At 65.8% G+C, this 57467-nt stretch carries 52 protein-coding genes and 2 tRNA genes (2 of these 54 only partly in view); 37 read left to right on the top strand and 17 right to left on the bottom strand.

Annotated features, from left to right (window positions below):
- A protein-coding gene (gene glgX, locus QM588_RS13465) for a glycogen debranching protein GlgX (protein ID WP_442972925.1) crosses the window boundary here: on the bottom strand, nt 1–1355 show its 5' portion. The gene continues 802 nt to the left of window position 1, outside the view; the window shows 1355 of its 2157 coding nt (coding positions 1–1355); it begins with the start codon at nt 1353–1355; the stop codon falls past the left edge of the window.
- 52 nt (nt 1356–1407) lie between these two features.
- Here glgX and QM588_RS13460 point away from each other — a divergent pair, with 52 nt between their 5' ends.
- From QM588_RS13460 to QM588_RS13440, 5 genes are read left to right on the top strand one after another with little or no spacing between them, the layout of a single operon-like run.
- Complete coding sequence (locus QM588_RS13460) at nt 1408–2238, top strand: ABC transporter ATP-binding protein (RefSeq protein WP_094663210.1); 831 nt, start codon at nt 1408–1410, stop codon at nt 2236–2238.
- A 47-nt stretch (nt 2239–2285) separates the two neighbouring features.
- Complete coding sequence (locus QM588_RS13455; RefSeq protein ID WP_283313958.1) at nt 2286–3101, top strand: NUDIX hydrolase; 816 nt, start codon at nt 2286–2288, stop codon at nt 3099–3101.
- Nucleotides 3102–3125: 24 nt separating this feature from the next.
- Nucleotides 3126–3905 (top strand): enoyl-CoA hydratase/isomerase family protein, encoded by a 780-nt coding sequence (locus QM588_RS13450; protein ID WP_283313957.1) that lies wholly within the window; start codon nt 3126–3128, stop codon nt 3903–3905.
- A 56-nt stretch (nt 3906–3961) separates the two neighbouring features.
- Nucleotides 3962–5020, top strand: a complete 1059-nt coding sequence (locus QM588_RS13445; RefSeq protein WP_283313955.1) for a class I SAM-dependent methyltransferase — start codon at nt 3962–3964, stop codon at nt 5018–5020.
- Between the two features lie 54 nt (nt 5021–5074).
- Entirely contained in the window at nt 5075–6247 is a 1173-nt protein-coding gene (locus QM588_RS13440) for a THUMP-like domain-containing protein (RefSeq protein WP_283313954.1), read from the top strand.
- On the opposite strand, the gene QM588_RS13435 is transcribed toward QM588_RS13440, so the two are convergent.
- A complete protein-coding gene (locus tag QM588_RS13435; RefSeq protein ID WP_283313953.1) occupies nt 6235–7563 on the bottom strand; it encodes an outer membrane protein assembly factor BamB family protein in 1329 nt (442 codons plus the stop codon). The genes QM588_RS13440 and QM588_RS13435 overlap by 13 nt on opposite strands.
- 151 nt (nt 7564–7714) lie before the next feature.
- Between QM588_RS13435 and QM588_RS13430 the strand changes: the two genes are divergently transcribed.
- Nucleotides 7715–8476 (top strand): acyltransferase, encoded by a 762-nt coding sequence (locus tag QM588_RS13430; RefSeq protein WP_027496620.1) that lies wholly within the window; start codon nt 7715–7717, stop codon nt 8474–8476.
- Nucleotides 8477–8528: 52 nt separating this feature from the next.
- On the opposite strand, the gene QM588_RS13425 is transcribed toward QM588_RS13430, so the two are convergent.
- The 3 genes from QM588_RS13425 to QM588_RS13415 are packed head-to-tail and all read right to left on the bottom strand — an operon-like array spanning nt 8529 to nt 12099.
- The gene (locus tag QM588_RS13425) at nt 8529–9776 is read right to left on the bottom strand and encodes a glycosyltransferase family 4 protein (RefSeq protein WP_283313950.1); all 1248 of its coding nucleotides are present in this window, start codon (nt 9774–9776) and stop codon (nt 8529–8531) included.
- Complete coding sequence (locus tag QM588_RS13420; protein WP_283314153.1) at nt 9773–11287, bottom strand: glycoside hydrolase family 57 protein; 1515 nt, start codon at nt 11285–11287, stop codon at nt 9773–9775. Before QM588_RS13420 ends, QM588_RS13425 begins: the two co-directional genes overlap by 4 nt.
- A gap of 23 nt (nt 11288–11310) precedes the next feature.
- The gene (locus QM588_RS13415) at nt 11311–12099 is read right to left on the bottom strand and encodes a class I SAM-dependent methyltransferase (protein ID WP_283313948.1); all 789 of its coding nucleotides are present in this window, start codon (nt 12097–12099) and stop codon (nt 11311–11313) included.
- Between the two features lie 224 nt (nt 12100–12323).
- On the opposite strand from QM588_RS13415, the gene QM588_RS13410 reads away from it, so the two are divergent.
- The 10 genes from QM588_RS13410 (at nt 12324) to ligA (ending at nt 23199) form a co-directional block, all read left to right on the top strand.
- Nucleotides 12324–13124, top strand: coding sequence for an electron transfer flavoprotein subunit beta/FixA family protein (locus QM588_RS13410; RefSeq protein WP_027496624.1), 801 nt, complete (start codon nt 12324–12326; stop codon nt 13122–13124).
- 43 nt (nt 13125–13167) lie between these two features.
- Nucleotides 13168–14124: an electron transfer flavoprotein subunit alpha/FixB family protein gene (locus tag QM588_RS13405; protein WP_027496625.1), complete on the top strand. Its 957-nt coding sequence runs from the start codon at nt 13168–13170 to the stop codon at nt 14122–14124.
- Between the two features lie 150 nt (nt 14125–14274).
- The gene (locus tag QM588_RS13400; protein ID WP_283313945.1) at nt 14275–15093 is read left to right on the top strand and encodes a GNAT family N-acetyltransferase; all 819 of its coding nucleotides are present in this window, start codon (nt 14275–14277) and stop codon (nt 15091–15093) included.
- Nucleotides 15090–16019: a lysophospholipid acyltransferase family protein gene (locus tag QM588_RS13395; protein ID WP_283313944.1), complete on the top strand. Its 930-nt coding sequence runs from the start codon at nt 15090–15092 to the stop codon at nt 16017–16019. Before QM588_RS13400 ends, QM588_RS13395 begins: the two co-directional genes overlap by 4 nt.
- Nucleotides 16020–16101: 82 nt before the next feature.
- On the top strand, nt 16102–17340 hold the full coding sequence (locus tag QM588_RS13390) for a cysteine desulfurase family protein (protein WP_283313942.1): 1239 nt from the start codon (nt 16102–16104) through the stop codon (nt 17338–17340).
- Nucleotides 17340–18428: a tRNA 2-thiouridine(34) synthase MnmA gene (gene mnmA, locus QM588_RS13385; RefSeq protein ID WP_027496628.1), complete on the top strand. Its 1089-nt coding sequence runs from the start codon at nt 17340–17342 to the stop codon at nt 18426–18428. Before QM588_RS13390 ends, mnmA begins: the two co-directional genes overlap by 1 nt.
- On the top strand, nt 18425–19444 hold the full coding sequence (locus QM588_RS13380; protein ID WP_283313939.1) for a methionine synthase: 1020 nt from the start codon (nt 18425–18427) through the stop codon (nt 19442–19444). The genes mnmA and QM588_RS13380 overlap by 4 nt, the downstream gene beginning before the upstream one ends.
- A gap of 153 nt (nt 19445–19597) precedes the next feature.
- The gene (locus QM588_RS13375; protein WP_283313938.1) at nt 19598–20785 is read left to right on the top strand and encodes a GGDEF domain-containing protein; all 1188 of its coding nucleotides are present in this window, start codon (nt 19598–19600) and stop codon (nt 20783–20785) included.
- A gap of 25 nt (nt 20786–20810) precedes the next feature.
- Entirely contained in the window at nt 20811–20993 is a 183-nt protein-coding gene (locus tag QM588_RS13370; RefSeq protein ID WP_027496631.1) for a hypothetical protein, read from the top strand.
- A gap of 25 nt (nt 20994–21018) precedes the next feature.
- Entirely contained in the window at nt 21019–23199 is a 2181-nt protein-coding gene (gene ligA, locus QM588_RS13365) for an NAD-dependent DNA ligase LigA (RefSeq protein ID WP_283313937.1), read from the top strand.
- A 23-nt stretch (nt 23200–23222) separates the two neighbouring features.
- On the opposite strand, the gene QM588_RS13360 is transcribed toward ligA, so the two are convergent.
- Nucleotides 23223–23873, bottom strand: coding sequence for an amino acid-binding protein (locus tag QM588_RS13360; RefSeq protein ID WP_027496633.1), 651 nt, complete (start codon nt 23871–23873; stop codon nt 23223–23225).
- A gap of 291 nt (nt 23874–24164) precedes the next feature.
- On the opposite strand from QM588_RS13360, the gene gatC reads away from it, so the two are divergent.
- From gatC to QM588_RS13345, 3 genes are read left to right on the top strand one after another with little or no spacing between them, the layout of a single operon-like run.
- On the top strand, nt 24165–24464 hold the full coding sequence (gene gatC / locus QM588_RS13355) for an Asp-tRNA(Asn)/Glu-tRNA(Gln) amidotransferase subunit GatC (RefSeq protein WP_027496634.1): 300 nt from the start codon (nt 24165–24167) through the stop codon (nt 24462–24464).
- A complete protein-coding gene (gene gatA / locus QM588_RS13350; protein ID WP_032366363.1) occupies nt 24461–25933 on the top strand; it encodes an Asp-tRNA(Asn)/Glu-tRNA(Gln) amidotransferase subunit GatA in 1473 nt (490 codons plus the stop codon). The genes gatC and gatA overlap by 4 nt, the downstream gene beginning before the upstream one ends.
- A gap of 6 nt (nt 25934–25939) precedes the next feature.
- Nucleotides 25940–27022: an alpha/beta hydrolase gene (locus QM588_RS13345; RefSeq protein WP_283313933.1), complete on the top strand. Its 1083-nt coding sequence runs from the start codon at nt 25940–25942 to the stop codon at nt 27020–27022.
- 50 nt (nt 27023–27072) lie between these two features.
- On the opposite strand, the gene QM588_RS13340 is transcribed toward QM588_RS13345, so the two are convergent.
- Nucleotides 27073–28467 carry an alpha/beta-hydrolase family protein gene (locus QM588_RS13340; protein WP_283313931.1) on the bottom strand — a complete coding sequence of 465 codons (1395 nt, stop codon included), beginning with the start codon at nt 28465–28467 and terminating at the stop codon, nt 27073–27075.
- Nucleotides 28467–29075, bottom strand: a complete 609-nt coding sequence (locus QM588_RS13335) for a hypothetical protein (RefSeq protein WP_283313930.1) — start codon at nt 29073–29075, stop codon at nt 28467–28469. Before QM588_RS13335 ends, QM588_RS13340 begins: the two co-directional genes overlap by 1 nt.
- A gap of 199 nt (nt 29076–29274) precedes the next feature.
- On the opposite strand from QM588_RS13335, the gene QM588_RS13330 reads away from it, so the two are divergent.
- From QM588_RS13330 to gatB, 4 genes are all read left to right on the top strand, one after another.
- Nucleotides 29275–30516, top strand: a complete 1242-nt coding sequence (locus tag QM588_RS13330) for a sensor histidine kinase (RefSeq protein WP_442972915.1) — start codon at nt 29275–29277, stop codon at nt 30514–30516.
- A gap of 10 nt (nt 30517–30526) precedes the next feature.
- Complete coding sequence (locus QM588_RS13325; RefSeq protein ID WP_283313929.1) at nt 30527–31189, top strand: response regulator; 663 nt, start codon at nt 30527–30529, stop codon at nt 31187–31189.
- A 101-nt stretch (nt 31190–31290) separates the two neighbouring features.
- The gene (locus QM588_RS13320; RefSeq protein WP_032366581.1) at nt 31291–32322 is read left to right on the top strand and encodes an ATP-dependent 6-phosphofructokinase; all 1032 of its coding nucleotides are present in this window, start codon (nt 31291–31293) and stop codon (nt 32320–32322) included.
- A 70-nt stretch (nt 32323–32392) separates the two neighbouring features.
- Complete coding sequence (gene gatB / locus QM588_RS13315) at nt 32393–33904, top strand: Asp-tRNA(Asn)/Glu-tRNA(Gln) amidotransferase subunit GatB (protein ID WP_283313928.1); 1512 nt, start codon at nt 32393–32395, stop codon at nt 33902–33904.
- 72 nt (nt 33905–33976) lie between these two features.
- On the opposite strand, the gene QM588_RS13310 is transcribed toward gatB, so the two are convergent.
- Complete coding sequence (locus tag QM588_RS13310; protein WP_283313926.1) at nt 33977–35125, bottom strand: PQQ-dependent sugar dehydrogenase; 1149 nt, start codon at nt 35123–35125, stop codon at nt 33977–33979.
- Between the two features lie 93 nt (nt 35126–35218).
- Here QM588_RS13310 and QM588_RS13305 point away from each other — a divergent pair, with 93 nt between their 5' ends.
- On the top strand, nt 35219–36157 hold the full coding sequence (locus QM588_RS13305; RefSeq protein WP_283313925.1) for a DoxX family protein: 939 nt from the start codon (nt 35219–35221) through the stop codon (nt 36155–36157).
- Nucleotides 36158–36229: 72 nt separating this feature from the next.
- Here the strand turns inward: QM588_RS13305 and ilvD are convergent, their stop codons facing one another.
- Together ilvD and QM588_RS13295 are read right to left on the bottom strand one after the other, a co-directional pair.
- Nucleotides 36230–38071 (bottom strand): dihydroxy-acid dehydratase, encoded by a 1842-nt coding sequence (gene ilvD / locus QM588_RS13300; protein WP_283313924.1) that lies wholly within the window; start codon nt 38069–38071, stop codon nt 36230–36232.
- Between the two features lie 60 nt (nt 38072–38131).
- Nucleotides 38132–38668, bottom strand: a complete 537-nt coding sequence (locus QM588_RS13295; protein WP_283313923.1) for a PH domain-containing protein — start codon at nt 38666–38668, stop codon at nt 38132–38134.
- 257 nt (nt 38669–38925) lie between these two features.
- Between QM588_RS13295 and QM588_RS13290 the strand changes: the two genes are divergently transcribed.
- The 5 genes from QM588_RS13290 (at nt 38926) to QM588_RS13270 (ending at nt 45282) form a co-directional block, all read left to right on the top strand.
- On the top strand, nt 38926–40884 hold the full coding sequence (locus QM588_RS13290) for an acetolactate synthase large subunit (RefSeq protein ID WP_283313921.1): 1959 nt from the start codon (nt 38926–38928) through the stop codon (nt 40882–40884).
- Nucleotides 40881–41384 carry an acetolactate synthase small subunit gene (gene ilvN / locus QM588_RS13285; RefSeq protein WP_008717436.1) on the top strand — a complete coding sequence of 168 codons (504 nt, stop codon included), beginning with the start codon at nt 40881–40883 and terminating at the stop codon, nt 41382–41384. The genes QM588_RS13290 and ilvN overlap by 4 nt, the downstream gene beginning before the upstream one ends.
- A 62-nt stretch (nt 41385–41446) precedes the next feature.
- Nucleotides 41447–42448, top strand: a complete 1002-nt coding sequence (gene ilvC / locus QM588_RS13280; RefSeq protein WP_170944858.1) for a ketol-acid reductoisomerase — start codon at nt 41447–41449, stop codon at nt 42446–42448.
- 184 nt (nt 42449–42632) lie between these two features.
- A complete protein-coding gene (gene serA / locus QM588_RS13275) occupies nt 42633–44228 on the top strand; it encodes a phosphoglycerate dehydrogenase (RefSeq protein ID WP_283313919.1) in 1596 nt (531 codons plus the stop codon).
- A gap of 43 nt (nt 44229–44271) precedes the next feature.
- On the top strand, nt 44272–45282 hold the full coding sequence (locus QM588_RS13270) for a 3-isopropylmalate dehydrogenase (RefSeq protein WP_283313917.1): 1011 nt from the start codon (nt 44272–44274) through the stop codon (nt 45280–45282).
- Nucleotides 45283–45364: 82 nt separating this feature from the next.
- Here the strand turns inward: QM588_RS13270 and QM588_RS13265 are convergent, their stop codons facing one another.
- Complete coding sequence (locus tag QM588_RS13265; protein ID WP_283313915.1) at nt 45365–46600, bottom strand: MFS transporter; 1236 nt, start codon at nt 46598–46600, stop codon at nt 45365–45367.
- Nucleotides 46601–46731: 131 nt separating this feature from the next.
- Between QM588_RS13265 and QM588_RS13260 the strand changes: the two genes are divergently transcribed.
- The 3 genes from QM588_RS13260 to QM588_RS13250 are packed head-to-tail and all read left to right on the top strand — an operon-like array spanning nt 46732 to nt 50045.
- On the top strand, nt 46732–47505 hold the full coding sequence (locus QM588_RS13260; RefSeq protein WP_027496648.1) for a fumarylacetoacetate hydrolase family protein: 774 nt from the start codon (nt 46732–46734) through the stop codon (nt 47503–47505).
- A gap of 7 nt (nt 47506–47512) precedes the next feature.
- Nucleotides 47513–48988, top strand: coding sequence for a glutamate--tRNA ligase (gene gltX / locus QM588_RS13255; protein WP_283313913.1), 1476 nt, complete (start codon nt 47513–47515; stop codon nt 48986–48988).
- 46 nt (nt 48989–49034) lie between these two features.
- Nucleotides 49035–50045 carry a YihY/virulence factor BrkB family protein gene (locus QM588_RS13250; protein ID WP_283313911.1) on the top strand — a complete coding sequence of 337 codons (1011 nt, stop codon included), beginning with the start codon at nt 49035–49037 and terminating at the stop codon, nt 50043–50045.
- On the opposite strand, the gene QM588_RS13245 is transcribed toward QM588_RS13250, so the two are convergent.
- Nucleotides 49997–51568, bottom strand: coding sequence for a bifunctional 3'-5' exonuclease/DNA polymerase (locus QM588_RS13245; RefSeq protein ID WP_283313909.1), 1572 nt, complete (start codon nt 51566–51568; stop codon nt 49997–49999). The genes QM588_RS13250 and QM588_RS13245 overlap by 49 nt on opposite strands.
- Nucleotides 51569–51808: 240 nt before the next feature.
- On the opposite strand from QM588_RS13245, the gene QM588_RS13240 reads away from it, so the two are divergent.
- Nucleotides 51809–51880: transfer RNA gene (locus QM588_RS13240), tRNA-Gln, on the top strand.
- A 99-nt stretch (nt 51881–51979) separates the two neighbouring features.
- Nucleotides 51980–52052, top strand: a tRNA-Glu gene (locus QM588_RS13235).
- A 91-nt stretch (nt 52053–52143) separates the two neighbouring features.
- On the opposite strand, the gene QM588_RS13230 is transcribed toward QM588_RS13235, so the two are convergent.
- Both QM588_RS13230 and QM588_RS13225 read right to left on the bottom strand, forming a co-directional pair.
- Entirely contained in the window at nt 52144–52311 is a 168-nt protein-coding gene (locus QM588_RS13230; RefSeq protein WP_283313907.1) for a DUF5302 domain-containing protein, read from the bottom strand.
- 118 nt (nt 52312–52429) lie between these two features.
- Complete coding sequence (locus QM588_RS13225; RefSeq protein WP_283313904.1) at nt 52430–53158, bottom strand: IclR family transcriptional regulator; 729 nt, start codon at nt 53156–53158, stop codon at nt 52430–52432.
- Nucleotides 53159–53303: 145 nt separating this feature from the next.
- On the opposite strand from QM588_RS13225, the gene leuC reads away from it, so the two are divergent.
- The 3 genes from leuC to QM588_RS13210 all read left to right on the top strand — a co-directional run bounded on the left by leuC (nt 53304) and on the right by QM588_RS13210 (nt 56268).
- Nucleotides 53304–54758 (top strand): 3-isopropylmalate dehydratase large subunit, encoded by a 1455-nt coding sequence (gene leuC, locus QM588_RS13220; RefSeq protein WP_283313902.1) that lies wholly within the window; start codon nt 53304–53306, stop codon nt 54756–54758.
- Nucleotides 54759–54805: 47 nt separating this feature from the next.
- On the top strand, nt 54806–55423 hold the full coding sequence (gene leuD, locus QM588_RS13215) for a 3-isopropylmalate dehydratase small subunit (protein ID WP_283313901.1): 618 nt from the start codon (nt 54806–54808) through the stop codon (nt 55421–55423).
- A gap of 149 nt (nt 55424–55572) precedes the next feature.
- Nucleotides 55573–56268, top strand: a complete 696-nt coding sequence (locus tag QM588_RS13210) for an HU family DNA-binding protein (protein WP_027496655.1) — start codon at nt 55573–55575, stop codon at nt 56266–56268.
- Nucleotides 56269–56388: 120 nt separating this feature from the next.
- Here the strand turns inward: QM588_RS13210 and QM588_RS13205 are convergent, their stop codons facing one another.
- Nucleotides 56389–57324: an NUDIX hydrolase gene (locus QM588_RS13205; protein WP_283313898.1), complete on the bottom strand. Its 936-nt coding sequence runs from the start codon at nt 57322–57324 to the stop codon at nt 56389–56391.
- A protein-coding gene (locus QM588_RS13200) for an RNA degradosome polyphosphate kinase (protein ID WP_283314150.1) crosses the window boundary here: on the bottom strand, nt 57324–57467 show its 3' portion. 1977 nt of this gene lie beyond the right edge of the window; only the last 144 of its 2121 coding nucleotides appear in the window; the start codon falls outside the window, past its right edge — the gene reads right to left on this strand; it ends in the stop codon at nt 57324–57326. The genes QM588_RS13205 and QM588_RS13200 overlap by 1 nt, the downstream gene beginning before the upstream one ends.

Genomic DNA, 57467 nt, shown 5'->3' with positions numbered 1-57467 from the left:
GGCAGTCGACCGCTCCCGGCATAGAGGTCTTCGGAACCTGCCAAGCGGGAAGCCAATTCGCGCACTCCGTGATGGCCGGCCCAGAAGCCTCGCACGGTGTCTCGGTAGCGGTCGTTCCACTCGGACCACATCACCCCGAAGTTGCCCACTTGGTATCCGGCACCGGTCGCATCCCAGGGCTCGGCGATCAACTTGACGCCCGACAGCACCGGATCGGTTCCGATCGCCGTCAACAACGGTGCACGAGAATCGAATCGCCAACCACCGGGTCGGCCGAGGGTACTGGCCAGGTCGAATCGGAATCCGTCCACGCCCATGTCCTCCACCCAATAGCGCAGGCTGTCGCACACCATGCGAACCACCGCGGGCGACGCCGAGTCGAGTGTGTTGCCGCAACCGGTCAGGTCGACGTCGGATCCGCGACCGTCGAGTAGGTAGTACCCCGGTGCGTCGAGCCCCCGCCAACTGATCGACGGCCCGTCGACCGCGGATTCGCACGTGTGGTTGTAGACCACGTCGAGAATCACTTCGATCCCTGCGCTGTGCAACGCGTCGACCATCGTCCGGAACTCGTCCACTTCGTTGCCCCGTATGGCGGCGAAACGCGGATCGGGTGCGAAATAGGCGCCAGTGGAATAGCCCCAATGGTTTCGCATTCCCCGAGCGCGCACCCCGGGTTCGGTGAACGTGGTGTGGACCGGTAGCAATTCGACCGACGTGATTCCCGTTCGAGCCAGGTGTTCGAGTACGGCCGGGTGCGCGAGCCCGAGGTAGGTGCCGCGAAGGTGTTCGGGTACGCCGTTGTGGCGCGCGGTGAACGAACCGACGTGCAGTTCGTAGAGCACGGTTCTGTCCCAGGGAACAGCAGGCCGCGCCGGGCGTTCGCGATTGTCCGACGGTCCGCGGACGACGCCCAGCGGAAGGTGGCCGAGGGAATCGCGACTGCAGGGGGCTCCGAACGGGTCGTCCTCGTAGGCCAACAGTGCCGCGGGATCTCCGAATTCACCGGACACCTGGCGGGCGGACGGGTCGAGCAGGATCTTGGCCCCGTTGAATCGTCGGCCGGAGTGGGGATCCCAGGTGCCGTGCGCACGAAAGCCGTACCGCACGCCGGGTCCGACGTCGGGGACGAAGGCGTGCCTGATGCCGAAAGTCCGCGTGCTCAACTCCACGCGACGCTCGCCGCCGTCCGGATCGATCAGACATACCTCGACGCCGTCCGCATCGGGAGCGTGGACTGCGAATTGCGTACCAGTGGGATGCACAGTGGCACCCAGTGGAAACGGGTGCCCAGGCGGGTTCACGCGAGTGACCCCGTCGACGGGACGGCGGGAGGTGCGAGGTACATCGTCAATGGGCGACACGCGTGCACATCCTGCCGTGTCTGCGCGGGGAGTGTGCGGGAGGATGGGAGCCGTGTCTGAACCGGATCCCGACCTGCTCGTAGATTTCACCGATGTCGTAGTCCGCCGAGGAGGCGTGACATTGGTGGGTCCCGTCACCTGGAAGGTGGAACTGGACGAACGGTGGGTCGTACTCGGACCCAACGGTGCAGGTAAGACGTCGCTGCTCCGTATCGCTGCCGCCGAGATCCATCCCACGTCCGGTGTCGCTCACGTTCTCGGTGAGGTGATGGGCAGAACGGACGTCTCGGAACTGCGTCCTCGAATCGGCCTGTCGTCGTCCTCGTTGGCGCACCGAATTCCCGCCGACGAACTGGTCTCCGATCTGGTCGTATCCGCCGGCTACTCCGTGCTGGGACGGTGGCGGGAGAAGTACGACGCGATCGACACCGAACGGGCCGTCGAGATGCTCGAGAGCCTCGGGGCCGAACATCTGGCGACGCGGACATACGGCACCCTGTCGGAGGGTGAGCGCAAGCGAGTGCTGATCGCCCGTGCCCTGATGACCGACCCCGAACTGCTGTTGCTGGACGAGCCGGCCGCCGGCCTCGATCTCGGCGGCCGCGAAGAACTGGTAGCCCGATTGGCCGATCTGGCTGCCGATCCCGACGCTCCCGCCACCGTGCTGATCACCCACCATGTGGAGGAAATCCCGCCCGGTTTCAGCCACGCACTGCTGCTCAAGGAGGGCGGCGTGGTTGCGCAGGGCCTGGTCGACGACGTCATCACGGCGGAGAACCTGACCGAGGCCTTCAGCCAGTCGATCACCCTCGATCGCGTCGACGGTCGCTACTTCGCGCGCCGAACGCGCGCTGCCGGGGCGCACCGACGCTAGAGCGGACCCCGTGCCCGGGCGCACCGGCTCAGCGGTACGTTGCGGAGATGAGTTCGAGCACCGCCGCAGATCCCGTTCCAGCACGTGATGCGTCGACCGTCATCCTCGTTCGGGACGGCCGATCGCGACCGGGCATCGAGGTGTTCCTTCTCGAACGCGTCGGCGGGATGGCATTCGCCGGCGGAATGACGGTATTTCCCGGTGGCGGCGTGGATCCGTCGGACGCGGCAGCGGACATCGAGTGGGCAGGTCCGCCGCCGTCGTGGTGGGCCGACCGATTCGGCACCGATGAGGGGAAGGCGCAGGCGCTGGTGTGCGCAGCGGCACGCGAGACGTTCGAGGAGTGCGGCGTGTTGTTGGCCGGTCCGACGGCGGATTCGGTGGTCGCCGACACCGCCCCGTTCTCTGCGGAACGCGGTCGACTCGAACGCCGGGAGCTGTCGTTCGCCCAGTTTCTCACCGACCACGATCTGGTTCTGCGGGCAGATCTGTTGCGGCCGTGGTCGCATTGGATCACCCCGATCGGTGAAGCCCGTCGCTACGACACGAGGTTCTTCGTTGCCGTACTCCCGGATGGCCAGAACGCGGACGGTGAGACCAGCGAGGCGGCGTCGGTGAGCTGGCGTTCGGCCGAGGACGCGTTGGCGGACTGGCGTTCGGGTACCACCGTCCTGCTGCCACCGACGTGGAGTCAGCTCGATGCGCTCGGTCGATTCGACACCGTGACCGAGGTTCTCGATCACGAGCAGACGATCGAGGCCGTCCTGCCCGTTCTGACCCGCGAGAACGGCACCGTCCGAGTGGAGTTCGACGGCGAGGACGCGTACTACGCGGGCACGGTCCATCCCTGGTCGAAACGCTGACCTCGGGCGCGGTAGCCTTCGGCCATGGCTGAGTTCGTGACTCTCGAAATATCCGACGGTATCGGCACCATTCGCTTGGATCGCCCACCGATGAACGCGCTCAATCGTCAGGTGCAGGAGGAGATCCGGGCTGCGGCACGCGAGGCCACCGTGAACTCCGACGTCAAGGCGGTCATCGTCTACGGCGGCGAGAAGGTATTCGCAGCCGGTGCCGACATCAAGGAAATGGCGGCGATGTCCGTCGTCGAGATGACCGATATCGCGGCGGAACTGCAGTCCGCCCTCGGCTCGCTCAGCACGATTCCCAAACCGGTCGTGGCCGCGGTGACCGGATATGCACTGGGCGGTGGACTCGAGGTCGCGCTCGGCGCAGACCGACGCATCGCCGGAGACAATGCCAAGCTCGGCGTTCCCGAGGTGCTGCTCGGAGTCATTCCCGGGGGCGGCGGCACGCAGCGTTTGGCCCGTCTGATCGGGCCCAGTCGCGCCAAGGACATGGTCTTCACCGGCCGTTTCGTCGGAGCCGAAGAGGCCCTGCGCATCGGTTTGGTGGACGAGGTGGTTGCACCGGACGAGGTGTACAACGCGGCGCGCGCATGGGCGGGGCAGTTCACGACCGGAGCGTCACGCGCTCTGGCTGCGGCCAAAGCGTCCATAGACCAGGGGTTGGACGTCGACCTGACCAACGGACTGCGCGTCGAGGCGCAGCAGTTCGCGGCCCTGTTCGCCACCGAGGACCGCACCGTCGGGATGGAATCCTTCATCGCGAACGGACCGGGTAAGGCCGCTTTCACCGGGCGTTGAGCATCGAGGTCGGTGGACGAACTTGTTCCATGGCTACCGGATAGTAGGCTCGCCTCATGACTGCAAGCCCTCACGACGGTGCGAATCGACCGACTGCTTCTGTGACGCCTCTCGTCTCGGCCGAGGCGCGAGACCGCGAGGTCGATCCGGCACCGAATCCGCACGCCACGGCCGAGCAGGTCGAGGCAGCGCGGTCGGACACCAAACTGGCGCAGGTGCTCTACCACGACTGGGAAGCCGAGACCTACGACGACAAGTGGTCGATCTCCTACGACGAACGCTGCATCGATTACGCCCGAGGCAGGTTCGATCAGGCGGTGTCCGGTGATGCATCGGCTCGAGCGGCTCTGCCGTACGGTCGTGCGCTCGAATTGGGTTGTGGCACAGGTTTCTTCTTGCTCAACCTGATGCAGGCCGGGATAGCAGACAAGGGCTCGGTCACCGATCTCTCACCCGGAATGGTCAAGGTCGCGCTGCGCAACGCCGAGCACCTCGGACTCGATGTGGACGGCCGTGTGGCCGACGCAGAAACGATTCCGTACGACGACGACACCTTCGATCTGGTGGTCGGTCACGCCGTGCTCCACCACATCCCGGACGTCGAGCAGTCTCTTCGAGAAGTTCTGCGCGTTCTCAAGCCCGGTGGACGCTTCGTCTTCGCCGGCGAGCCGACCACGGTGGGCAACTTCTACGCTCGCTGGCTCGGCCGCATCACCTGGGAAGCGACCACTCGCGCCACCAAGCTGCCGTTCCTCGCGGACTGGCGTAAGCCACAGGAAGAACTCGACGAGTCCTCACGAGCTGCGGCACTCGAGGCCGTCGTGGACCTGCACACGTTCGATCCGACCGATCTCGAGAACATCGCGTTGTCGGCAGGTGCCGAGGCCGTTCAGGCCAACACCGAGGAATTCGCTGCCGCTCTGCTCGGGTGGCCGGTGCGCACGTTCGAGGCTGCTGTTCCGGCCGGCAAACTCGGCTGGAACTGGGCCAAGTTCGCGTTCAACGGGTGGAAGACGCTGAGCTGGGTCGACGAGAAGGTCTTGCAGCACGTGGTACCGCGAGGCTTGTTCTACAACGTGATGATCACCGGAACCAAGCCCGCGCCCCGCGCTTGATTCGTTCCCTCACCGTCGGCCGTACGGCCGACGCTGCATCGATCGGTCCCTGCCGTGGGCTATGACTTCACCGGCACCGACCTCGACTTCCTGCGAAGCGAGGCCGGTGCCGAGGCACTCGGTGCAGTCGACCGACTCGAGCTCGGTGCCCGAACTTCGCTGCGCGACATCGCCTCGGTACGTGCCCGCTACCCCGAGCACGTCGCGGCCCTCGTCGAGACGGTGACGGTGCGGCGGAAAGCGCGGGCGAAGTTGCTGGGGTCCGACGGCTGGCTCGTCACCGACGACGCGGTACAGCAGGCAACGCCGACGATCGTCGCTCGCAGGCGCGCGGACCGCCTGGCCGGACGGCGGGTGCACGACGTCACCTGTTCCATCGGCAGCGAGCTGGCGGCGCTGGTCGACACGGCGGCCGTCGCGGTCGGAAGTGACCTGGACCCGATTCGGGTGCGCATGGCTGCCCACAACGTGCCTTCCGCGACGGTACTGCGCGCCGACGCACTGACACCGACGACGCGGGGGACCGTGATCGTCGCCGATCCTGGACGACGCGTCGGTGGTCGCCGACGGCACGATCCCGCGGCGCTCGAACCTCCGTTGCCGGATCTCCTCGACGCTTATCGGGGGCGAGATCTGGTCGTCAAATGCGCTCCCGGGCTCGATTTCGACGCCCTCGATTGGCCCGGTGAGATCGAGGTGGTCTCCCTCGACGGGGGAGTACGCGAGGCGTGCCTGTGGTCGGAAGGTCTCGGCGACAACGGGATCAGGCGTCGTGCTGCGGTCCTGCGATCCGACGGAAGCGCGCTCGAGATCACCGACGCCGAGTCGGACGAGATTCCCGTTCGGCCGCCCGGAGAATACATCGTGGATCCGGACGGTGCGGTCGTGCGGGCCGGACTGGTGCGGCATTACGGTGCCAAATTCGGCCTCTGGCAATTGGATCCGAGGATCGCGTACCTGACGGGTGACACCGTTCCCGTCGGAGTGCGTGGTTTCCGAATACTCGAACAGTCGAAGTTCTCCGAGAAAGTGCTTCGGCAGCAACTCAATCGACTGGGGTGTGGCGCAGTGGAGATCCTGGTGCGCGGAGTCGATGTGGATCCTGCGCTGCTCAGGCCCAAACTCAAGCTGCGGGGCCGGGTCTCGCTGTCGGTCGTCATCACTCGCATCGAGCGCTCGGCCGTAGCGTTCGTCTGCGAGCCGGGCGCGGTCCGTCAGCTGGTGTAGGTGAAGATCTCGCCCAGGTAGCTCGCCGTGACGACCTGCCCGTCGGGACCGACGGACGTGCCCACCGTGGTGCCGACGACATCGGGTACGGGCTGCGAATCGATGCTGTCGCCCGTCGTCGCGTCGAACGTGAGCAGAGCCAGCCCGTCGCCGTCGCGCACGACGGTGTGGCCGCGCCCATCCGCGGATTGTGCTGCTGCCCCCGCCTGTTCGACGTCGTCGCGAACCCACACGCGCTCGGCCGAGTCGCCGTTGTCTCGAAGTCCCATCAGGGTGCCGTCGCCGCCGGCCGGGACGATGGTGCCGTCCGAGGCGATCGAAGGACTGCCTCCGATTCCCAGTCCCGTGCCCTCGGTCCACTTCTGTCGGCCGTCCGAGGAGTCGAATGCGGTCAGTCGCCCGTCGACGTCGGCGATGTAGACCGTCGATCCGTCCTGGGACAGCACCGGGCTCGATGCGACGCCGGCAGGGAGGAGGTCCGAAGACCACCGTTCGACGAGTCCGGGTGCGCCGTCACGGGAGTACTGCAGTGAGACGAGTTGCGGCGCAATCGAGCCGGGTCGCCACAGGGTCAGGTAGATGGCGTCGCTGTCTCGGTCCACCGCGGGCGCGGCGGGCACAGCGCATTCGGATTCGCCCGAACTGCACTGGGCGAGTCCGGTGTCCATCGGCTCGAAGTCTGCGTCGGGGTCGGTCAGGAAGTCCGGTGCCGGAACGAGATCGAGGATGGGTACTCGCAGTTGGCCGTTCTGGGAATCGAGGACACTGACCTGACCCATCTGGGTGATCGACAGCACGCTGCCGTCGCCCAAGAACTGGGCGGATTTCGGAACACCGTATACCGGTGTACGCCAACGTAATTGCCCGTGATCGTTGTACGAGTTCAGGCCGCCTTCGTCGCCGATGTAGACATTGATCGCAGAATCGACGGTGGGGGTGGCGGTCACCACGGAAGGGCCGATCCGGTTGCACCAGCGCTTGCGGGCGGACTCGATCTCGAACGAGAACAGATTGCAGCCCGATTCGGTTGCGGCAGTGACGAACATCTGACCGGTCGAGCCGATCGACACCGGTGACGTCACGGTGCCGCCGGTGGGTCGAGTCCAGTTCAGCGTCAGTGGCGCACCGACCGATACGTCCGTCGAGCCACTGTTGCGCAGGTTCGCGTGCGCCGCGGGCCAGGAGTCGGGCGAGAGCGGTTCGATGGCAGCAGGTTCCGTGCTGCACCCGGCAAGGGTCAACAGGACCGTCGCCGCCACTGCAGTCAGACCCTTGCCTGCTCCGGACGTCGAACCGGCACCGAAGCCGACACGCATTCGAGCACTCCCCATGATGTCCGTTGTGCCCTTTCGATCGGCGGTCGCTCGGCCTGCTGTGCCGATGCCCGGGCATCGGTCGAGAGACAACACTAGCCCGCTGACGGGTGCCGACAGAGAGCGGGCGAGCGAGAAACTAGGGTGAACGTCCATGACGAGTATGTGGAACGCGCCGCTGCGAACACGCTGGCGCGGGTCGAGACGGCGCGACAGCGAGCAGGCGCGGTTTCTCACGCGGGCATCCCTCGACTGGGTGCTCGCCAACAAGGCATACACCCCCTGGTACCTGGTTCGGTACTACCGCCTGGCCAAATTCAAGCTCGCGAACCCGCACGTGATCCTGCGGGGCATGGTCTTCCTCGGCAAGAACGTCGAAATCCACTCCACCCCTGAATTGTCTCGCCTCGAGATCGGTCGGTGGGTCCACATCGGCGACGGCAATGCAATCCGGTGCCACGAGGGTTCGCTCCGCATCGGAGACAAAGTGGTGTTCGGCAAGGACAACGTCGTCAATACGTACCTCGACATCGAGATCGGCGCGTCGACGCTCGTCGCCGACTGGTGCTACATCTGCGACTTCGACCACCGGATGGACGACGTGAACATGCCCATCAAGGACCAGGGAATCGTCAAGGGCCCGGTACGAATCGGACCCGACACGTGGATCGCCGCGAAGGTGACGATCCTGCGGGAAACCAGAATCGGGCGAGGATGCGTCCTCGGTGCCCATGCCGTCGTCAAGGGTGAGATTCCGGATTACAGCATCGCCGTCGGTGCCCCGGCCAAAGTCGTTCGTAATCGCAAGACGGCCTGGGAGGCCGGCGCGGCCGAGCGAGCGAAGTACATCGCGGCCCTCGAAGACATCGCGCGCAAGAAAGCTCTCGGTCAGGCCGAGGCGGCGCGGGAGAGCTGACACCCATGTGAGTGGAACCTCGTAGTGGACTACGAGGTTCCACTCACATGGGTCAACTGCGATCGGGCAGGGCGCGTTCGACGATGTGCGGACGACCCAGCGGATGGCGAACCTTGCGCTTGGCTTCGAGATACACCTGGGCCGTCGATTCCGCCACGTGCTTCCAGTCGAAGTCGACGGTCAGACGTTCCCGAGCAGCGACGGCTCGATCCTGCGCCGCATCGGCGTTGTCCAGCACCCGCCGGACCGCCGCCGCCAGGCCGGCCACATCACCCGGGGCGAAGGACAACCCGGTGACGCCGTCGACGATGGCCTCACCGAGTCCGCCGGCCGTCGATGCCACCAACGGAATGCCCGCGGCTGCGGCCTCCAGGGCGATGATGCCGAAGGGTTCGTACCGGCTGGGAAGGACGATGGCGTCGGCTCCGTGCAGCCATCCGAGTAGATCGGAGTGGTTGAGGTTGCCGAGAAACGACACCGACCTGGCGACGCGGTGGGTGCGTGCCAGACCCGCCAGCCACCCGAATTGAGTGCCTTCGCCGGCGATGTGCAGCGTGGTGCCCGGGTGGCTACGTCTGATGCGTGGCAGAGCGGCAATGGCGTCCTGGATGCCCTTCTCGTATTCCAGACGACCGACGAAGAGCAACTTCGCGGGCTCGGAGCGAGGCTGTCGGCGCCGGAAATTCCACGCGGATCCATCGATGCCGTTGCGAATGACCGAGACCGCGGACTCGGCGACGTCGAACAGGGTCGTCACCTCGTCCTTCATCGACGCCGAGCACGCGATGATCGCGTCGGAATCGTTCGCGAGCCACCATTCGATCGAATGAACCTGGCGATTGACGGTCCCCGAGATCCAGCCACTGTGGCGTCCGGCCTCGGTGGCATGGATGGTCGAGACAAGCGGCACGTCGTAGAACTCGGCCAGAGCGATGGCCGGGTGCGCGACCAGCCAGTCGTGGCCGTGGACGACGTCGGGCTGCCAGCCCTCGCCGAGGCCCGGTTTGCCGAGGGCAACGCCTGCCCGCACCATGGCGTGCCCCATCGCCAGGGTCCACGCGAGCATGTCCTCTCCGAAGACGAAGTGCGCCGGATCCTCGGCGACGGCGACCACCAGCACGCCGTCCTCGATGTGGTGGGACGTGGGATGGGTGGACGCGTCGGTGCCGGTCGGTCGACGCGAGAGGACGACGACCTCGTGCCCGCAGCGCACCAGCTCGGTCGCCAGGTGATGAACGTGGCGACCCAGCCCGCCGACCACCACGGGTGGGTACTCCCACGACACCATCAGAACTCTCATCTACGCCCCCCTGGGCCTTCTCGGCGTGCACCGGGCAGTCTGCGTGCGTCCAGCGCCGCGAACAGTCCGTCTGCGTGATTCCATTGCCGCGCCAATTCTTCGGCTCGGGACGGGTGCTGTTGCGCGGCAGCGATCTCGCGCAGCGCGTGTGCGTGGACGTGAGCTCGCTCTCGGGCGTATCCGGCCGCGGAGTCCTTGCTGACCATGAACGCCCAGTCGCTGGCCACGGCCATGAGTGTCTCACGCAGAATTTGATCGTCGACTCGATTGCGCAGTTCCGGGCCACCTGCGCGGCTCCGTCCGGCACGGGAGGCGTCGACAGCATCGAGCGCGGTCCGGGACACCTCGGCGTTGAGCTTCACCAGGTCGGCGACGTCGTCGCCCGCCCACACGCGCCAGTCCTTGCCAGATCCCCAGGAAGAATCCTGCAGTTCGAGTGGGGCTCCGACAAATCCCCGTTCGCGGGCGTCGTTCAACGTTCCGACGGTGACTCCCGCGGCGGGTAGTGCGCGCATCAATTTTTCGAGCCACTGTGGCCCTTCGTGCCACCAGTGTCCGAACAGTTCGGTGTCGAAGGCGGCCACCACCACCGCATCGCGGCCGATCCGCTCGGATTCGGAGATCAAGCGCCTACGCACCACGTCGACGAAGTCGGCGACGTGACGGTCCACTGCCGCTGCAGCACGTTCGGGTTCGTAGGGAGCCTTGTCGTTCGAGTCGACGGTGCGGCCGGTGACCCGGGCCGGTTTGAGTCCGGTCGCGTGGTCGTAGGTGTGGAAATCTCGGTAGGCGCCGTGGCCCGGGTAGCCGGACTTCGGTGACCAGACGCGGTAGCTGACCGGGAGATCGCGCCCGAACGCGACGACGTCCGAATTCCACACGGGCCGGCCGAGGGAGGTGTCGCCCCGCATGGCGGGGCCGTCGACCATGAAGTGCGAGACGCCCGCGGCCGCGTATTCGGTTTCCATGCCGGGGGTGAATCCGCATTCCGGTGCCCAGATGCCGCGGGGCGTGGTGCCCCATCGGGCGGCGGCGTCGCGTAGGCCCTCGCTCAGTGAGAACCGCCGCAGTCGTTCGTCGAGCAGCGGTTGGAACGGGTGCGCGAGCGGCCCGCCCAGCAGTTCGACGATGCCCTCGTCGATCAGCGGACGCAGTACCGCCGAGCCGCCGTGTCGCCATCGCGTCTCGAAGCGGTCCAGAGCAGCGGCGGATGCCCTGTGTTCGCGTACCGAGAGCGCAGGGTCGGTCGCTTCGTGGGCGCGTAGCTGCCAGTTTCCGAGCCAATGGTGCATACCGGCCAGACAGTGCGGATCGTCGAGCTGGGCCGCGAGCACCGGGGTGACGCCGAGTGAGAGAACGTCGCGGTAACCGTCCTCGGCCAGCCGTTCCAGTGCCGCGGTCAGCGGGAGGTAGCAGTCGGCCCAGGACTGATACAGCCATTCCTCGCCGACGGGCCACCGGCCGTGATTGGCCAACCAGGGCAGGTGGGAGTGCAGCACGAGGGAGAACATGCCCGGCACGGTGGCACCGGATGTCACCCGATCACCGCAGCCGAGCTCTTTCGGGCAACGGCGACCAGGTCGAGGCTGTCGTCGATGCGGTCGGGCGCAATGTCGAAATCGGCGATCGTGATCGCGGCGACGTCCTCGGCGAGTTCGGCAGGCCAGGGTTCACCTGCGAGTGCTCGTTCGATCTGCGCGTCGATGAAGGATCCGCCGTGTTTGGCGTCGAGGGCGGCCAGCGTGCTGCCGTGCCGGACTCCGGTGAGTTCGGTGACCTCGAGGCCGGCGGCAACGAGCAACTCGGTCAGTTCTGCCGCGTCGAGTTCCCGGGTGTGGAAGGGGTTGAGGGGGGTGTCGCGTCCGGGCGAGAACGTGATGCGGTTCGGTGTGCTGACCAACAGCGTGCCGCCGGGCTCCAGGACGCGGTGCACTTCGGCCAGGAACGCTCCTTGATCCCAGAGGTGTTCGATGACCTGGAAGTTGACGACGACACCGACCGAGGAATCCGCGAACGGAAGGCGGTCGAGATTGCCGCGCACCATCGTCACCGCGGGGTAGCGCGCGTGGACGTGCGTCGCGGCCGAGACGTCGTAGTCGAGGCCGACGACGCAGGCCGCAACCTCGGCAATCATGTTGGCTCCGTAGCCTTCTCCCGATCCGGCTTCGAGCACCGTGCGGTCGCGGCACCGCTCTGCGAGGGCGCGGTAGACCACCTCGTGACGGCGAAACCAGTAGTTCTCCTCGGCGATACCGGGCACTGTTCGCTCGCCGGTGAGGGGGAGTGGTTCCGGTGCCGGTGTCCGAGCCGATGAATCGTTCACCGACGGAAGGTTAGTGCCTCCGGCGATGAGGTAAGCCAACGTGGTCTCCGTAACAGTCGGGGTGCGGATGTATGGTCGATCGGGCAGGGAGGTAAGTTACCCACCAGTAACTACGGTGGGGTAACCTCGTAGCAGAACGTAGAACTGCACCAACCGTTCGACTTGCAGCAACCGTTAGAACACTCACGATCAGCAGAACATGACCAGGAGGTCGACGCAGACCCATGACGAACATCGTTGTTTTGATCAAGCAGGTTCCAGACACATGGTCCGAGCGCAAGCTCAGCGACGGTGACTACACCCTCGATCGCGAGGCTGCAGACGCCGTTCTCGACGAGATCAACGAGCGGGCCGTCGAAGAAGCCCTGCTCATCAAGGAAGCTCAGGGCGGTGAGGTCAAGGTTCTCTCCGCAGGCCCCGATCGCGCCACCGACGCGATCCGCAAGGCTCTGTCGATGGGCGCGGACAGTGCGGTACACCTCAACGATCCGAGCCTGCACGGCTCCGACGCCATCCAGACCGGGTATGCCCTGGCTGCGGCATTGGGCAACGTCGCGTTCGAGAACGACGAGCCTGCCGATCTCATCATCGCGGGCAACGAGGCCACCGACGGCCGTACCGGCGCAGTTCCGGCGATCATCGCCGAATACCTGCAGATCCCGGCTCTGACTCAGCTGCGCAAGCTGTCCGTCGCCGACGGCAAGGTCACCGGCGAGCGCGAGACCGACGAGGGCATCTTCGGACTCGAAGCCACGCTGCCCGCCATCGTCAGCGTCACCGAGAAGATCAACGAGCCCCGCTTCCCGTCCTTCAAGGGAATCATGGCCGCCAAGAAGAAGACGGTGCAGACCATCACTCTGGCCGACATCGGTGTCGAGGACGGCATCGTCGGCGTCGACAACGCCGGAACGACGGTCACCTCGTCCACCCCCAAGCCTCCCAAGACTGCCGGCGAGCGGCTCACCGACGAGGGCGACGGCGGCGACAAGATCGCCACCTACCTCGTAGGCCAGAAGATCATCTGATCCCGCCCCACCGAGCAATCGAAGACCAACGAGGAGCAAAGTCATGGCAGAAGTACTCGTGCTCGTGGAGCACGTCGAAGGAACACTGAAGAAGGTCAGCTCCGAGCTGATCACCGCCGCCCGCGCGCTCGGTGAGCCGTCCGCGGTCGTCACCGGCCCGGTCGGTACCGCCGACAAGGTCGCCGACGCGTTGACCGAGGCCGGTGCCGAGAAGATCTACGTCGCCGAGTCCGACGACGTCGACGGCTTTCTCGTCACGCCGAAGGTCGACGTCCTGTCGTCCCTCGCCGAGTCGGTCTCGCCTGCGGCGATCATCACCGCAGCGACGATCGAGGGCAAGGAAGTTGCCGGCCGCCTCGCCGCCCGTCTGGGCTCGGGCTACCACAACGACGTCGTCGCGATCAACGGCGACGGCAGTGCCGTCTACTCCATCTTCGGTGGCGCGTTCACCGTCGAGGCCAAGGCCAACGGCGACGTCCCCGTCCTCTCGCTGCGCCCCGGCGCAGTGGAGGCAGAGCCGAAGGCCGGGGCGGGTACCCGCGAGACCGTCGAGGTCCCGGCGCAGGAAGAGGGCACCGTCAAGGTCACCTCGCGTGACCCGATCGTCGGCGGCGACCGTCCGGAACTGACCGAAGCAACTGTCGTCGTCTCCGGTGGCCGTGGCGTCGGCAGCGCCGACAAGTTCACCGTCGTCGAGGATCTGGCCGATTCGCTGGGTGCCGCAGTGGGTGCCTCGCGTGCCGCTGTGGACTCCGGTTACTACCCGGGCCAGTTCCAGGTGGGCCAGACGGGCAAGACCGTCTCCCCGCAGCTGTACGTTGCACTCGGCATTTCCGGAGCCATCCAGCACCGTGCCGGCATGCAGACCTCGAAGACCATCGTCGCGGTGAACAAGGACGAGGAAGCACCCATCTTCGAGATCGCCGACTACGGCATCGTCGGTGACCTGTTCAACGTCGCGCCTCAGCTGACCGAGGCCGTCAAGAAGCACAAGGGATAGCCTCTCGGCCGAATCTCCACTCGACGGGCCCTCATCGCGATTGCGGTGGGGGCCCGTCGCGTTCGACGGCGCAATCGTGTTCACGCAAACTCTTCCGACACTTCTCCTCGGCGATGCCCGGTAGCCTTCCCCGCTCGTTAGACACACCTCATGACCACTTCCGTCATGAGCTCGACTGCATCGATCGTCCCGGCCACCGACCGCTATTCGCTCGTGTTGTCCACCGACCCCGAACACCGACTCGCGGCGCAGCGTCTGCGCTACGACGTGTTCGCCTCCGAGCCAGGCTTTGCCGTTCCCACCGACACGGACGGTCTGGACGCCGACCGGTTCGACGATTTCTGCGACCACCTTCTCGTTCGCGACCAGTGGACCGACACGTTCGTCGGTTGCTATCGCATGTTGCCGCCGCAGGCCGCGGTGTCGGCAGGCGGCTATTACACCGCAACCGAATTCGACATCTCCGCGCTCGATCCCGTCGGGATGAACATCGTCGAAATGGGCAGGGCCGCTGTGCATCCCGACCACCGATCGGGGTCGGTCCTCGGCCTGATGTGGGCGGGAATCCTGCACTACCTCGATGTGACGGGATACGAGTGGGTGATGGGTTGCGTGTCGGTTCCGATGCAGTCGGCTCCCGGGGAAGCGATCGGGGCCAACGTGCGTGGTGTTCGCGACCGGCTGTTGGATCGACACGCGACAGCGGTCGACAGGCGGGTCGTGCCCTACAACCCCGTGGTGGTCGACGGAGTCGATCTCGTCGACATTCCGGCGGCGAAGCGAACGTCCATGCCGCCGTTGATGAACGGTTACCTCCGGCTCGGGGCCTCCATCTGCGGTGAGCCCGCCCACGACCCGGAATTCGGAGTGGCAGATTTCGTCGCGATCCTCGGCCTGCACGAGGCCAACACCAGGTATCTGGACCGTCTTCGTTCTGCAGCAACGACATTCGAATCGGGTGCCCGATGACGCAACCCCTGGTTCGCGCACACGCCTGGATGCCGTCCTCGCCGTGCAGTGACGGGTGTCTGCCGAAGAATCCGCCCACGGTGCGTCGGATCGTCCTCGTTCTGCGCATCGCTGCGGCGATCGCGGCCTTTGCGCTGTTGCCGCTGTTGGTCGTCCTGGGGGTGCCCTTTCCCCGGGTTCGGCATGCATTGACGCGGCTGGGGGCTCGGATGCTGTTATCGGCCATCGGCATCGATCTCACCGTGCTCGATACACGCTCGGAGCGGGAACGGTCGCGTACGGCAGGTGGTGCCCTGCACGTCTCCGGACACATTTCGTGGACCGACGTCGTCGTCCTCACGGCAGTGCGCCCGTCGACGTTCGTTGCGCGAGCCGATCTGGTGGACTGGCCGCTACTCGGGCGATTGGCCCGGGCCATGAAGGTACTTCCCATCGATCGCGCACGATTGCGTGAGCTCCCGGCCGTCGTCGACCAGGTCGCAGACCGAATTCGCGAGGGCGCATCGGTCGTCGTGTTCCCCGAGGCCACCACCTGGTGCGGGTTGGCCTACGGATCGCTTCGCCCTGCCCTGTTGCAAGCTGCCATCGATTCCGAGACGTGGGTGCAGCCGATTCGGCTGCGCTATCTCGATCGACACGGCGAACCGACCACAGCGACGTGCTTCGTCGGGGACGAGACGATCGGAGCGTCGATCGGCCGCATCTTCCGGCTCGCCGGACTGCGCGCCGAGGTCGAGTTCACCGCCCCGGAAGCGCCGGGCGGCGATCGACACGATCTCGCGCGGCGCTGCGAGGTGGCGATTCGACGCGACGACGGAGTGGAGCTTGCGGAACGACCCCGGAAGGACGTCTACGACCCGACGGTGCACGAGGTGATGGCCGAAGCCGACCGGAGCCCCAGCGCGCCGACGGTTGCGGCCGCCTGATCCACAGCTGACCCGGGCGACCGTGGACCCACCTCGCACAGGTAGGTCCGCGGTCGTTCGACCGGGTATCGTCGAGCGCGTTATGCCTTCTGTGCGCAGTACGCCTGCCTCCGCCCCGCCGCAGCCATCGGTGTACCTCGATCACGCCGCGACCACTCCCATGTTGCCGTGTGCGATCGAGGCGATGAACTCCGTGTTCGGCACCGTCGGGAACGCGTCGTCGCTGCACACTTCCGGCCGGTCCGCCCGGCGTCGGGTCGAGGAATCTCGCGAGTCGATCGCCGCGGACCTCGGTGCGCGTCCGTCCGAGGTGATCTTCACCTCGGGTGGTACCGAAAGCGACAACCTCGCCGTCAAGGGCATCTTTTCGGCCCGTCGAGACTCAAACGAGGCACTGACCAGGATCATCGCCAGCTCGGTGGAGCATCACGCCGTGCTCGACGCGGTGGAGTGGCTCGTCGCGCACGAAGGTGCGAGTGTCACCTGGCTCCCGGTCGACGACGAGGGTCGGGTCACCCCCGATGTGCTGCGCGCCGAACTGGCTCTGCACGCAGACGAGACCGCGCTGGTGACGGTCATGTGGGCCAACAACGAAATCGGCACCGTCATGCCGATCGTCGAGCTCGCAGCGGTGGCCGCGGAATACGGCGTCCCGATGCACAGCGACGCGGTGCAGGCCGTACCGCACCTGCCCGTCGGATTCGCCGAGAGTGGGTTGTCCGCCCTGAGTATCGCCGCGCACAAGTTCGGGGGCCCGCAGGGCGTCGGAGCCCTGCTGCTGGGCCGCCAGGTTCCGTGCGTGCCGCTGTTCCACGGTGGTGGACACGAACGTGACGTCCGATCCGGCACGCCCGACACGGCCGGTGTCGTGGCGATGGCGGCCGCTTTGCGGTCGACGGTGCAGAATCTGCCGCTGCACGGGGATCGAACTCGCGAATTGCGTGACCGACTCATCGCCGGAGTCCGCGACGTGGTGCCCGACGCCATCCTCAACGGCCCGGAGGGCGACGGGCGACTCGCCGGCAACGTGCACTTCACCTTCCCCGGGTGCGAGGGGGATTCGCTGTTGATGCTTCTCGACGCCGCGGGCATAGAATGTTCGACGGGATCCGCCTGCACGGCGGGTGTGGCGAGCGCGAGCCATGTACTGATCGCGCTCGGGTGCGATCCGGGCGTTGCCCGCGGATCCCTGCGGTTCTCGTTGGGAACCGGCTCGTCCGATTCGGACATCACCACTGTGCTTGCGGCCCTGCCGCAGGTCGTCGAACGTGCTCGTGCCGCCGGACTTGCCGGCGTCGGAGCTCGAGGAGGAAATCGCTGATGCGTGTTCTTGCTGCCATGAGCGGGGGAGTCGACTCCGCAGTCGCCGCGGCCAGAGCCGTCGACGAGGGGCACGACGTCGTGGGCGTCCACCTGGCGCTGTCCACCGCCCCCGGGGCGCTGCGGACCGGCTCGCGCGGGTGCTGCTCGAAAGAAGACGCCGGGGATGCACGCCGGGCTGCGGACGTCCTCGGAATACCGTTCTACGTCTGGGACTTCGCGGATCGGTTCAAAGAAGACGTCATCGACGACTTCGTCGCTTCGTATGCCGCAGGTGAGACACCGAACCCGTGCCTGCGCTGCAACGAGAAGATCAAGTTCTCCGCGCTTGCGGACCGCGCGTTGGCACTGGGTTTCGACGCCGTCGCGACCGGGCACTACGCGCAACTGCACGACGGGGTTCTGCGGCGTGCAGTGGACGCCGACAAAGATCAGTCCTACGTGCTGGCCGTCCTGAACCGAGGACAGCTCTCGCGTGCGATGTTCCCCATCGGCGACACCCCCAAGTCCGAGATTCGCGAGGAAGCAGCCGAGCGGGGTCTCGCCGTCGCCGACAAGCCGGACAGTCACGACATCTGCTTCATTCCCTCGGGCGACACCCGGGCCTTCCTGGGCGCACATATCGGCGTTCGTCCCGGCAAGGTCGTCGACTCCGAGACCGGAGCCGAGTTGGCGGACCACGACGGTGTGCACGGCTTCACCATCGGCCAGCGTAAGGGTCTCGGGGTGGAAGGACCGGCGGTGGACGGCCGTCCCCGCTACGTCACCTCGATCGAACCGGACACCGGCACCGTCATGGTCGGTTCGGCGCAGAAGCTGGACGTCTGGTCCATCACCGGAGACCGCGCGGTGTGGACCGAGGGCACCGCGCCCACCGGGCCCATCGAATGCGTCGTACAGGTTCGGGCGCACGGCGGACTGACCGACGCAGTTGCCGAGGCCGTCGGCGACGGCATGGAGATCCAACTCCGGGCACCTCTGACCGGTGTCGCCAAAGGGCAGGCAGCGGTGTTGTACCGCAAGGACATTCACGGTGACATCGTGATCGGCAGCTCGACCATCTCGGGCACCCGATCCGAGCGCGAGTGACTTCGAGCACGTTCGGAGGGCTGGCGACCGGCATAGGTTCGTGGCCCGGCACCGATGTTCGTGAGGCCGTTTCCATCGTCCTCGGCGAGTTGGGCGAACTGCCGCACGTGGTCGAACTGCCCGGGCGCGGGCTCGGTGCCGACATGATCGGCCGCACCGGAGCCATCATGGTCGACGTCGAACTCGACGTCCGGACGTCGGGCTACCGCGTCGTACCGCGTCCGATGCTGGCCGGCCGCCGTGCGACCGACTTTCTCACCGAGGATCTCGACGTGCTCGAGGAACTGTGGGAGGTCGCGGGACTACGCGGTACCGGCCGGACCATCAAGGTGCAGGCTGCAGGACCGTTCACCATGGCGGCGCAGGTCGAATTGCGGCACGGACACCGTGCGCTGACCGACCGCGGCGCTCTACGGCACTTCGCGGAATCCCTCGGCGAAGGGCTGCGTCTGCACTGCGCAGAAGTGGCACGCAGACTTTCGGCGAACGTGGTGGTCCAACTCGACGAACCCAGTCTCGCCGCCGTTCTCGCGGGCAGTCTGACCGGGATCACCGGTCTCGACTCGGTGCGCGCGATCCCGGAACCGGAGGTTCTGGACCTGCTCGACTCACTGATCGACACCATCGCGCTACCGGTCGCAGTGCACTGCTGTACCGGGGGAGCTCCCGTCGACCTGCTGCGCCGAACCCGAGCCGTCGCAGTGGCGGTGGATGCACACGAGCTGCGTCGACCCGATCTCGATGCGCTGGGAGAGCTGCTTCAGGCCGGAAAGACCCTCGTACTGGGATCGGTTCCGTCGGCAACCCCGGATCGGCCACCCCTGTGGCGCGAGTGCGCCGAGCCCGGTGTGAAGTTGGTCGACAGCCTCGGCTTCGATCGTTCGATACTCGCTTCGCAGGTGTCGGTGACGCCGTCCTGCGGCTTGGCCGGAAGCACGCCCGAGTGGGCTCGTCGGGCAACGGTTCTCACCCACGAGGTTGTCGCGGCCTATCGGGACGCACCCGAATCCTTGTGACCACGGACCGGGACTTTGTGACGAAACACAAGGTGCCGAGCCGCGCTTCCAGGAACGGCGTGCGGCTCCGTCCCGGGTCGTTCGGGACGTGCAACAGGTGTGACATCATTCACACGGCCGTCGGGGGTCTGCTGAATCGGTGGGAGTTCGTACATGGCATCAGGTGGTCGCGGCTTCGATGAGGTCGCCTCCCTCCGACGTTCCGGCCGGCATCGACGCGGAGTTCTTGCCAAACTCGCCGCGGCCACGTCGGATTGGTACCGGGCTCCGCACGACTTCGAATGGATCATCAACCACCGGTCCACTCGACCACTGACGGGAATCATCCGGGTCGTCTTCGGTACCGCCGTCCTGATGTACGCCTTGACGTCGATTCTGATGCTGTTCAGCGACCTCGGGCCCACCGGTTCGCCGGCAATCGGATGGGTTTTCTTCGTCCTGTTCACGCAGGTACTCGTCGCCGCACGGTGCGTGTTCGGCCCGATTCCGGGCAAGAAGTTCTTCGTCGGATTCCTGGCGTTCGGCGACATCCTGACCACCTCGGTGCTGGTGCTGTACGCGCCTGCCGCGTCCCTGATCGGAACGGTACTGTTCGCCGTCACGGGAGCGTTCTGTACGTATTTCCTCAGCCCTCGATTGCTCGTGGCCCACCTGGTGTGGACGGCGACGTTCATCATCGGCTTCGGTATTCGCACGTTCCTCGCCGTGATGGACGGCGAGGTGGTCGCCGTCGACGGACCGGCGGTCGCGACGGCGACGGTGGTGCTGTTGCTGGCAACGGTGGCGGTACCGGTGTTCGCGCAGGTGGCGTGGACGACGTTGTCCAACGACGCCAAGCGGTCGGTACTCGATCCTCTGACCGGGGTGTACAACCGCCGCGGTATCGACAGTGAACTGCTCGACCTGTGGCAGCTCGCGAACAAACGCGGACTGTCGATGGCGTTTCTGGTGGTCGACATCGACAAGTTCAAGGCCGTCAACGATAACTACGGCCACAGCAGAGGCGACGAGGTCATCGTCCGGGTCGCGGATCGGCTGCGCAGACTCGCGCGCCACCACGGCGGAGTGCTCGCGCGAACCGGTGGCGAAGAATTTCTGCTGGCCGTCGTCGGACCTGCGCAGAGCACCGTCGACCTCGGCGTCGATGTGGTGCGCGTGCTCTGCGACCACCGGGACGACATTCCGGTCACGGCGAGCGTCGGTATGGCACTGCTACGTGAGGACTCCGCACTGTGGGACGTGGGCACCTCCGTCGTGGGACGAGCGGCTCGCACGGCGGACGCGGCGATGTACCGGTCCAAGCAGTCCGGCGGGAACAGTGTGGTCGTCGACGAGATCTGACACGGGGATCTGCGATGATCGAGACATGTATCGACTCTCGGACGCCCAGCGGCGCGGTCTGCCCGCCGGTGTCCTGCTCTCGGTGATGGCCTCCGTCCTCGGCGGTATCTACTCCGACGACTTCCTGACCGGGTTCGCGCTGACTGCCGGAATCTGCGCGGTGGCGTTGATCGCCGCCACCCTGCTGCTGGGCCTGATGGGCAGATAGCCCTTCCGGGCGCAGGGCCGTTTCGATGTCGGTGCCGTCGGATAATCTTCGTCACGTGCCTGAGCCGACCGAACTGCCTGCAGGAACCGACGATGCCGCCGAGGCTGCCGGAGTCGAACTCGATCCTGCCACCTCTGCCGACCGCGAGCGGTGGCAAACACTGGCCGAGGAAGTACGTGGACATCAATTCCGCTACTACGTACGTGATTCGCCCATCGTCTCGGACGGTGAATTCGATGCCCTGCTGCGCGAACTGAACGATCTCGAACGAGCCCACCCGGACCTGCGTACGGCCGACTCACCGACCCAGCTCGTGGGCGGTGGTTTCGCGACGGAGTTCACCGCCGTCGACCATCTGGAACGAATGCTGAGCTTGGACAACGTGTTCGATCACGACGAGCTCCGTGCGTGGGCCAAGCGGGTCGAGACCGAGGCCGGGCCGGATCTGCACTACCTGTGCGAAGTCAAGATCGACGGCGTGGCGTTGAACCTGGTGTACGAGAACGGCACTCTGGTGCGCGGTGCGACTCGAGGTGACGGGCGGACCGGCGAGGACGTCACGCTCAATGCTCGGACGATCGACGACATCCCCGATACCTTGACCGGCAGCGCCGAATATCCGATCCCGGAGCTGCTCGAGGTGCGCGGTGAGGTGTTCTTCCGGTTGGAGGACTTCCAAGCGCTCAACGCGGCGCTCGTCGAGGAGGGCAAACCCCCGTTCGCCAATCCACGGAACTCCGCGGCGGGCTCGCTTCGTCAGAAGAATCCGGCCGTGACCTCGAAACGGCGTCTGGGCATGATCTGTCACGGCCTCGGACGGATGGTCGGCTTCACCCCCGATTCGCAATGGCACGCCTACGAGGCTCTACAGGCGTGGGGTCTGCCGATCTCCACCCACACGACGCGCGTACAGGGCATCGACGCCGTCGTCGAGAAAGTCGAGTACTGGGACAAGCACCGCCACGACGTCGAGCACGAGATCGACGGCCTGGTGGTCAAGATCGACGAGATGTCGTTGCACCGTCGGCTCGGAACGACGTCGCGAGCACCGCGGTGGGCCATCGCGTACAAGTACCCACCCGAGGAAGTCACCACCACCCTGCTGGACATTCGCGTCAGCGTCGGCCGAACCGGGCGTGTCACTCCGTTCGCGTACATGACGCCGGTACTCGTCGCGGGGTCCACGGTGTCTCTCGCGACCCTGCACAACGCGTCGGAGGTCAAGCGCAAGGGCGTTCTGATCGGTGACACCGTGACGATTCGCAAAGCAGGAGAGGTCATTCCGGAGGTGCTCGGCCCGGTCGTCGACGCCAGGACCGGCGCCGAGACCGAATTCGTCATGCCCACCGAATGCCCGGAATGCTCGACGCCGTTGGCACCGGCGAAAGACGGGGACGCGGACCTGCGCTGCCCCAATTCGCAGTTCTGCCCGGCGCAACGCCGTGAGCGTGTGTTCTTCGTGGCCGAACGGCAGCGTTTCGACATCGAGGGTCTCGGATACGAAGCGGCGACGGATCTTCTGGCGACCGGTGCGATCGAGGACGAGGGCGATTTGTTCTCGCTCACCGAAGAAGACCTGATGAAGACGACGATCTTCCGCACGAAGTCGGGCGCATTGTCGGCCACCGGCCGCAAACTGCTCGACAACCTGTCCTCCGCCAAGAATCAGCCTCTGTGGCGAGTGCTGGTGAGCCTGTCCATTCGCCACGTCGGCCCCTCCGCCGCACGAGCCCTCGCCGGAGAATTCGGCAGCCTCGAGCGAATCGAAGCAGCGTCCGTCGAGGAATTGTCGGCGGTCGACGGGGTGGGCGGCACCATCGCGGCTGCTGTGTCGGAATGGTTCGAGGTCGACTGGCACCGGGCCATCGTGGAGAAGTGGCGGAACGCCGGTGTCTCGATGGAGGACGAGCGAGACGCCTCCATCGAGCGGAATCTGGAAGGCCTGTCGATCGTCGTCACCGGTTCGCTCGAGTCCTACTCGCGCGACGAGGCCAAGGAGGCGATCTTGCTGCGAGGCGGAAAGGCCGCCGGTTCGGTCTCGAAGAAGACGGCGTTCGTCGTCGTCGGCGAATCGCCCGGCTCGAAGCACGACAAGGCCGTCGAGCTCGGGGTACCGGTTCTGGACGAGGCAGGGTTCACACGTCTGTTGACCGAAGGCCCGGACGCGGTGTCGGAGCCGCCGACGGACACCGACGCGGCGCAGTAGGAAGACCGCGCAAGTTCCGGTGATCAGGTCAGGACGGTCGCGACGATCCCGGCGAGGTAACCGAGCCGGGCTACCTCCGAGGGCCTGAACTCGGGCCCTCCCGGCCGGCCCAACATCAGCACGGTGCCGGTGGTGCCGAGGGGAGCGGCAGCGATCTTGGTGTCCATGTCCCGCCACACCTGAGGTACCCAGTCTGCGTCGGAGTCGAGGGCAGCGGGAGAGGTCAAGGGGAACCAGGGCAGTTCGGCGGCGTGTGTTTCGGGTGCGCCCGGGCTACCGACCAGGCGGAACGGACCGTGCGCGTTGGTAGCCACCACCGTGCTCCAGCCCACGCGCAGAACTCGGGGAGCGCCGTCGACCAGGACTTGGAGACGGTCGTCGGATGCCGCTGCGACCCGATCGATCAGTTCCAGTTCGCGATGGGTGTCGAGAACGCCGGTGTACGGCCGGATCGAGTCGACGCGGACGTCGGTGAGGTTCTCGGCTGCAGTGATCAGTGTGTCGGGAAGCGAACCGGGCGCAACGTCGACCACCAGGTCGTCGACCGCATAGCCGTCGCCGCGCTCGATGACGTCGAGCGAGAGGATGTCCGCTCCGACCGAGCCGAGGGCCACGGCGAGCGATCCGAGGCTGCCCGGCCGGTCCGGCAGCTGCACGCGGAGCAGGTAGGACATGGCACGCTCCCTTTCGACGTCTGGCGTAGTTCAGGGAACACTGTGCACCCCCGGCGCGAGCAATCTTTGCATCTTCGACCTGGCCGGCTCGACACGCAACGCGGGACGTGACAATTCTGACACCCGCGCGGCGAGATCGGCGGCCCATCGAGACGGCTGACCGGGGGTGAGGCCGGCGAAACGGTGAGCACTAGGCTGGACCGCGTTCGCGGACCTGTGCGGTTCGCTCTGCGCAAATACGGGGCCGGTTCCTGCAGGCCCCACTCCTACTGTGTGAAAGGGGTCTACGCGGTGCCCGATATCTCCCGCGACGAGGTCGCTCACCTCGCCCGGCTGTCGCGCTTGGCTCTCAGCGACGCCGAACTCGACGAGTTCGCCGGCCAGTTGGATTCGATCCTCCATCACGTCAAGACCGTGGCCGAGGTGGCGACGGACGACGTTGCGCCGACAGCCAACCCCAGTGACATCGTCAATGTGACGCGACCCGATGTGATCGTTCCCGGTCTGACGCCGGAGCAGTCGCTGTCCGGTGCACCGAATGCCGAGGAGGGCCGTTTCGCGGTGCCGCAGATTCTGGGAGAGAGCGAATGACCGACCTGACCAAGCTCGACGCGTCCGAGCTCGCCGACCGTATCCACTCGCGTGACGTCAGCGCGGTGGAGGTCACCCGGGCACATCTGGATCGGATTGCCGAGGTCGACGGCGATCTCCATGCGTTCCTGCATGTGGCGAGCGCTCAGGCGCTGGCCGCGGCGAACGACGTCGATGCCGGGCTGGCTGCGGGCTCGGCACCCGCCTCACCGCTCGCCGGGGTACCGCTGGCGCTCAAGGACGTGTTCACCACCACCGACATGCCGACGACCGCCGGCTCGAAGATTCTCGACGGGTGGGTGTCGCCGTACGACGCGACGCTGACGTCGAAGTTGCGAGCCGCGGGCATTCCGGTTCTCGGCAAGACCAACATGGACGAGTTCGCAATGGGCTCGTCCACCGAGAACTCCGCGTACGGACCGACCAAGAACCCCTGGGACACCACCCGGATCCCGGGCGGCTCGGGAGGCGGAAGTGCGGCCGCGCTCGCCTCGTTCCAGGCACCGCTGGCCATCGGCACCGATACCGGTGGATCCATTCGGCAGCCCGCGGCACTGACCGGCACCGTGGGAACCAAGCCGACGTACGGCAGCGTCTCGCGGTACGGCCTCATCGCTTGCGCCTCCTCGCTGGATCAGGGTGGACCCTGCGGTCGTACGGTGCTCGACACCGCGTTGCTGCACGAGGTCATCGCGGGTTACGACCCGCGGGATTCGACGTCGGTCGACACCCCGGTTCGTCCCGTCGTCGAGGCGGCCCGAGAGGGCGCTCGCGGCGATCTGACCGGAGTGAAGGTGGGTGTGGTCAAGGAGTTGCACTCGGACAACTACCAGTCCGGTGTCATCTCGTCCTTCGACGCCGCCGTGGCCGCATTGACCTCGCTCGGTGCCGAGGTGGTCGAGGTGTCCTGCCCCAACTTCGTCCACGCATTGGCTGCGTACTACCTGATTCTCCCGTCCGAGGTGTCGTCCAACTTGGCCCGGTTCGACGGAATGCGGTACGGCCTGCGTGCGGGCGACGACGGGCACCACAGCGCCGAGTCGGTCATGGCCACCACCCGCGCTCAGGGGTTCGGGCCTGAGGTCAAGCGCCGCATCATGATCGGCACCTACGCGTTGTCGGCCGGTTACTACGACGCGTACTACGGGTCGGCCCTGAAGGTCCGCACCTTGATCGCGCAGGATTTCGACGCGGCATACGAGAAGGTGGACGTGCTCGTATCGCCGACGACGCCGACGACGGCATTCCCGTTGGGCGACAAGGTGGACGACCCGATGGCGATGTATCTCAACGATCTGTGCACCCTGCCCACCAACCTCGCCGGCCACTGCGCGATGTCGGTGCCGTCCGGTCTGGCGTCCGAGGACGGTCTGCCCGTAGGTCTGCAGATCATGGCTCCCGCGTTCGCAGACGAGCGGCTCTACCGCGTCGGCGCTGCGTACGAGGCTGCTCGCGGCGATCTGCGGTAGTTCCAGGTGCTGCATCGGTGGGCGGCCCGGTTGGCGCATCTGCCCTTGCTCGGTGGAGCGGTCCCGGTCATCGTGTTGGCGGCGGCCACGGTGCTGGCGATCGTGGCCGCCGTTGCGATCGTGGTTCGCGTCCGCGGTGGCCGTCCGCTCGGCTCGCTCGTCGGTGGGCTGAGCGCACTGAGCCTGGCGGCGGCGCTCCTGGTGGCGACCAGCGTGTTGACCAATCTGACGGTGACGCGGTATCCCACGGCCGCGTCGGCGCTCGGGCGAGCACCGGTCGCGCATGTCGAAGGACACGGCCGGTTGTTCGACGTGGAGATGCCTGGCACGGTGTCGCAGTTCCATGCTCGTCCGGCGACGGTCTATCTCCCGGCCGCGTACGACGACGGAGCGGACGACCTCCCGGTTCTGGTGTTGCTCACCGGCCAGCCCGGTCACGTGGTCGACTGGATCGAAGGTGGTCGACTACCGCAGACGATGGACGCGTTCGCGGCCCGTCACGGCGGCGTCGCCCCGGTCGTCGTCGTCGCCGACGGGCTGGGGGACACCGAGGCCAACCCGATGTGTATGGACTCGAATCTCGGTAATGCTGCGACGTATCTGACAGTCGATGTGCCGCAGTGGGTTCGGTCGAATCTCCACGTGTCCTCCGATCCTCGGTCCTGGGCGGTCGGCGGGTATTCCTACGGCGGAACCTGCGCCCTTCGACTCGCGACGACGGAACCGTCGGCGTACCCTACATTTCTCGACATCTCCGGCGAGGACGAACAACGTCGCGGAACCAGAGCGGAGTCGGTCCTTGCTGCGTACGGGGCGGACACACCGGCCGACGAGGCGCGGTTCGAGCGCACCACGCCGCTGAATCTGCTCTCCCGCAACAGCTTCCCCGACTCTGCCGGTGCCTTCGTCGTCGGAGCCGACGACGAGGAATTCAGGCCGCAAACCGAGCGGGCCTACCGAGCGGCCGCCGCTGCGGGCATGGATGTGCACTACAGCGAGTTGCCGGGAGGACACTCGATGCAGGTCTGGGCTCCGGCACTCGAACAGGAGATGGAGTGGCTCGGCAATCGGCTCGGTTTGCTCGGCTGATGGTCCAACACTCACTTTTTCAGCGGGCCCTCCTTTCGACGGCCCTCCTTTCAACGGCAGCGAGCCATGGCCTCGCCTTGGTCGGTGCCGTATCGATGGCCGTGGCCCGGCGCCACGTCCAATGCGGCGAGCAGGTCGACGGATGTCTGCAGGAAGCCGACGACAGGCAACCACGGCGGACGTGGGGCATCGATCGTGAACGTCGTCGTATTCGGCGGCGACCACAGTAGATCGAGAGACCATCGCGCGACGGGGTCCGAGGAGTTGGCGAGGACGGCGGCCCCGTCGGTGTCGACCGATCCCGCGGGCGGTCCGGCCCAGACAGCCGCGCAGAGCGACGAAATATTCTGTCGCACAGCGAGGTACGCATCACTTCCTGCAATCGAACCCAGGCTCTGGCCGTACACGACGACTTTCGGTGTGGTCGGCTCCGCTGCCGCTCGTGTTGCAACGGCTCGAACTACGGCGTTCGCGGACCGGCGGGCGTCGTCCTCGGCGAACAGGAAGGTCGCCCAACTCGGCTTGTCGGAGTACTGCACCGCCACCGTCGCGACGTCACCGCCGAACGTTCTCTCGGCCCCGGTGATCGCATTTTCGTCCACCCAGCCGGACCCGGTGGGAATCGCGACCACGACGACGTTGCGTTCGAAGGCTCCGGCTCGTTCCATCTCGGAGACGGCCAGTGCCACGCGCTGGTCCGGTGTCGCGGCCGACTCGAGTCCCACGTAAGTCCGTACGGTATCGAGATCCTGCCCTCCCGATGCGAACGCGCGGCCCTCGCGTCCCAGCGTGCGCCACGGCACCGAGGATCCGGGACCGCCGGATCTCGTCTCCGATGTCGGGGCGGCCCCTGCGTCGTCCATCGCCGAGTTCGAGGCCGAGTACGAGGCCGACAGAGTGGACCACACGAACGGAACGGCCAGGGTGTACGACAGTGCGCCGACTGTGACGAGCAGTGCCACGCAACGGTTCCGGCCCAGAGCGGAGCAGATTCGCCGGAGCGCGCTACCGGCTCCGCACAGTACGAGCGCAACGCACAGGGCACCCCCGGCGACGTCCGCAATGTAGCTCCAGCTCACCGGTTCGACGTTCATAGCTGCTCGTAATCGGTTCTGCCAGAACATGTTCGAGGCCAACGCGCTACTCGAGATCAATGCAGCAGTGCCGACGGTCCACGCTCGCAGTCGTTGCGACGCGGGCCGTCGTGACCCGAACACCCGTCGGCCCGTCCATGCGACCGTCAGGGCGAGCGCCACCATGAATCCGGTGAACAGGGCCGCGGTGGCGGCGGAGCGGGGCAGGAGTGACGGAGTCGATGAAATCGCCACAGCCACCGCAACGGACATCGACGTGCCGAGTCTCGGAAGACGAAGGCCATTGGTTGACAACAGATCTGATTCGACCGGGGCCTCGACTCCGCGGTCCGGGATGGCCGTGGTGGACATCAGCGTAGGACCGTTCGGATCGTGGCCATCGACACGCGCCGGTACCGTGCGACAACGGATGCGATCAGCAGCGTCAGCGCCAGCACGGCTCCGAACAGCGTCAGGGGCATGGCGGGTTCGGCGACCGGTGCACCGAACGATTGGCGCCAGGAATTGAGATCGACTGCCGTCGCCGCCACGACAGCAGCTGCGTCGCAGATCTGCCGGGACCCCTCGTCGGTGCGGTGGTCACAGGCGTCGTGCATGCGACGGTCGAGTTGGGCGTCGATCGCCCTGCGCCACTGTGGGTCGACGCTCGATCCCGTCGTCTTGGCGTACCGGAGCAGGTCGTAGCCCAGGTCGTGGGCTCGGCACGCAGGCTCGAACTCGGGTGGCAGTGGGATCGGGGACGAACAGTCCCCGCCGGGATTGCTCGCCATCCCGTCCTGCACCGCAGGCCGGTACCCCATGACGTCTGCGAAGTCGCTCGGGATGGTCGACGCAGCGTTGTCGGCGGGTTCGGTGACCAATGCGCGAACGGTCAGTGCCACCGGGGAGCGACGGTCCTCGGCGGGTGACGACGTTGCTGCTCCCGTCGTGGCGGTCGCGACGACGATGGCTGCTGCCACGCAAGTGAGGATGCGAGATATGTTCCGGCTCATGAGGATCGACGCTAAGTTCGGCCGGCCGAGGCGAGCATCGCTCCGAGGTTCGGCTGTGGTGAGTGCCCCGGGGGCCGGCTGGACGCGGCCCTGATACCTCAGAGCCATGTCGAACCGATACCCCGGTACGAGGACGCCGGCGGTCGATGCTGCCTAGGCTCGAGACGTGCGAAAGAAAAGGTCGACGAGTCTCGAACTCGGAGTACGCGCTCGGCGACGGGTGCCCGCGCAGATCGGCGGAGTCCGTTCGGTCGATGTGCTGATCATCTTGGTGACGGCAATCCTGTACTCGATCGCGTGGCCGACACTGACGGTCACGCATCAGGTTTCGGTTCCGTTGCTACCGTTCGTCGCAGCGTTGGCAGCGTTTCCGTTCGCGCTGATCAGACTCAATCCCGCGATGGGGTGGGCGGTATCGGCGCTGTCCGCGTTGGTGATTCCGGCGGCATTCGACCGCGTTCCGGATTACGACTACCCGTGGCAAGTGGTGCACATCCTCGTGCTGTTGGCGTTGCTGTTCGCGGTTGCGCTACGTTCTCCGGCGTCGGTCCTGTTGGTGGCGTGGTTGGCCAGCATGCTGGTGTTCTTCGCGTACATGCCGGGATCCGACGGAATCGGGTGGTCGGTGGGCCTGACTGCGGTGGTGGTGTTCGGGCTGCTGATCCGGTGGCTCGTTCTCTCGCGCAGGCAGCTCGCGCAGCAGGAGGAGGTCAGCGAACTCGAACGCACTCGCCGCACGATTCTCGAGGAGAGGGCGAAGATCGCCCGCGATCTGCACGACGTCGTGGCACACCACATGTCGATGGTCGTCGTTCAGGCCCAGAGCGCGCAGTACCGACTGGACGACGTGTCGCCGGCCGCGGCCCGGGAATTCGAGATGATCGGAGCGAGTGCTCGCGAGGCCCTCAACGAGATCCGGGGGATGCTCGGGGTATTGCGTAGTGATGGAGCGCAGATGCAGGACGCGCCCGCGCCGAGTGCGCTGGATCTCGAACGCACGTTGCAGGCGAGTCGCAGAGCGGGCATGAACGTGCGGTGGACCATCGCCGGTGATGTCGAATCGGTCTCGGAGACAACAGGACTGACCCTGTTCCGTATTCTGCAGGAATCGCTGTCCAATGCCGCGCGCCATGCTCCGGAGGCCGAGGTGGAGGTCGATGTCGCGATCGGGCCTACCGTCGTGGACATGACGGTGGTGAACGCACCGGCTCCGAACCCGAGTAGCTCCCGTACTCCCGCACGTGATTGCGGCGGGCACGGAATCGCGGGAATGCGCGAGCGAGCGCAGGCAGCGCACGGCCGGCTGCATGCCGCTCCGCTGCCCGGCGGTGGGTTCGAGGTCGCGGTTCGCGTCCCGATCGGGATGTCGACTTCCACGGCAACGGGTGACGTCGACGACGCGGTTTAGGCTGTCACGCGTGGTTACAACGGTGTTCATCGCCGACGATCAGGCGATGGTGCGGCAGGGATTCGGTGCGCTGCTCGGTGCTCAGGACGACATCTCGGTCGTCGGCGACGCCGACAACGGTCGTACCGCGGTCAGCGAGGTCGCCCGGCTGTTGCCGGACGTAGTGCTGATGGACGTGCGCATGCCCGAGATGAACGGGCTCGACGCGGCCCGCGCGATCCTGGCCGCGTCGCACGCGTCTCCGGTCCGTGTCCTGATGCTGACGACCTTCGACATCGACGATTACGTCTACGAGGCCCTGGCTCTCGGGGCCAGCGGATTTCTCCTCAAGGACGCGCCGGCCGAGGAACTGATCAGGGGCGTACGGGTCGTCGCGGCCGGTGATGCGCTGCTGGCACCGTCGGTGACCCGACGGCTCATCTCCGACGTCACGACCCGTCGCGGAGCGCGGAGGAACACTCCGTCGCGCCTGGCCGATCTGACGCCGCGCGAGCGCGAGGTTCTCGAACTCATCGCGACCGGCATGTCCAATGCGGAAATTGCAGGTGCGCTGTTCTTGGCCGAACAGACGGTCAAGACCCATGTCGGCAAGGTGCTGAGCAAGCTCGGTCTACGCGACCGCGCGCAGGCGGTCGTACTGGCCTACGAAACCGGTGTCGTCACGCCCAAGTGAGGCCGACCGGTACCGGCGCGCGCGGGGACCCACGCCCGATTAGGCTGACGTTCGTCACTTCGGTCCGCTCCGCGGGCCTGCGAGCAGAGAGGCCAAAATCGATGCGCATCGGAGTTCTGACCGGAGGCGGCGATTGCCCAGGGCTCAATGCGGTGATCCGCGCTGTCGTGCGCACCGCCGACGCGCGATACGGCTCCACGGTCGTCGGATTCCAGGACGGATGGCGCGGGCTTCTCGAAGACCGTCGGGTCCAGCTGCGCAACGACGATCGCAACGACCGTCTGCTCACCAAGGGTGGCACCATGCTCGGGACGGCTCGAACCAACCCCGATGTGCTGCGGGCCGGTCTCGATCGAGTCAAGCAGACCCTCGAGGACAACGGCATCGACGTGTTGATCCCCATCGGCGGTGAAGGAACTCTGACGGCAGCTGCGTGGCTGTCGGAGGAGGGCGTGCCGGTGGTCGGTGTCCCCAAGACGATCGACAACGACATCGATTGCACCGACGTCACATTCGGCTTCGACACGGCGCTCACCATCGCCACCGATGCGATCGACCGACTGCACAGCACCGCCGAATCGCACCAGCGAGTGATGCTGGTGGAGGTGATGGGGCGACACGCAGGTTGGATCGCGTTGCACGCGGGGTTGGCCTCGGGTTCGCACATGACTCTCATCCCGGAGCAGCCCTTCGACGTCGAAGAGGTATGCACGTTGGTGCGCAAGCGTTTTCAGCGGGGCGACTCCCACTTCATCTGCGTCGTGGCCGAAGGGGCCAAGCCCGTCGAAGGTTCGATGCAGTTGCTCGACGGCGGTATCGACGAGTTCGGGCACGTCCGATTCACCGGTGTCGCCCATCAGCTCGGCGTCGAGATCGAGCGTCGCATCAACAAAGAGGTACGCACCACGGTGCTCGGGCACGTGCAGCGTGGCGGTACTCCCACTCCGTACGACCGTGTGCTCGCAACGAGATTCGGTGTCAACGCCACCGATGCCGCGCATTCCGGAGACTTCGGAAAGATGGTCTCGCTGCGCGGTGCCGAGATCGGCCTGGTGTCGTTGGCCGAGGCCACCAAGCAACTCAAGCGGGTCCCGCAGACGCGGTACGACGACGCAGCAGCGTTCTTCGGCTGACCCCGAGTCGATCGGTGCGCGAGGACACGTGGTTACTCGCGTGGCGAATGCAATGCATAAACTACGGAGCATGACTGCTGCAACCGTCGATCTGATCGATTACGACGATGTGCTCGCCACGTTCGACCCCGTGCTCGGCATGGAGGTTCACGTCGAGTTGGGTACGGCCACCAAGATGTTCTGTGGTTGCCCCACCGCGTTCGGTGCGGAGCCCAATACGCAGGTGTGCCCGGTGTGCCTGAGCCTTCCCGGCGCACTGCCGGTGGTCAACGCTGCTGCGGTGGAGTCGGCGATTCGTATCGGGCTGGCGCTCAATTGCTCGATCACCCCGTGGGGACGGTTCGCGCGGAAGAACTACTTCTACCCGGATCAGCCGAAGAACTACCAGATCTCGCAGTACGACGAGCCGATCGCCACGGAGGGTTACCTCGACGTCGTGCTCGACGACGGCAGCACGTTCCGCGTCGAGATCGAGCGGGCCCACATGGAGGAAGACACCGGCAAGTCGACGCACGTCGGTGGCGCAACCGGACGAATCGAGGGCGCGTCGCATTCGTTGCTCGACTACAACCGCGCCGGTGTGCCCTTGGTGGAGATCGTGACCAAGACCATCACCGGTACCGGTGAGCGGGCACCGGAGGTGGCGCGGGCGTACGTGACCGCATTGCGTGATCTGCTCAAGTCGCTGAACGTCTCCGATGTGCGGATGGATCAGGGTTCGTTGCGCTGCGATGCCAACGTCTCGTTGATGCGAAAGTCGGCAACCGAGTTCGGTACTCGTACCGAGACGAAGAACGTCAACTCGCTCAAAAGTGTCGAGGTCGCCGTGCGCTACGAGATGCGCCGTCAGGCTGCGGTACTCGAATCCGGCGGCGAGGTGACGCAGGAAACCCGACATTTCCAGGAGTCCGACGGCACCACCACGGCGGGCCGGAAGAAGGAGACCGCGGAGGACTACCGCTACTTCCCGGAGCCCGACCTCGCTCCCGTGGCCCCGGATGCAGCGTGGATCGAGGAGCTGCGAGCCACTCTGCCCGAGCTGCCATGGTTGCGCCGCGGGCGAATTCAGAAGGACTGGGGCGTCTCCGACGAGGAAATGCGCGACTTGGTGAACTCGGGTGCTCTCGAACTCGTGGCGGCGACCGTCGACGCCGGCGCGTCGGCGCAGGCTGCGCGGTCGTGGTGGGTGTCGTACCTGGCGCAGCAGGCCAACATCGCCGGCGTCGAACTGGGGGATCTGGCGATCACACCGGCTCAGGTGGCCGAGGTGGCAGCCTTGGTCGCCGACGGCAAGGTCAACAACAACGGTGCCCGTCAGATCGTGGACGGAGTATTGGCCGGTGAGGGCGAGCCCGCAGAGGTGATGTCCGCGCGGAACCTAGTGTTGGAGAAGGACGACACCAAGCTCCAAGCCGCCGTCGACGAAGCACTTGCCGCGAACCCCGGTGTGGTGGACAAGATCCGCAAAGGCAAGGTCCAGGCCGCCGGTGCCATCGTCGGCGCGGTGATGAAGGCGACGCGGGGGCAAGCCGATGCCGCCCGAGTCAAGGAACTCGTGCTGGCAGCGTGCGGTCAGTCCTGATCGACGGATGAACAGGGCGGCCGGGCAGCGATTGCTGCCCGGCCGCCCTGTTCGTTCGAAGGAGCTGTCGGATCAGTCGAAGCCGCCACCACCGCCGGCAGGGAACGGCACCTTGACGACCCGGTCGTCGGTGGGGCCGACGGCAGTGCCGTTCTTGTTCACCGTTCCGACCAGAATCTGACCGTCGCTCGTGCTGGTAGCCCCGTTCAACTGCCCGTACTTGTCCTGGATCAACAGGGTCGGCTCGGCCGAGACCGCTCCGGTGTTCGGGTCCGTGGCCAGTGCTGCAACAGCTTTCGCTGTGGTCAGGGCAACCGCGACGCCGCTCTGACCGGCGGCGCACCCGGCCACACCCGGACGGTCGGGCCAGGTCCACACGGGGGAGAACACTGCTCCCAGCTTGTCGATGCGCTGCAGGCGATCCTCGGTGGCGGTGCGGTCGGTGACGTAGATGTTTCCGCTGCCGTCGGTGCACACGTCGCCCGCTGTGCCGATACCGCTGAGCGCGATCCCCGGCCGCGGGGGAGTGGGAGTCGGCGACAGTGACGTCACGCGTAACAGCTTGCCGGACAACGAGTTCGGATCCGCGGCGGCCACGGCATCGCCGTTGTCGCCGGTCAACACCAGAAGTTCGTTCGGCGTGTAGAACTCGAGGGAACCTCGGACTCCCGCGGCCCCGCGGGGGATCCCGGTCAAGATGTCCTTGGGTACGTCCCCCTGCGCGAGCCGAACGACCCGCGTATCCAACGCCGTCGTGATCAACGCGTAAAGCAGTTTGTCCTCGGCGTACGTGGGCGAGAGAGCAATGTCGAGCAGGCCCCCGTCGCCGGTGCCGTCGACGGGGATCGTGGCCACCTGCTGTGGCGTCCGCCCTGCGGTGACCTCCATGATGCGGCCGGTCCTGCGTTCTGCCACGAGGCTGCTCTGTCCGTCGGGAAGAGCCACGAGTCCGCCCGTGGTGTCGAGGCAGGTGGCGATCACGGCCGGGTCGGGATCCACGCACGGTCCCGAGACGGGTTGCGGGGCGTTCGGACCCGCCGGGGGCGAGGTCTCGCTGGGTGTGGTGGGTTTCAGCTCGGCAGCTCCGACATCCGGCGCGGGGGTGAACGGGGACGAGTTGGAGTCGTCGAATCGGGCGCACCCGGCGAGCAGAACAGCCGTCGTCGACAGGGCGACCACAGCCGCGCGGGCAGTTCGTGACGATGCTCCGAGCGGCTTCATGGTTCGAACGTTACGGAACGTCGACTCCGACGCGCCACGCGGCCGTGAGCGTCAACGTCGGTGGCGCGGGCTCGTCGGCCTTAGTGTGGGGAGGTGACCGATACACCGCGTGACCCCAACCAGCAGGATCCCTCGTACGAACCGGCCGAGAGCCCGTACGACAACCCCACCGAGAAGATTTCGCCCACGCGTTCGGGTTCCGACGCGTCCGGTGCATCGACCACAGCGTTCGGTGCGCAGCGTTCGGATCGTCTGCCCCGAACCGACGACGAATTGGACTTCCCGCATTCCTCCGCATCCGACAAGCGGAGCACCGATGCGGCACCGACAGAGAAGATCCCGACGTACCGACCGTCGGCCTTCGCCGACTCGCCGACCCAGACGCCGACGACGGCCGGTGCCACCTCGAACGCGTACTCGGATCGTCCGACGGAGTATCTCGGTGACTCCTCCGATTCGACAGTCGCTGCCCCGGCAGCCCCGGTTCGCACCGAGACCGTCGAAATTCCGGCCCGACGCGGCACCACCGATCTGGGCCTGTTCGTCCTACGCGTCGCCATCGGAGCAGTGTTTCTCGGCCACGGCCTGCAGAAACTCGTCGGATTGTGGAACGGTCCCGGGCTGGACGGATTTCAGAATCTCCTGGAGGAGTCCGGATTCCGGTATCCGGAGATCCTTGCCATCGCGGCCGCGGCCGGGGAAACCCTCGGCGGCGCACTGCTGATCCTGGGACTGGCGACGCCGTTGGCCGGTGCAGCTGTGTTGGCGACCATCATCAACGCCTGGTGCTTCAAGCAGGCGGCAGAGCCCGGGTTGCAGTTCTCCGGTGCCACCGGCGTGGAATACGAGACCGTTCTCGGCTTCGCGGCCGCGGCCATCATTCTCACCGGACCCGGAAAGATCGCGTTCGACGGCCGCCGTGGCTGGGCGACCCGCCCGCGCATCGGATCGTTCCTCGCACTCGCGGTGGGAATCGCCGCGGGCGTGTGCATCTGGATCTTCCTCAACGGAGCGAATCCGGTCGTCCGCTGATCCAGTCGAAAACCACCATGTGAGTGGTTCCTCGTAGCCCACTACGAGGAACCACTCACATGCTTTTTCTGCTCAGGGCACGTAGCGCACAGCACCCTTGTCCGCGGATGTCGCCAGTGCGGCGTAGGCGCGCAGCGCCGTCGTGACCGTGCGCTGTCGGTCGACCGGCTGCCACGGCCGCTCGGACGCGAGCATCTTCGCGCGTCGAGTCTCCAGAGTCTGCTCGTCGACGAGGATCTCGAGCGTGCGCGTGGCGACGTCGATGCGGACCTGGTCGCCGTTCTCGACGAGGCCGATCACGCCGCCGGCCGCAGCCTCCGGGGAAATGTGTCCGATGGACAGACCCGACGTACCCCCGGAGAACCGTCCGTCGGTGATCAGGGCACAGACCTTGCCCAGACCGGCACCCTTGAGGAACGCCGTGGGGTGCAGCATCTCCTGCATTCCCGGTCCACCCTTGGGTCCCTCGTACCGCACGACGAGCACGTCACCGGGTTGGATCTTCTTCTGCAGGATGGCCGAGACGGCTTCTTCCTGAGACTCGACGACCAGCGCAGGTCCCTGGAACGAGAAGAGGTCCTCGTCGATGCCCGCGGTCTTCAGAATCGCGCCGTCGACGGCGATGTTGCCGCGCAGCACCACCAGACCGCCCTCGACCGTGTACGCGTGTTCGAGATCGCGGATGCAGCCACCCGCGGCGTCGGTGTCGAGGGAGGACCAGCGATTGCTCGTAGAGAACGGTTCGACGGTTCGGACGCCGCCGGGAGCGGCATGGAACAGCTCGATCGCCTCGTCGGATGCGGCACCGGATCGGATGTCCCACGTATCGAGCCATTCGTCGAAGCTCTTCGTGTGGACGGTCGAGACGTCGGTCTCCAGCAGATTCGCACGCCGCAGTTCGCCGAGGAGCGCGGGTATTCCACCCGCCCGGTGCACGTCTTCCATGTGGTAGTCGGAGTTGGGGGAGACCTTCGCCAGGCATGGGACCTTGCGGCTGATGGCGTCGATGGTGTCGAGGTCGAAGTCGACCTCGCCCTCCTGCGCCGCCGCGAGTGTGTGCAGCACGGTATTGGTCGAGCCTCCCATCGCCACGTCCAGTGCCATCGCGTTGCGGAATGCCGCCGGGGTGGCGATGTTGCGGGGCAGCACCGACTCGTCCTCGTCCCGGTAGTACTTGATCGCCGCTTCGACGATGGTCGTGCCGGCCCGGGTGAACAGGGCGCGGCGGGCCTCGTGGGTGGCCAGCGTGGAGCCGTTGCCGGGCAACGCCAGGCCGAGCGCTTCGGTGAGGCAGTTCATCGAGTTGGCGGTGAACATGCCCGAGCAGGACCCGCATGTCGGGCACGCGCTGCGCTCGACCTCGTCCAGGCCCTCTTCGGACACGGCATCGTTCGCGCTGGCGGAGATCGCGGTGATCAGGTCGGTGGGTGCCTGCGCGACTCCTCCGACGACCACAGCTTTACCGGCCTCCATCGGCCCACCGGAGACGAACACCGCCGGGATGTTCAAGCGCATGGCCGCGTTGAGCATGCCGGGAGTGATCTTGTCGCAGTTGGAGATGCACACGAGTGCGTCCGCAGTGTGGGCGTTGGCCATGTACTCGACCGAGTCGGCGATGATCTCGCGGCTGGGCAGGGAGTACAGCATGCCGCCGTGCCCCATCGCGATGCCGTCGTCGACGGCGATGGTGTGGAACTCGCGAGGGACTCCGCCGGCTGCGCGGACGGCGTCGGCGACGATCTCGCCGACGTTCTTCAGGTGAACGTGGCCGGGTACGAACTGGGTGTACGAGTTCGCGATGGCGACGATCGGTTTACCGAAATCCGAATCGGTCATTCCGGTGGCGCGCCACAGCGAGCGTGCGCCCGCCGCATTGCGTCCGATAGTGGTGACCCGTGAGCGTAGCGGCGGCATAGTGGCAGTTCCTCGTTCGTTGCAGCGGTGATCGCAACGAGGAGATTACTCGGCTGCTCGTCAGTGATCCTTCGGTGCCTGTTCGTCGTCGTCGGCATTCTCGGCCTCTGCGCGTGCCCGATCCTCCGCCGCAGCTGCCGCGGCATAGGGGTCGGTGATGCGGCCCCCGCTGGCGGCCGCGAGTTGGGGGAGCCGGTCGAACCGCACCAGCGGAAGTGACTTCTCCGTCTTGTCGGTGAGCACCACGCGTGCCCAGCGGCGGTCGGGGAAGTGCAGTCCGACCACGGACTCCCACTCGATGACGTCGGAGCCGATGAAACGGCGGGCCGTGATCGCCTCGGGAGTGATGACGGTGCGCACGCGCAGCACCCAGATGCACGCGACGATCGGCAGAATCAGCAGCCAACCCAGTGCGGCGGGCCAGCTCGCCGCCGGGAGAGATGTACTGAACAGGAGCAACCCGACGCCGATCAGCGCCAGACGCGGGAGACGGATGACCTGCCTGCTCGACGGCGGTGGCCCGTCGGCACTGTTCGGTACCGCGGGACCGGTGTGGGATGATGGCCGAGGTGGTTCGGACTGCTGCGAAGACGACACCCATTCATCTTCGCATTGCATCTACGCGATCTCACATAATGGGATTGCGTCGTGACGAGTTTGACTCTTCCCTGTGCGCGCGCCTACCGTTCAGTGCGTGAAGCGGAATTGGATACTCGTAATCGGCCGGCGCGTCAACGCCTGAGCCGGTTGTTCAAACTCGCATCGACGCGCCACCCTCGTACAGCTCACGCTGACGGGGGTTTTTTCTTGCCCAGAGATCGCCCAGCAATTTCACATTCCTGAGGAAGCAATCAGTGAGCGCACCAACCGCACGCCCAGGGCCCACGACACGTAAGTCGGGGACAGCCGCAAGCCCGTCGACCAGCACCCCGTCCGCAGACGCGGCGACCACCGGATCGCGACGCCACGTCGCGCCCGAGAAGGTCAGCGGCGCACAGTCGGTCGTACGAGCTCTCGAAGAACTCGACGTCGACACCGTATTCGGCATTCCCGGTGGCGCGGTTCTCCCGGTCTACGATCCGCTCTTCGACTCCGTCAAGGTGCGCCACGTGCTCGTTCGCCACGAGCAGGGTGCGGGTCATGCCGCCACCGGCTACGCCCAGGCGACCGGCAAGGTCGGCGTCTGCATGGCGACGTCCGGCCCGGGTGCGACCAACCTCGTCACCCCGCTGGCCGATGCGCAGATGGACTCGGTTCCCATCGTTGCGATCACCGGTCAGGTCGCACGCAGCCTCATCGGTACCGACGGGTTCCAGGAAGCCGACATCTCGGGTATCACGATGCCCATCACCAAGCACAACTTCCTGATCACCGACGGTGCGGACATCCCGCGCATCATGGCCGAGGCGTTCTACATCGCCGCGTCGGGTCGTCCCGGTGCCGTCCTCGTCGACATCCCGAAGGATGTGCTGCAGGCGCAGACCACGTTCTCGTGGCCGCCGGAAATGCGCCTGCCCGGCTACCGCCCGGTCACCAAGCCGCACGGCAAGCAGGTCCGCGAAGCGGCACGCTACATCGCCGATGCCAAGCAGCCGGTGCTGTACGTCGGCGGCGGCGTCATCAAGGCCAACGCCTCGGCAGAACTGCTCGAGCTCGCCGAACTGACCGGCATCCCGGTCGTCACGACGCTGATGGCTCGCGGGGCATTTCCCGACACTCACCAGCTGAATCTGGGCATGCCGGGTATGCACGGCACCGTCGCCGCGGTGGCGGCTCTGCAGCGCAGCGATCTGCTGATCACGCTCGGTGCCCGGTTCGACGACCGCGTCACCGGTCAGCTCTCGTCCTTCGCTCCCGATGCCAAGGTGATCCACGCCGACATCGACCCGGCCGAGATCGGTAAGAACCGGTACGCGGACGTGCCGATCGTGGGCGACTGCGGCGAGGTCATCACCGAGCTGATCGAGGCCCTGCGGGCCGATCGCGCCACCGGAACGACTCTCGACCTCGAGCAGTGGTGGGTCTACCTCGACGGCATCCGCAAGACGTACCCGTTGAGCTACGACCGTCCGTCCGACGGAGCCATGTCTCCCGAGTTCGTCATCTCCTCGGTCGGCAAGTTCGCCGGTCCCGACGCGATCTACTGCGCAGGCGTCGGCCAGCACCAGATGTGGGCCGCGCAGTTCATCAACTACGAGAAGCCGCGCACGTGGCTCAACTCGGGCGGTCTCGGCACGATGGGGTACGCGGTTCCGGCCGCCATGGGAGCCAAGATGGGCCTGCCCGACGCCGAGGTGTGGGCCATCGACGGTGACGGCTGCTTCCAGATGACCAATCAGGAGCTTGCTACCTGCGCAGTCGAGGGCATCCCGATCAAGGTCGCGCTCATCAACAACGGCAACCTCGGCATGGTCCGGCAGTGGCAGACCCTGTTCTACGAGGAGCGCTACTCCAACACCAACCTCGGTACGCACGGTGCCGTGCGCATCCCCGATTTCGTCAAGCTCGCCGAGGCGCTCGGCTGCGTCGGCTTGCGCTGCGAGCGGGAAGAGGACGTGGATGCGGTGATCGCCCAGGCACGCGCCATCAACGACCGCCCGGTCGTCATCGACTTCATCGTCGGTGCCGACGCTCAGGTGTGGCCGATGGTGGCCGCCGGAACGGGCAACGACGAGATCATGGCCGCCCGCGGTATCCGTCCGCTGTTCGACGAGGACGAGACCGTGGGCAGTGAGCCAGGACTCGACGATGCGATGGAACGCGAGCAGGCGCCGCACCCGATGAACAACGACGCGAAAGGCACGGACCTGTGAGCACGAGCCATACCCTCAGCGTTCTCGTCGAGGACAAGCCAGGTGTGTTGGCGCGCGTGGCCGCGTTGTTCTCGCGCCGCGGCTTCAACATCTCCTCACTCGCCGTCGGCGGCACCGAGATTCCCGATATCTCGCGCATGACGATCGTGGTGACGGTCGACGAGTTCCCGCTCGAGCAGGTGACCAAGCAGCTCAACAAGCTCATCAACGTCATCAAGATCGTCGAGCAGGACGACGATTCCTCGGTGGCGCGCGAGTTGGTCCTGATCAAGGTCCGCGCCGATGCCAGCGTTCGGAGCGAGGTCATCGAAACGGTGAATCTGTTCCGCGCCAAGGTCATCGACGTCTCTCCCGAGGCGGTGACGGTCGAGGCGACGGGCACCCGCTCCAAGCTCGACGCGTTGCTGAAGATGTTGGACCCTTATGGAATTCGAGAAATAGTCCAGTCGGGAGTCGTTGCCGTCGGACGTGGACCGAAATCGATCACTGCGTCGCGGTAGCGGCCCCGGTGACGAACACGCTTAAAACCCAAGAGGAAAGGTATTAACCAGTGGCAGTCGAGATGTTCTACGACGACGATGCTGATCTGTCGATCATCCAGGGCCGCAAGGTCGCTGTGATCGGCTACGGAAGCCAGGGCCACGCGCACTCGCTGAGCCTGCGCGACTCCGGCGTCGATGTTCGCATCGGCCTGGCGGCAGGCTCGAAGTCCCGCGCCAAGGCGGAGGAGCAGGGCCTGAAGGTCGGCACTCCGGCAGAGGTGTCCGAGTGGGCCGACGTGATCATGGTGCTCGCACCCGATACCGCTCAGGCCAAGATCTTCTCCGAGGAGATCGAGCCCAACCTGAAGGACGGCGACGCGCTGTTCTTCGGCCACGGCCTCAACATTCACTTCGACCTGATCAAGGCTCCGGAGTTCGTCACCGTCGGCATGGTTGCCCCCAAGGGTCCCGGCCACCTCGTGCGTCGCCAGTTCGTCGACGGCAAGGGCGTTCCCGCGCTCATCGCCATCGACCAGGACCCGAAGGGCGAGGGCCAGGCACTGGCTCTGTCGTGGGCCAAGGGCATCGGCGGCACCCGCGCAGGCGTCATCAAGACCACGTTCAAGGAAGAGACCGAGACCGACCTGTTCGGTGAGCAGGCCGTGCTGTGCGGCGGCACCGAGGAGCTCGTCAAGACCGGCTTCGAGGTCATGGTCGAGGCCGGCTACGCACCCGAGATGGCGTACTTCGAGGTCCTGCACGAGCTCAAGCTCATCGTCGACCTCATGTACGAGGGCGGCATCGCCCGCATGAACTACTCGGTGTCCGACACCGCGGAGTTCGGCGGGTACCTATCCGGACCGCGTGTCATCGACGCAGGCACCAAGGAGCGCATGAAGGCCATTCTGGCCGACATCCAGTCGGGCGAATTCACCCGTCGCCTCGTCGCCAACGTCGAGAACGGCAACACCGAGCTCGAAGGCCTGCGCAAGGCCAACGCCGAGCACCCCATCGAGGTCACCGGCAAGAAGCTGCGCGACCTCATGAGCTGGGTCGACCGCCCGATCACCGAGACGGCTTGATTCTCATCGAATCGCGTTGTCACGCAATCTGATCGAAGGGCACCCCTGGATTGCCGGGGGTGCCCTTCGGTGCGTGAGTCCGGTGGCGTCACCGTGTGACGGCTCGGGCCTCTAAACTGTTCGTGCTGCACAGCCCGCCGAATTTTTCCGACCACGTCTCGAACCGATATAGGGAGTTTTTCACGTGAGCCAGCCAGGCCGTCCTGTCGTTCTGATCGCCGACAAACTTGCGCCGTCCACCGTCGAGGCACTGGGCGACGGCGTCGAGGTTCGCTGGGTCGACGGTCCGGATCGCCCCGCGTTGCTCGCTGCAGTTCCCGAGGCCGACGCCATTCTCGTGCGGTCCGCGACCACGGTCGACGCCGAGGTGCTCGCTGCCGGCATCAACCTCAAGATCGTCGCCCGCGCCGGTGTCGGCCTGGACAACGTCGACGTACCCGCAGCCACCGAGCGCGGCGTCCTCGTCGTCAACGCACCGACCTCCAACATCCACACGGCCGCCGAGCATGCGGTGACGTTGCTTCTCGCCGCCGCGCGCCAGATCCCCGCTGCCGACGCCACCCTGCGTCAGCACGAGTGGAAGCGCAGCAAGTTCAACGGTGTCGAGATCTTCGGCAAGACCGTCGGCGTCGTCGGGCTCGGCCGAATCGGCCAGCTCTTCGCGCAGCGTCTGGCCGCGTTCGAGACCCACATCATCGCGTACGACCCCTACGTCTCGGCAGCACGCGCTGCGCAGCTCGGCATCGAACTGGTGAGCCTGGACGAGCTGCTCGAGCGGGCCGACATGTTCTCGGTGCACCTGCCCAAGACGCCGGAGACCAAGGGCATCATCGGTAAGGAAGCCCTCGCCAAGACCAAGCCCGGGGTCATCGTCGTCAACGCCGCACGCGGTGGACTGGTCGACGAGCAGGCACTGGCCGACGCCATCACCTCCGGGCACGTGTTCGCCGCGGGCATCGACGTCTACGCCTCCGAGCCGTGCACCGACAGCCCGTTGTTCGAGCTGCCGCAGGTCGTCGTCACTCCTCACCTCGGGGCGTCGACCACCGAAGCACAGGACCGAGCGGGCACCGATGTGGCCAAGTCCGTATTGCTTGCCCTCGCAGGCGAATTCGTGCCCGACGCGGTCAACGTCAAGGGTGGGGCCGTCGGCGAAGAGGTATCGCCGTGGCTCGAAATCGTGCGTAAGCAGGGTGTGCTGCTCGGAGCCCTGTCCGACGAGCTGCCCACCTCGTTGTCGGTGGACGTTCGCGGCGAACTCGCGAGCGAGGACGTGCAGATCCTGAAACTGTCCGCGCTGCGCGGACTGTTCTCGGCCGTCATCGAGGATTCGGTCACGTTCGTCAACGCTCCGTCGCTGGCCGAGGAGCGCGGTGTCACAGCAGAAGTGACCACCGCTCCCGAGAGCGAGAACCACCGCAGTGTCGTCGACATTCGCGCCGTCTACGGCGACGGATCGGTGCTCAACGTTGCCGGCACTCTGACGGGTACCTCGCAGGTCGAGAAGATCGTCAACATCAACGGCCGCAACTTCGACCTCCGCGCCGAGGGCAAGAACCTCATCGTCAACTACGCGGATCAGCCCGGCAGCCTGGGTCGAATCGGAACCCTGCTCGGCGACGCCGGAATCGACATCCAGGCCGCAGCATTGAGCCAGGACTCCGAGGGCGACGGTGCCACCATTCTGCTGCGCGTCGACAAGGACGTTCCGGCAGAGCTCAGTGCGAGCATCGCCACCGCAGTGGGTGCCTCCACCATCGAGCTGGTCGACCTGTCCTGATCGCTCGCAGCCGATCGGACCGACACGAACTACGAGGAGTGAAATGAAGCTGGCCGTCATCGCCGGAGACGGAATCGGACCGGAGGTCGTCACCGAAGCGCTTGCCGTTCTCGACGTGGTCGCACCCGGAGCCGAGAAGACCGAGTACGACCTCGGTGCGCGGCGCTACAACGCCACCGGAGAGCTGCTGCCGGATTCGGTGTTGGCAGAACTGCGTGAGCACGACGCAATTCTGTTGGGAGCCATCGGCGATCCGTCGGTGCCCAGCGGAGTTCTCGAGCGTGGGCTGTTGCTGCGGGCGCGATTCGAGCTGGATCACCACATCAATCTGCGTCCGGCCAAGCTGTATCCCGGAGTTGTCGGCCCGTTGGCGGGCGACAAGCAGATCGACGTCGTCGTCGTTCGCGAGGGTACCGAGGGTCCGTACACCGGAAACGGCGGTGCACTGCGCGTCGGTACACCGCACGAGGTGGCCACCGAGGTCAGCGTCAACACTCGTTACGGCGTGGAGCGCGTGGTGCGCAACGGTTTCGAGCGGGCGCTGACTCGCAAGAAGCACCTGACGCTGTTGCACAAGACCAACGTGCTGACGTTTGCCGGCAGCCTGTGGGCCCGCACGGTCGAGGCGGTCTCGGCAGAATATCCGGATGTCGAGGTTGCGTATCAGCACATCGATGCCGCGATGATTCACCTCGTCACCGATCCCGGCCGGTTCGACGTGATCGTCACCGACAACCTGTTCGGCGACATCGTGACCGACCTCTCGGCTGCCGTCACCGGCGGAATCGGTTTGGCCGCCAGTGGAAACATCGACGCCACCGGTACCAACCCCAGCATGTTCGAGCCGGTCCACGGCAGTGCGCCGGATATCGCCGGTCAGCAGAAAGCCGATCCGACGGCTGCGATCCTGTCGGTGTCGCTACTGCTGGCACACCTCGGAGACGCCTCGAACGCTGCACGGGTCGAGGCCGCTGTTGCAGCGGACCTCGCCGAACGGGGAACCACGACCGCGTCGACGAAGGAGATCGGCGCACGAATCGCCGCTCGCCTGTAACTCTCACGCCACGTCATGCCACGGTGGGCCGACAGCCCACCGTGGCATGACGTGTATCACGGGCATGTCACCTTTCGGCGCATCAGCCGGCGCGGTCTGCTCCGGCGTCGGACGTCTCGTCCGAGGGCTCGGGGGCAGGATCGTCGGGCACGATCGGTACGGAGAGCGCGGGAAAGACCGCCGACACCAGGAATGCGACAGGAAAGCTGATCGCAGCAATTGCCCCGAACACCGGCGGCACAGCCGAGGCGAACACGTACTGACTCGTGTTCTGCACCCCGAGAGCGCGTCCGCTCCAATACGGTCCCGAGATTTCCGCCACGGCCGTGAACGCCAGACCGTTCGGGGCGACGGTGGCGACGGACGCGACGACGAGCAGGACGATGGCGACGGGGGAGTCGAACCAGTCGGCGATGCCCAGCCCGAGCATGCTGGCAGCGGCCGTCACGGCGACCCACCGCAGCGGCCGCATGCGGCTACCGACACGGTCGGACAGCGCGCCGACGCTCATCCGGCCCAGTGCTCCGAGAATCTGGGTCAGCGTGACGAGGACACCTGCGGCTGCGGCCGTCCACCCTCGGTCGGTCATCAGCCAGACGAGCGCATACGTCCACACCACGTACTGCGGCACCACCAACAGGATGGACGTGGCGTGAATGCGCCACAGTTGGCTGCTGCTGCGGTACGGATTGTCGAGCAGACCCTGCGCCGCCGCATCGATGCGGTTCGGGCGGGGAGGGTCGACGACAGCCAGACACAGCAGGGCGCTCGCAGCGCATACGACAGCGGGCACGAGCAGGGCCGCGCCGACGCCGTGGTCACGCGCGATTGGCGGGATGGTCAGTGCCGCGACGGCGACGCCGAGAGGCACCGACATCTGTCTGATGCCCATGGCCAGTCCGCGGCGATGCGGCGGAAACCACCCCACCACGACGCGTCCGCTCGCGCTGTTCGCGCTGGCCGCAGCCATACCGCCGATCAACAGCAGGGCGGCGAGCACCGGAATGGACGTGCTCAACACGGCAGCCAGGCTCGCGGCGGCGGTGAGCCCGAGCCCGATCACCAGCACGAGACGTTCGCCGATGCGGTCGACGAGCACGCCCCATGCGATGAGGGTCAGCATGATGCCCACGGTGGGCATCGCAACCACGAATCCTGCAGTCGCAAGTCCGAGTCCCCGGTCGTCGTGCAGGGCGGGGATGAGAAATGCAGCACCGTTGATGAAGACGGCACCGGCAGTCTGCGCGAGCATCCCGAGCACGAGCATGAACCACCGTCGCGTCTCGCCGATACTGGTCAGCTGCTTCGTGGCGCTCATTCCGACCCTTCGTCTCAATATATGAACATATTATCTTGCTATTTGGATACAAGCGGAACATTACACCGGCGAAAGATCGGCGGACAGGACGGCATCGGCGTGCGGAGAACGGCAGTCGATAGACTTTCGACATGCGTCTCGGTCGAATTGCAAGTCCTGATGGTGTGGCATTCGTGAGTATCGAAGGTGAGGGGGATGCCCGGACGGCGAAGGAAATTGCCGAACATCCCTTCGGCACACCGACGTTCACGGGTCGATCGTGGCCACTGGCCGACGTGCGACTGCTCGCACCGATCCTCGCCAGCAAGGTCATCGCCATCGGTAAGAACTACGCCGCTCACGCCGCCGAGATGGGTGGTGAAGCGCCGGAGACTCCTGTCATTTTCATCAAGCCGAACACCTCCATCGTCGGGCCGGGTGCAGCGATCGTGCTGCCACCGTCGTCGAACGAGGTGCACTACGAGGGCGAACTCGCCATCGTGATCGGTCGTCCGTGCAAGGACGTGCCCGCCTCCAAGGCGTACGACGTGGTGCTCGGATACACCGTCGCAAACGACGTCTCGGCACGCGACCACCAGAAGCACGACGGGCAATGGACCCGGGCGAAGGGACACGACACGTTCTGCCCTCTCGGGCCGTGGATCGAGACGTCCCTCGATCCGTCCGACCTGGAGATCAAGACCGAGGTCGACGGCGTCGTCAAGCAGCAGAGTCGTACTTCGCTTCTGCTCCACGATATTCCGAAGATCATCGAGTGGGTGTCCGCAGTGATGACCCTGCTGCCCGGAGACGTCATTCTGACCGGAACGCCCGAGGGTGTCGGCCCCATCACCGACGGAGACAGTGTGTCGATCACCGTCGAGGGAATCGGAACCCTGACCAACCCAGTCGCAGCGAAGAAGTAGGACAACGATGACCACAGCAGCAGACGTCCGCGTTCGGTTCTGCCCGTCGCCCACCGGTACACCGCACGTCGGTCTGGTCCGCACCGCCCTGTTCAATTGGGCGTTCGCGCGACATCACGGCGGCACGTTCGTCTTTCGGATCGAGGACACCGACGCGGCTCGCGATTCCGAGGAGTCCTACGCAGCGTTGCTCGATGCTCTGCGATGGCTCGGTCTGGACTGGGACGAGGGACCCGAGGTGGGCGGTCCCTACGAGCCTTACCGCCAGTCGCAGCGGCGCGATCAGCACGTGGCTGTCGTACAGCAACTGCTCGACGCCGGCGAAGCCTACGAGTCGTTCTCGACGCCCGAGGAAGTCGAAGCGAGGCACAAGGCCGCCGGGCGTGACCCCAAGCTCGGCTACGACAACTTCGACCGGGACCTGACGCCGGAGCAGCGGCAGGGCTTTCTCGACGAGGGGCGCGGGGCCGTCGTGCGGCTGCGGATGCCCGATCACGATCTGACGTGGAACGACCTCGTACGCGGCGAGACCACGTTCAAGGCAGGGACCGTACCGGACTTCGCCCTGACTCGCGGCAACGGAGTTCCGTTGTACACGTTGGTCAATCCGGTCGACGATGCCCTTATGAAGATCACGCATGTGCTGCGCGGCGAGGACCTGTTGTCGTCGACGCCTCGTCAGCTCGCACTGTACGAGGCACTGATCCGAATCGGCGTGGCCGACCGCACCCCGGAGTTCGGACATCTGCCGTTCGTGATGGGCCAGGGCAACAAGAAGCTGTCCAAGCGTGACCCCGAATCGAACCTGTTCATCCACCGCGATCGAGGCTTCGTCCCGGAGGGGCTGCTGAACTACCTGGCGCTTCTCGGGTGGGGTATCTCCGACGATCACGACGTGTTCTCGCTCGACGAGATGGTGGCGGCGTTCGAGATCTCGTCGGTCAATTCCAATCCGGCGCGGTTCGACCAGAAGAAGGCCGATGCGATCAACGCCGAGCACATCAGGATGTTGGCGGCAGACGACTTCGCGGCACGGCTACGCGAATTCCTGGTTGCTCGAGGGCATCTCACCGAGCCGGTCGACGAGAAGATGTTTGCTGTTGCAGCGGATCTGGTGCAGACGCGCATCGTCGTGCTGTCGGATGCGTGGGGCCTGTTGAAGTTTCTCTTCGTCGACGACGCGGAGTTCGAGATCGATCCTGCGGCGGCGGCCAAGAATCTCGGTGCAGATGCGGCACCTGTGCTCGACGCCGCCATCGAGGCGTTGACGGCAGTGACGGATTGGTCGACGGCCGAGCTGGAAGTCGCGCTCAAGGACGCACTCGTCGAGAAGATGGAACTCAAGCCCCGCAAGGCCTTCGCGCCGGTTCGGGTGGGAGTCACCGGCTCTCACATCAGCCCGCCGCTGTACGAGTCCATGGAACTTCTCGGCCGCGAGAGGACCCTCGCTCGTCTGACCGCCGCACGTACTCTCATCGCGTGACGGCGGTGCGCCGTCGGCCGTCGAGGTCGGTCGGAGACCTTCGCACATGAGCGTCGCCGACCGACTGGATCGACTGCAGCGCAGGCGTCCGGTTCTCGGATTCCCGATTGCGGTGGTCTACAAGTTCGTCGACGATCAGGGTGGTTACCTGGCCGCGCTGATCACGTACTACGCATTCGTCTCGCTCTTTCCTGCGCTACTGCTCTTCTCCGTGATTCTGGGCATCGTGTTGATGGGCAACCCGGAGTTGCAACAACAGATCCTGAACTCGGCACTCGGTCAGATCCCGGCGATCGGGGAAGAACTGGGGCGTCCCGAACGGATAGGTGGCGGCACGGTCGGTCTGACGGTGGGCATCCTCGGGTCGCTGTACGGCGGGCTCGGTGTGTCCGTTGCGCTGCAGAACGCGATGAACACCGCATGGGCAGTACCGAAGAATCTTCGGCCCGATCCCATTCGAGCCCGAGTGCGGGGATTGGGGTTGCTGAGCACCGTAGGTTTGGCGGTACTGGCGATCACCGCACTCAATGTGCTCAGTGCCGCAGGATATTTCGGCCCGGAATCCGGTCTCGTCGTGTTCGTGATCGGAACGCTGCTGTACGTCGGGGTGTTCGTCGTTGCGTTTCGGCTCGCCACAGTGCGAGCGGTGTCGATCCGACAGGTACTTCCGGGAGCAGTAGCGGCCGGTCTGACGTGGCAGCTGCTGCAGACCTTCGGCGGTGTGTACGTGAAGTACGTCGCCGCGAGTGCGACTGTGACGAACGGTGTCTTTGCGGTTGTGCTCGGGCTGTTGGCCTTCCTGTACGTGACCTCGGTATCGATCGTTATCTGCATCGAGATCAACGTGGTTCGTGTCGACAGGCTGTTCCCGCGGGCCCTTCTGGCCCCGTTCACCGACGACGTCGAACTGACCGAAGGTGACAAACTCACCTACACCGGACAGGCAGAAGCACAGCGCAGCACCGCGTTCGAGGAAATAGACGTGACGTTCGAGGATCCGCCGAGCACTCAGTCGGACTCGGGCCCGAACTCCGGCTCGGCAGCCGGGGCACCGTAGAAGCGGTCGATCCTCGTCTCCATCGGGAAGCGCACCGCCGTGTCGCCGAACATCAGACGGGTAGCCGAATCTGCCGCCGCCGCAACGGCCTCGGACACCCACGGTGCGTCGCCGAGTGGACAATGCACCACTACTTCGTCGTGCTGAAAGAACACCAACTCACTGCTGCTCGACCGCAATCGTCCGCGCAGATCCGCCAACAGGCACAGCGCCCATTCGGCGGCGGTCGCCTGCACGACGAAGTTGCGGGTGAATCGGCCACGGGCGTGGGCGTCACCGGTGGACCACCACTGCGGCGTCGGGGGAGGGCACGCTCGGCCCAGCCACGACCGGACCACCTCGCCGCGCTCACCGGCCCGCGCAGCCTCTTCCACGACCGCCACCGCATCGGGAAATCTGGCGCGCAAACGCGTCAGCAACGCACGAGCCTCACCCGACGTCGCGCCGTACAGCACCCCGAGAACAGCGACCTTGGCGTGCGCACGGTCACCGTCGAACGACTCGGCCGCGACGGGGGCGTAGAGATCCGCTGTGCCCGCAGCGGCGACCATGCGTGGGTCACCCGACGTCGCGGCGAGAATGCGGGGCTCGAGCTGGCCGGCGTCGGCGGCGACGAAGGTATACCCCGAGTCGGCGATCACGCTGGCGCGCAGTGGCTTGGGGATCTGCAAACCCCCACCGCCCCGGCTCGCCCAGCGGCCGGAGACGACGGCCCCTGGCACGTATACCGGCCGGAAACGATCTCCGCGAACCCACGCGTCCAGCCATGTCCACCCGTTGGTGCTGTGCAGTTTCGACAGATCTCGGTGGCGAAGCAACAGCGGCACCGCAGGATGATCGATGTCTCGGATCACGTGTGCTCGAGTGGATGTGAGCTCGATACCGGCGCGCGCGAAAGCGGCGACCACCTCCACGGGTGACCCGGGGTTCACGCGGCGCCCGAACGCCGACGAGATCTCGTTCTCGAGCTTCACCAACGTGGGAGGAGTCGATCCGTCGACCGGCCTCGCGCCGAGCGCCGCGTCGAGGTGCCGCCGATGCGCGGCGGCCGAGAACGGCAATCCGTCGAAGGTCATCTCCGCCGCCGCCAGAGCTCCGGCCGACTCGGCGGCCGCCAACAACTGCAGCGCTCGATCGTCACCGATCTCCTCGCTCTGACGGCGGTAGTCGGCGAGCACTGCCGCCGGATCCGCATGCGGGTCGGCGTCGAACAATCCGGGTCGAAGGTCTGCGGGTGTGGACGGTGTCGTGGCGCGCCCCGTTCGCATCGCCAGAATGGCACCGACGAGGGCGAGATCGTGGCAGCGCCGGACCCGCACCCCGCCGTCGAGCAGTCGCGGGTAGATGCGGCTCGCGTCCTCCCACACCCAACGGGGAGTGTGCTCTCGCTCGATGGCGGCCACGGAGCCCACCAGATCGTCGGTGACCTCTTCGGCAGGGTGGCCGGCGCCGGACGGGGAGCCGTCCTCGTCGAGGCGGATCAGCACGGCCCCGTTGCCCCGGGGAACGAGCAGCACCTTCATCGGCGTCTGCGAAGTTCGAGAACGCTCACACAACAGGAGTCTGCTGCATGCTCGGCGGCCGGCGATACGCGGGTTCTGCGTTCACGCGATGGTGTTCGAGCGGGCATCGCGGGCGGTCGAGGGCACTTACCAGGGCCCTGAGCAGCCGATTTGGAGAATGGGTAGTGACCTTTGATAGTCTCTATCCCGGCTCGAAACGCAGTGCACATCGATCGGATGTGTATTTCGATTCAAGTCCATTGGGGTATGGTGTAATTGGCAACACAGCGGTTTCTGGTACCGCCATTCTAGGTTCGAGTCCTGGTACCCCAGCGAGCAGGTGAGCGGTGATTTTGCCGCCGATGCCGAGGCAGTTAAGCTATCTCGGCATCACGTGTTCGATACAGCGTCAACAATGCAGGTGAAGTTCCTGGCCCCGTCGTCTAGCGGCCTAGGACGCCGCCCTCTCAAGGCGGTAGCGCGGGTTCGAATCCCGTCGGGGCTACGAAGACAGCACCCCCTCGATCTCCGGATCGAGGGGGTGCTGTCGTTTCGGTGTATCCGTTGTCTCGGTTGCGCGGTGGTGGCGCTTCGCGTCAGACGCTCTTGCGGCGGAACATCTTCTGATGATCCGCCGGACCGTGGGCGTTGTTCACCTTGGGACCACCGTCCTTGTGATCGACGGAATTGTGCGACTTGCTGTTCTTCTGTTCGAGGACCTCGCGGAACTTCTTCTTCAATTCTTCGCTGCCGGATTCTGGCATGGGGCACTCCTTGCAGTCGGCGACCGGCCGGGTGGGCCGTTCGAGACGAACGTACTCCACTTCCGCCGCCTCTTCAGCCGGTTTTTCGCGGTGCTGTCGAGCGGCCTCGGTTCGGCGCTCAGAGGCGCTTGTGCAACGCGTCGGCGGCGGCGAGCAGGTCTGCCGCCCAGCGTGCGCCCGGCTTGCGTCCTATGCGGTCGATCGGTCCGGACACCGAGATCGCAGCCACCACAGCATCGTTGCTGTCGCGAACGGGAGCCGAGACGCTCGCGACCCCCGGCTCACGTTCACCTGCGCTCTGCGCCCACCCTCGCCTGCGGATCTCCAGTAGGACCCGTTCGCCGAATTCGGCATCCGGCAGCACTGTGCGTTGAGTCTGCGAATCCGCCCACGCCAGAAGAACTTTCGCACCGGAGCCGGCTGTCATGGGTAGCCGGGCCCCGACGAGCACGGTATCTCGGAGACCGGTCGGGGGTTCCATGGATGCGACACAGACGCGAACGGTCCCCTCGCGGCGGTAGATCTGCACGCTCTCTCCGGTGATTTCGCGAAGCCGAGGCAGTACCGATGCTGCGGCGTCGAGCAGTGCGTCCGACGCGCTGGCCGCCAGTTCCCCCAGCCCCGGCCCGGTGCGCCACAATCCGTCGGAATCGCGCACCAGGAGGCGGTGGGTTTCGAGCCCGACCGCGAGGCGGTGCGCGGTGGCGCGGGGCAGCGCTGTGCGGGCACACAGGTCGTTGAGAGTGCAGGGTGTCTCGGCCACTGCATGCAACACGGCCATGGCCTTGTCGAGGACACCGATACCGCTCGATTTGTCGACGGTGCCGCTCAGGCTATGCTGTCTCATAGAACGATATTAGACTCCCGAATGCTGAGATTGCACAACCGCGAGAAGTCCAGCGTGCCGCGGGGGATGATGTCGAGACGATCACGCGAGGTGGACCAGCCCGTCCGCCGGCGCGACGACAGGGAAGACGAGGTCTGCGACAGCGATGTCCGAAACGACGAAATCCGATGCGTCCGTAGTGCAAGCGCCGAAGACGCTGGCGGAGAAGGTGTGGGACCGACATGTGGTTGTGCCCGGTGGGGGAGAAGGCGGTGCACGTGAGCCGGATCTGATCTACATCGATCTGCACCTCGTGCACGAGGTCACCAGCCCGCAGGCATTCGACGGTCTGCGGTTGGCCGGCCGCAAGCTTCGTCGCCCCGACCTGACGATCGCAACGGAGGACCACAACGTCCCGACGGCCGACATCTTCGCGCCCATTGCCGATCTCGTCTCACGCACTCAGGTCGACACCCTTCGCCGCAACTGCGAGGAGTTCGGAGTTCGGTTGTACCCGATGGGAGATCTCGATCAGGGCATCGTCCACATCATCGGCCCGCAGCTCGGTCTGACCCAGCCGGGTATGACGATCGTGTGCGGAGACAGTCACACCTCGACGCACGGCGCATTCGGTTCGATCGCAATGGGAATCGGCACCAGCGAGGTCGAGCATGTGATGGCCACCCAGACTCTGTCTCTGCGACCGTTCAAGACCATGGCCATCACCGTCGACGGGGAATTGGCTCCCGGCGTGACGAGCAAGGATCTGATTCTCGCGGTGATCGCCAAGATCGGCACCGGAGGCGGACAGGGATACGTGCTCGAGTACCGCGGTGAGGCCATCCGCAAGTTGTCGATGGAAGCCCGAATGACCATCTGCAACATGTCGATCGAGGCCGGGGCGCGAGCGGGCATGATCGCACCCGACGAGATCACGTACGAATACCTGAAGGGTCGGCCACATGCACCCCAGGGGGCGGACTGGGATACTGCGGTGGCCGCGTGGAACGAACTGGCGACCGACGCGGATGCAGTGTTCGACAACGAGGTACACATCGATGCGAGCACTCTGACGCCGTTCGTCACCTGGGGAACGAACCCGGGTCAAGGTGCTCCGTTGGGAGACACCGTGCCCGATCCCGAGGCAATGCTCGACGAGGGCGAGCGCGTGTCGGCCCAGAAGGCCTTGCAGTACATGGGTCTCGAAGCCGGGACGCCGATCCGCGACATCTCCGTCGACACCGTGTTCGTCGGCTCCTGCACCAACGGCCGCATCGAGGATCTGCGCGCTGTGGCGTCCGTACTCGAGGGCCGCCGCGTCGCAGACGGCGTGCGAATGCTGGTGGTACCCGGGTCGATGCGGGTGCGCGCGCAGGCCGAAGAGGAAGGACTCGGTGAGATCTTCACCGCAGCAGGGGCCGAGTGGCGGCAGGCCGGCTGCTCGATGTGTCTGGGAATGAACCCCGATCAGCTCACCTCGGGAGAACGCTCGGCGTCCACGTCCAACCGCAATTTCGAGGGGCGTCAGGGCAAGGGCGGTCGCACTCACCTCGTGTCGCCTCTGGTTGCGGCGGCCACTGCAGTTCGCGGAACCCTGTCCTCTCCGGCGGATCTCGCGTAAGAGCGAGCTCTCCGACCGGATCGATCGAACTCACAGGAGAAATTTCGATGGAAGCTTTCACTCGACACAAAGGCATCGGCGTTCCGCTCCGGCGGTCCAATGTCGACACCGATCAGATCATTCCGGCGGTCTATCTCAAACGAGTGACCCGCACCGGATTCGAGGACGGATTGTTCGCCGGCTGGCGGTCCGATCCGAACTTCATCTTGAACCTCGAACCCTACGACCGTGGTTCGGTTCTCGTTGCGGGGCCGGACTTCGGCACGGGATCGTCACGCGAGCACGCTGTCTGGGCGCTGTCGGACTTCGGTTTCAGGGTCGTCATCGCATCCAGATTCGCCGATATCTTCCGCGGAAACATGGGCAAGGCCGGCTTGGTGGCGGCCGAGGTGGAGCAATCGGACGTCGAATTGCTGTGGAAAGCCTTAGAAGAACAGCCCGGTCTGGAACTCGTCGTGGACCTCGTCGACAAGACGGTCACGGCTGGAACCCTGGTGGTGCGCTTCGCGATTGACGACTACACGAGGTGGCGCCTTTTGGAGGGTCTGGACGACATCGGACTGACATTACGCCAGGTAGAGGCCATTACGGAGTACGAAAAGTCAAGGCCTTCATACAAACCCCTCACCCTTCCGGCAAGGATCGAGGAGCCTTCGAAAAGCTGACGGATGGGGGGTCCGACACGCTTTGCGGCCCTGAAGCATTCCGCGACACCGAAATGAAAATTGGCGTGGCGCATAGACTCTTGACGACTTGGGGTTTACCGTTGTAGTAGTCGGTCCGACGATGGGCCACAATATTGCGGAGGAAATCCATGAACAAGGCAGAGCTGATTGACGCCCTGACCGAGAAGTTGGGGTCTGACAGGCGGAGCGCCACAGAGGCTGTCGAGAACATCGTCGACACCATCGTGCGCGCGGTCCACCGCGGCGAGAGTGTCACGATCACGGGCTTCGGCGTGTTCGAGCAGCGTCGTCGCGCAGCGCGTGTCGCCCGCAACCCCCGCACCGGTGAGACCGTTCGCGTCAAGCCGACCAATGTTCCGGCATTCCGTCCGGGCGCGCAGTTCAAGGCCGTCATCGCCGGTGGACAGAAGTTGCCCGCAACCGGACCTGCCGTCAAGCGCGGTTCGGCTGCAGCTCCGGCCAAGAAGACTGCGGCAGCGAAGAAGACGGCCGCCAAGAAGGCAGCGGTGAAGACGACCGCCCGCAAGGCCACCACCGCGGCAGCCAAGAAGGCGGCTCCGGCAAAGACGGCCGCCAAGAAGGCAGCTCCCGCAAAGACGGCCGCCAAGAAGGCAGCTCCCGCAAAGACCACCGCGCGCAAGACGACGACGGCCGCTGCCAAGAAGGCTCCGGCCAAGACGACCGCACGCAAGGCCGCAACCACCACGGCTCCGGCCAAGAAGGCTCCGGCCAAGACAGCGGCCAAGAAGACCGTCGCCAAGAAGGCCCCGGCCAAGAAGGCCCCGGCCAAGAAGGCTCCCGCGAAGCGCGCTGCAAAGAAGTAACGCTCGATCGGCTCCGGTCACCCACGATCGGGTCGTTCTCGCATTCCACAAAAGGCCCCGACCGAAATTTCGGTCGGGGCCTTCTGCTGTGTTCGTGATTCGAGAATCCTCGCATGCAACTCAGTCGTCGGCAACGAGGGTCGGTAGTGGGCTGGCGATGTGGTCGGCCGCAACGAGCCGACCGTCGTGGCGCGAGAGCACCCACACGCTCCCTTTGCGATTTCTGTTGGCAGGCAACGTGATGCCGTCCTTGTCGGCCCACCATCGCATGAGGTCGGGGATCACCTTGCCTTGGCTGCAGATCACCGGTGTACCCATCGTCTCGGCGATGTCGCGAGCCCGGTGGCGGCCCTTTCGGGGGTCCTCGGCGTACCCTTCCTCGGACAGCAGGTGCTCCGGCTCGACCTGCACGCCCAGCGATTCGGCAAACGGCGCGACCGTCTGTTCGCATCGGACGCGGTCGGCAGCACACACCGAGTCACCTCCGAACGCTCCGAGCAGTGAGACCAGTGCCTCGGCCTGACGTCTACCGGTTTTGTCCAGGGGGCGATCGGCGTCGTAGCCCTTGTATCGCGACCGCGAGCCGGCACTGCCGTGCCGGACCAGCAGCACGGTCGACGTAGCGGCCGGCTTGGCGACGAATCGTCGAAGAATCTTGTGGTCCATGGGATACGAGAGTTCGCCGCCGATCTTGTCGGGTGCGATCCAACGGAGTTCGTCCACTTCGTCGTTCGGGACGAATTCTCCGCCGGTTGCCTCGGCAGCCCAGTAGAGCACCTTCTTCATGCGACGGTGGCCGGGAATCGGGTAGGTGACGTACGACAGCGACCGTCCGAGAGTCGAGTCGAAGCCCGTCTCCTCCTTGACTTCTCGGACAGCCGCGTCGACCGCTGTCTCCCCGGGATCGAGCTTTCCCTTGGGAAACGACCAGTCGTCGTACTTCGGCCTGTGTACCAGAGCTACTTCCACCATCGAGTCGTTCTCCGGCGATCGTCGCCACAGAATCGATCCGGCAGCGAAGATGTTGGCGCGGGGGGAGCCATCGGAAGTGCCCATCAGGACGCCTGATTCCTCCGGCTGCGCATCAATTCCACCTGGTGTTCTCGGACACTCTCGCCTTGCGCAGGCGATGCGACCCAGCCACCGTCCGGCCCCAGTTCCCAGCACCGGGTGGTGGGGTCGAGGGCCGAGTCGAAGAT

It is taken from the genome of Rhodococcus sp. IEGM 1354 (assembly GCF_030056855.1).
GTDB lineage: Bacteria > Actinomycetota > Actinomycetes > Mycobacteriales > Mycobacteriaceae > Rhodococcoides.
The sequence above is the reverse complement of the archived record's forward strand: the minus strand, read 5'-3'. Positions and strand labels throughout refer to the sequence as shown.

Bases quoted from the DNA above. Each gene is read 5' to 3' on its own strand.
- QM588_RS13460 (WP_094663210.1), top strand. From the start codon at position 1,408: ATGGGAGCCGTGTCTGAACCGGATCCCGACCTGCTCGTAGATTTCACC.
- QM588_RS13455 (WP_283313958.1), top strand. From the start codon at position 2,286: ATGAGTTCGAGCACCGCCGCAGATCCCGTTCCAGCACGTGATGCGTCG.
- QM588_RS13450 (WP_283313957.1), top strand. From the start codon at position 3,126: ATGGCTGAGTTCGTGACTCTCGAAATATCCGACGGTATCGGCACCATT.
- QM588_RS13445 (WP_283313955.1), top strand. From the start codon at position 3,962: ATGACTGCAAGCCCTCACGACGGTGCGAATCGACCGACTGCTTCTGTG.
- QM588_RS13435 (WP_283313953.1), bottom strand. From the start codon at position 7,563: ATGCGTGTCGGCTTCGGTGCCGGTTCGACGTCCGGAGCAGGCAAGGGT.
- QM588_RS13430 (WP_027496620.1), top strand. From the start codon at position 7,715: ATGACGAGTATGTGGAACGCGCCGCTGCGAACACGCTGGCGCGGGTCG.
- QM588_RS13425 (WP_283313950.1), bottom strand. From the start codon at position 9,776: ATGAGAGTTCTGATGGTGTCGTGGGAGTACCCACCCGTGGTGGTCGGC.
- QM588_RS13420 (WP_283314153.1), bottom strand. From the start codon at position 11,287: ATGTTCTCCCTCGTGCTGCACTCCCACCTGCCCTGGTTGGCCAATCAC.
- QM588_RS13410 (WP_027496624.1), top strand. From the start codon at position 12,324: ATGACGAACATCGTTGTTTTGATCAAGCAGGTTCCAGACACATGGTCC.
- QM588_RS13405 (WP_027496625.1), top strand. From the start codon at position 13,168: ATGGCAGAAGTACTCGTGCTCGTGGAGCACGTCGAAGGAACACTGAAG.
- QM588_RS13400 (WP_283313945.1), top strand. From the start codon at position 14,275: ATGACCACTTCCGTCATGAGCTCGACTGCATCGATCGTCCCGGCCACC.
- QM588_RS13395 (WP_283313944.1), top strand. From the start codon at position 15,090: ATGACGCAACCCCTGGTTCGCGCACACGCCTGGATGCCGTCCTCGCCG.
- QM588_RS13390 (WP_283313942.1), top strand. From the start codon at position 16,102: ATGCCTTCTGTGCGCAGTACGCCTGCCTCCGCCCCGCCGCAGCCATCG.
- mnmA (WP_027496628.1), top strand. From the start codon at position 17,340: ATGCGTGTTCTTGCTGCCATGAGCGGGGGAGTCGACTCCGCAGTCGCC.
- QM588_RS13375 (WP_283313938.1), top strand. From the start codon at position 19,598: ATGGCATCAGGTGGTCGCGGCTTCGATGAGGTCGCCTCCCTCCGACGT.
- QM588_RS13370 (WP_027496631.1), top strand. From the start codon at position 20,811: ATGTATCGACTCTCGGACGCCCAGCGGCGCGGTCTGCCCGCCGGTGTC.
- ligA (WP_283313937.1), top strand. From the start codon at position 21,019: ATGTCGGTGCCGTCGGATAATCTTCGTCACGTGCCTGAGCCGACCGAA.
- QM588_RS13360 (WP_027496633.1), bottom strand. From the start codon at position 23,873: ATGTCCTACCTGCTCCGCGTGCAGCTGCCGGACCGGCCGGGCAGCCTC.
- gatA (WP_032366363.1), top strand. From the start codon at position 24,461: ATGACCGACCTGACCAAGCTCGACGCGTCCGAGCTCGCCGACCGTATC.
- QM588_RS13340 (WP_283313931.1), bottom strand. From the start codon at position 28,467: ATGTCCACCACGGCCATCCCGGACCGCGGAGTCGAGGCCCCGGTCGAA.
- QM588_RS13320 (WP_032366581.1), top strand. From the start codon at position 31,291: ATGCGCATCGGAGTTCTGACCGGAGGCGGCGATTGCCCAGGGCTCAAT.
- gatB (WP_283313928.1), top strand. From the start codon at position 32,393: ATGACTGCTGCAACCGTCGATCTGATCGATTACGACGATGTGCTCGCC.
- QM588_RS13310 (WP_283313926.1), bottom strand. From the start codon at position 35,125: ATGAAGCCGCTCGGAGCATCGTCACGAACTGCCCGCGCGGCTGTGGTC.
- ilvD (WP_283313924.1), bottom strand. From the start codon at position 38,071: ATGCCGCCGCTACGCTCACGGGTCACCACTATCGGACGCAATGCGGCG.
- ilvC (WP_170944858.1), top strand. From the start codon at position 41,447: ATGTTCTACGACGACGATGCTGATCTGTCGATCATCCAGGGCCGCAAG.
- QM588_RS13270 (WP_283313917.1), top strand. From the start codon at position 44,272: ATGAAGCTGGCCGTCATCGCCGGAGACGGAATCGGACCGGAGGTCGTC.
- QM588_RS13265 (WP_283313915.1), bottom strand. From the start codon at position 46,600: ATGAGCGCCACGAAGCAGCTGACCAGTATCGGCGAGACGCGACGGTGG.
- QM588_RS13260 (WP_027496648.1), top strand. From the start codon at position 46,732: ATGCGTCTCGGTCGAATTGCAAGTCCTGATGGTGTGGCATTCGTGAGT.
- gltX (WP_283313913.1), top strand. From the start codon at position 47,513: ATGACCACAGCAGCAGACGTCCGCGTTCGGTTCTGCCCGTCGCCCACC.
- QM588_RS13250 (WP_283313911.1), top strand. From the start codon at position 49,035: ATGAGCGTCGCCGACCGACTGGATCGACTGCAGCGCAGGCGTCCGGTT.
- QM588_RS13245 (WP_283313909.1), bottom strand. From the start codon at position 51,568: ATGAAGGTGCTGCTCGTTCCCCGGGGCAACGGGGCCGTGCTGATCCGC.
- QM588_RS13230 (WP_283313907.1), bottom strand. From the start codon at position 52,311: ATGCCAGAATCCGGCAGCGAAGAATTGAAGAAGAAGTTCCGCGAGGTC.
- QM588_RS13225 (WP_283313904.1), bottom strand. From the start codon at position 53,158: ATGAGACAGCATAGCCTGAGCGGCACCGTCGACAAATCGAGCGGTATC.
- leuC (WP_283313902.1), top strand. From the start codon at position 53,304: ATGTCCGAAACGACGAAATCCGATGCGTCCGTAGTGCAAGCGCCGAAG.
- leuD (WP_283313901.1), top strand. From the start codon at position 54,806: ATGGAAGCTTTCACTCGACACAAAGGCATCGGCGTTCCGCTCCGGCGG.
- QM588_RS13210 (WP_027496655.1), top strand. From the start codon at position 55,573: ATGAACAAGGCAGAGCTGATTGACGCCCTGACCGAGAAGTTGGGGTCT.
- QM588_RS13205 (WP_283313898.1), bottom strand. From the start codon at position 57,324: ATGGGCACTTCCGATGGCTCCCCCCGCGCCAACATCTTCGCTGCCGGA.